The organism is Bacillus sp. FSL M7-1345 (genome assembly GCF_038006985.1).
GTDB lineage: Bacteria > Bacillota > Bacilli > Bacillales > Bacillaceae_G > Bacillus_A > Bacillus_A cereus_U.
Map to the genome: position 1 here is coordinate 3,188,745 of NZ_JBBOWG010000001.1, position 57,671 is coordinate 3,246,415.

The window sequence follows — 57,671 nt, forward strand, 5'->3', positions numbered from 1 at the left end:
CAATAACCTTCATTGTACTCACATCTATTTTTACAGCTCCAATATCAACTATTTCTGACGGATCTTCTGATTTATACGGCCTAAAATTCCTTTCAATATCAAACACAATGAAGTGTGTAGCGTTTTTCAATTTGTATACCTCTTTCTAATTCCTATTAATATGAAAAGCCTAATTAACAGCTTCACTTTATTTTCAGTATCTATTTATACATGCAGTTTATACATTTAATACGTTTAAATATAAATCGAAAATTCAGTCTTATTATCACATGTAAATAGGAGGACCTTCAATAAAAACGCAAAAAAAAGAAGGGCAAGCCCTTCTTTTTTCATAATTACTTCTTGTTTACGTTTGTAGCTTGAGGTCCACGGTTACCTTGTTCTACTTCGAAAGTAACTTCTTGACCTTCTTCTAAAGATTTGAAGCCGTCGCCTTGGATAGCTGAGAAATGTACGAATACGTCTTCTCCGCCTTCAACCTCGATGAAACCGAAACCTTTTTCTGCGTTAAACCATTTTACTTTACCGTTTTGCATTTAAAAAATCCTCCTACAATGTACCTATATGTACATATTCATTTTCAACCACTTTACAATAATACATCATATATTAAAAAACTGCAACCCCCGAGGAGATTTAACATTGCTATCCTCCTCGGAAGTTACAGCTCATTTAAATCTCTATATTATTAAAAGTAAAATGGTTTAAAGTAACTATATCATATCAATATAATAAAAGTAAAGTTTTTTTAAGCTATACAGCTTTTTTCTTCCATTGCATCTCTTTTAATTCACCTGATCCAGCTACAACATAGCCTTCTTTTTCATTAACAATGCGCCAACCATGGCCTTTAACCGAATCACATACTGTAACAATTCCTTCTTCAAGAAGCACACGGCAAACGGTACTAATTCCCGCCTTATTTTGCGTTGACGTTGTATATAACACATGTTGATCCACACTTAAATCTAAATAACTACTCGCTTTTTGTTCACTTTGACATGTATGCCAACCTATTTTATCACTTTCGATACTCTCATCTATTCTGCAAAAAGAAATATTCCCGCTAATTCCCTTGCACGATCCACTTGCCGATACTAAATAGGAATTATGTATAGTCAACGCAGAAATCATCTGATTCATCGCTATTTTAATCCTTTTTAATTTACGTGTCTCTAAATCAAAAAGCCAAACACCACCATATTTAGTATGTATTTTCGTACCGATAAATAAGTAATGTTTATATAAAAATAATGATCGAATAGATGGTGCCTCGCTACCGTAATTAAGAAATGGCTGAATAGTCTCCCATGTGGAACCAAAATTATTAGAATGATACAGTGTTTTATCTCCATGAGCAATTACTGTTCCATTCTCATTACTACATACATTCCAACTCGTTGCTTTCGTTGGAAAGCGCTGGATCGTCCACGTTTCTCCACCATTCATACTACGAATAAAAACTCCTTCGTCTCCTACTCCGTAAACTACGTTACCTTCACTATGTAAATCTCGAATTCGTTTTTGGAAACCAGTTAAAACCTGTTTCCATTCTCCATCTTTTTCAATGAATAAACCATTATATGTAGTAGCTAACAAAAGCTTCCCATCTCTTAACTTTGTAATAGCAGTTGCACTTAACATTGTTTCCACGTTGACACTCCCATTCCTAGAACTTCTCGGCAAAAGCAATTGCAAAATCACTGCATTTTTCAACATCATCTTTATCTTCTGGAGCTAATTCAATTTTCAATCCTTCTTGTACAAGTTCTGCCCCGCATTTTACAAGACGTTCTTCAAATATCGTTACCGCTTCACAAAACAGTTCATACGCTGTATCACCTGATCCAAAAACAGCCACTTTTTTACCCGTTAAATCTATATTTTCTAACTCATCATGGAAATCTTCCGCTTCAAATGGTAATTCACCATCACCCCACGTATAAGATCCTAAAATGATTCCATCATAAGCTAATAATTCTTCAGCATCCATACCTTCCATCTCTTGCAATACTACTTCATGATCAAAGGCATCTAAACTTACTTTAATTAAATCAGCAATACTCTCTGTATTCCCTGACATACTTGCATACGCTATTAAAATTTTCGCCACTTTGACATCCCCCTTTTACAATAAATGATTCTCATTCTCATTATATTAATAATGAGAATCAATTTCAATTATATTTTTGTTATTTTATTTTATTCCATAAAAAAAGAACAGATGACTATACAATCATCTGTTCCTTTTTATTACTTTTTAAAAATACCAAATGGTTTTCCAACTGGTAATACAACTTTTTCGAAGTGTGTATTTAACACAGCTGCTGCTGAACCATAGAAAGATAATAATGAAATACATAGTTCAGAATACGCTGCTAAATTATGCATTGCGTGCGGCATAACACCTAAAGTACTTAATGAAAGACCGATAAATAAGAAATCAATAAGGACGAAAATCATAAATAATACTTTATGTGTTTCCATTGCACCAATTGTCATAAAGATCGTGAAAATCAAGTATCCGATAAAGGCTACACCAAGCTGTTTTGAATCTGCAGTTTGGGCTAATTTTTCGCCAAATACTCCAAGTTGAATTAACCAAGTCATTCCAACACCTAACCAAAATAGGCCGTACGCACCAAATGCTGTTGTACCGAACGTATTGTTATGCTTTGCATCGTGAATGCATGCAAAGATTTGTGCAAATCCTCCTAAAAAGATTGCCCATGGTAATACAAGTGAAACGCCATCTGTTAAGCCTAACTTTTGAGATGATGCTACAAGTGTTACCATCGCTAATCCAAATAGACCAATTCCAGATGGATCTGCTGTTGTCATTTTCACATGATGTGTAGTAGTTTGATTGCTCATATAAACCTCCTGATTATAAACATACTCGAATACAATACTTAAATCAGAAGGCTATGTCAATGGTTTTTTTTGTATGTTGTCAGACCTTATTTCCTATAATAATCGAATACACTTTGGGCCACATCATACGGTTTTATATTTACATTTGGCAACTCATTTATCGGCATCCATAAAGGAATATAACTCCCTCTATCTTTCAACTCGAACTCCTCGCCTTTACCACTTCCGAAAACTCCACCTATAATATGGGCATTATAATAATACTCCGTACCTTTATACTTCACCTTTGCAATCAGATGCTCCACTTGTATATGTACCCCTAATTCTTCATAAATCTCTCGCTTCGTTGCTTCTTCAGGTGTTTCTCCTTCTTCAATTCCCCCGCCTGGAAAAACAAAATACATCTCACCTTCTCGAACACGTTTTATAAGAGCGATTTTACCGTCCTGTACAATAATAGCTGCACCGCGATTTCTTCTCACTTTATTACCTCAACACCAATCGCAACTGTTCCCCATTCTTTTTCTTGTTCTTTCGTATAGATTTTGTATGTACTTTCTAACATTTCCTCTAAGCTAACATTTTCACGGTCAAATAATTTTTTATCAATTTGTTCGTACATTTCCTTAAAACTCTCGTATCGCTTTACCTCTATTACCTTTACAATAATTGTTTCTGCCGTCATAAGGTTGGTAAATACAATTTCATCACCATGTTTTATTTGTTGACGCTTTTTATCATACAATCTAACTTCAAATACTTTTTTACCCGAATAAATAGATTGAAAAGGCTCATTATATAGTCCCATTTTATGTCTCATATTTCCCACTCCTTTTCATTAGTCTAACATATAGGGAATATTCATTTTCCCTCTCCTCAGAAATACTAAACGTAACAATCTTACCGGTTGTTAGAAGTGAAGAATTAATAATAATGATGCTATACTGTATACGTTGTCCAATAAAATCCCACACATATGAGAGGAGTTTTCTACACTATGCGCTACGTTATCGTAACAGGAAGTTCACAAGGTTTAGGTGAGGCAATCGCCGTGCAATTGTTAGAAGAAAATACAACCGTTATCTCTATTTCTAGGAGAGAAAATAAAAAGCTTACAAAAATCGCCGAGCAAAACAACAGCAATTGTATTTTCCATTCCATAGATCTTCAAGATGTACATAATTTAGAAACGCATTTTAACGAAGTCTTTTCATCTATTCAAAAAGACAATGTCTCATCGATTCATTTAATTAATAATGCAGGCACAGTTGCACCAATAAAACCCATCGAAAAATCAGAAAGTGAACAATTCATTACGAACGTTCAAATTAATTTAATTGCACCGATGATCCTTACTTCCACTTTCATGAAACAGACGAAAGACTGGAAAGTAGATAAACGCATTATAAATATTTCATCTGGTGCAGGAAAAAATCCTTATTTCGGATGGGGAGCTTATTGTACAACGAAAGCCGGTATAAATATGTTTACACAGTGCGTAGCTACTGAAGAAGTGGAGAAAGACTATCCTGTAAAAACTGTCGCTTTTGCACCGGGTGTTGTTGATACAAATATGCAAGCACAAATTCGTGAAACAAATAAGGAAGACTTTATTAACTTAGACCGCTTCACCGCATTAAAAGAAAAAGGAAAGCTACTGTCACCTGAATATGTTGCGAAAGCTATTCGTAACTTACTAGAGACTGAAGACTTTCCGCAAGGCGAGGTTATTCGAATTGATGAATAACGAAAAGGCACGCTAAATTAGCGCGCCTTTTTGTTCTATTTCTCTAAAAATATAAGTACCGACTCCATAATCTTCTCATAACCAATTTCTTGATAAATTTTATTAGACGTTGGATTTGCTAGATCGGTATATAATGTCGTTGTTTTGTAGCCTTCATCTAGCATACGTTGACTAAGTTCGGCTACACAAATAGATGCATATCCTTTTTTTCGTTCCTCTTTCGGCGTATAAACGAAATTGACTGTTATATTATTTGTAGTCGGTCTCGTTTTTGCAGCTACAGAGACTAGTTTTCCGCCCACCTCCAGACCAAATAGACGGTTAGTAGTTATTAGTGTATATGCAGTTTGTTTTGCTTCTTCTTTCGTAGTAGGAAGCTTCACATCTTCACAAAATTGATGTATCCACTGTTCTATTAATGGCAGCTCATCACTATTTACTGCACGAAAAATTCCATCTCCGCTCCACTTCTTCTTTACTCGTTTTAATTCATATACACCTTGTTCCATTCCAAGTGTAGTTTTTTTCCGTTCTAATATCGCAATCTCTTCAGCTAACTTCTGTATGACTTTCTTATTACCAATGAAACCAGGAATATCCGGATATACTTTCGTTAACTCCTTTGCAAGTTCCGCTATATCCTCTTCCGAAATTTCAGAAGTTGCAACAATCATTTGTATCTTCTCTTCTGTTTGAAGAAATACAACCGCAATTTCCTCTCCTTGTTTCGCTACCCCCATAAATATCGGTTCTTGAACAACTTGCAATACACCTAATATTAAATTATTTCCCTGCTCGTTCTCTCCTAAAAATGATGTAACATCTTCTTTAAAACGGAGAACATCTTCATATACATGCAATTGAATCATCGACAATCTCTTCCCTCGATTTATATTTTAATTAAGTATTGGCGATTAATTCATTAAATCCTTCTTTTACGATTCAATAACATTTGAAACTAATGTGTTCAAATCATTTTCAGCATGCAACACTCTCTTCTTTTCCTTTTCAAATAGCTCTTCTTCTTTTCGAAACGATTCTTTACGTTTATTAATCATACGCTCCATCTCTTTTTTACTCGGTCCACCATATACATTTCTTTTTTGAATAAAAGCTTCTGGTGATATAATTTCTTTCCACTCTTCTTCTAATAAATTTACTTTCAAATTTTCTTGTAAGTATACATTTATGTCTTTGAAATTTAATTCATGTAACTCCTTTTTCTGTTCCAATGACATATTCGCAATCGCACTTGCTGCATGATGTGCATGCCGAAATGGTATTTCATAGTTTTTTGTTAAAACATCTGCGAAATCTGTAATCGTAATCGCGTGTTTATATGAGCGACTTTTTAACGTTTCCTCTTCTACTTTCATCGTTCGAATAACTGCGTTCATAATACAAAAAACACGAATCGCCTTTTCGATTCCTTTATATAAATACGGCTGCAAGTCATCCTCCGTATCGACAATATCGCCAAATGGTGTATTATGAATCATTTGAAATACAGTAAATGCTTCCCCTAAAGCACTACTCGTAATAGCACGGGCATGTTCAATTGAAACAGGATTTCGTTTTTGCGGCATAATACTACTTATTTGCACATATGGCTTTGCTACAGTAATCCCATCATATTCTTTCGTCGCTAATAGTAAAAAATCATGAATCCATCTACTCGTGTTCGTCATAATAACCATTAGTAACGAGCTAACTTCTAATAAATAATCCGCTCCAGCAACAGCATCATATGAGTTCTCAATTACATTTGTAAACCCAAGTAACTGCGCAACTCGTTCTCTCTTAATAGGAAAACTTGTTGTAGAAAGGGCAGCTGCCCCCATTGGAGAATGATTTACAAGATGATACGCTTTTTTCATTCTTTCTAAATCTCGTTGCATCGTATCGTAAATTGCTAAAACATAATGACCAAATGTTGTCGGCTGCGCCGGTTGTGTATGTGTATACGCGGGCATAATTGTTTCCATATGTTCACCGGCAAGCTCCAGCATACTTTCTTGCAGCAATAAATGATGTTCCATTAACCGTAATACAAATTGCCGTAAACTCATGCGATACATCGTTACACCCATATCATTTCTACTTCTACCGATATGCATATTACTTACAAATTCACACTTTGCTTCTTGAGAAAGCAAATGTTCAACTAAGAAAAAAAGATCTTCATGTTGCTCTGTATATAGCAACTTCTCCTTTGGAATCCCCTCTACTTTTTTAAGTGCGGTTAATATAACTTTCGCTTCTTCTCTTTTCATCAACTTTTCTTCAGTTAACATAGTAATATGTGCCCTATGCACTTGAAACATTTCTTTTAATAAATAATTACGCTGAAAATTAAATACGTGCTGTAATACACAATCTACATATGTTTTCCCAGGGAAATCAGCGCCTTCCTTCTTAATAAACTCTTCTTTACTCTGTTTCATCACCTTTTCCCCTTTCGCCTAAGTGTTACTACCCATCATACCCAGGGATGGTGAAAAAGTGCTTGTACATAAAAATAAACTCGGCGCTCATAGCACCGAGTTTACTTAATAAAAGTCGCATCATACTTATCACTTTGCAACACTTGGAAGTGTAGATTTGCTAAATGTTTACGTATTTCAGCACTGTCATCTTCATTTAAATTATTTGCCAAGAAAACAATTTCTGTACAGTTTCCGCGTTTATCCATTGCATAAACTGCTTTTGTTACCGTCCATGGTGTATAACCATTCTTTTGCCCGGCATGCCTGAATGTTTTACGATATTTCTTTGCACTCATATCTGTTTCGACGATATTCGCCCACACTTTTTCTTCCGCTTCTGTAAGGCCACCTTGATGATTTGCCTTTTGAAGCAGTACCATATAATCGTTAGCGGAAGCAGCCGGCAATCTATCCGACCAAATTTTGTCGTAACGCTCCTCTAAATATAGAGGAATTTCCTTCTGTAATAATGGTCCCTTCTTTTTTAAGCGTTCATGAATAATCATAGCATATTCACGATATTGCTCTTGAGACATTTCTTTTAACTTTTTCTCTATTTTATATTTTGGAACATGTAATTCTTTATGCAAATATCCCGGAATGTATAAAGATGAAACGATCGGAAATAGCGGTTGATGTGCAGGAAGCGCTAAACTTTGTAAATTCCGATTAATATTGTCTAATCCTAATACCTCCATTAAATATTCAGTATTTGCATTAGAACTAAACTTAACCATTCCTTTTGCAACTTCTTCTAAAGAAACCGCTCCTTCAGTTATCTTTTCTTTTTTTTGTAAATAATTTTGCCATCTATCTTGTGCACCACCATCTGTACTCGGCACATAATAACGATTCACATCATTAATTGAAACGAGACTAGACGGATCGATTTTCCCCTCTGTAACTTGTTTCGTATATTCAAGCGCCACAATTAACTTCATCGTACTAGCAACTGGCAATACAACATCTGGATTTACAGAATACACAACTTTATCATTTCTCTTTACTAGAAGAGCGCTATTTTTTTCATTTTTATGCTCTTCAATAAAGGATGCGATGTACTGCGCATCATCATTATTTGAACTCCACACTTTTTTCACTAAAAAGTTACCCGATATCAGCAAAACAAAAATACCCACAATCACTGCGCATACTATAGTTTTTTTCAAGTAAAATTCCTCTCCTATTGTGTAACTCTTCTCTATTTATCTCTTAAAAACAAAATAATCATCTCCATTATTTTAACTTGCATGTTCCTATTATGTCTACGTCATAATTTTCACAAAATCCTCAAGAAACTTTTTATAATGTAATGACCAACCAATTCTCACCCAATTTTTCAATGCTTTCGCTTCAGGCTGCGGGCGAAAATCAGCGATACTTTCCCCTTTCGCAACTCCAATCGTATCAACATCAACACGGCGATACACGTAATCTAAAAGAGATGGATTTGCCGCTACCATCATCGTAACTACATCGTGCACTGGACTCCCTGTTATTTTTGGATTCAGGTTTTTATAAGCTTTATAATAATAATTGAAAATCGGTTCTATTAATTTCTTGAAATTCGTTTTAGAATGTTTCGTAATGTATTTCACCATTTCCGGTGTAATAATCGCTTCTGAAGTAACGTTAAGCGGTATTAATGTCACATTTTTTGCATTTTGCATAACTAATTGTGATGCAATTGGGTCTCCATGAAAATTTGCCTCCGCGACTGGCGTAACATTTCCGGGCATTAAAAAAGCACCGCCCATTATATAATATTCTTTCACGTACTTCATCATCGGTTTTTCTAAAATAAATGCCGTCGCCAATGTTGTTGACCTGCCAGCATCAACAATGATTAATTCTCCTTTATACTTTTCAAGAATATCGAAAAATGCACAAAATGATTTTATATTTGGAGAAAAGGCTTTCGGAGGCTTAATTGGTCCTAAGCCATCTGCACCGTGAATCTCCGGATAATACGTCACAAAATCTCCGGATAAAGGAATTTTCGCACCATTAATAACAGGTATATCTTCTCGCCCTGCCATTTGCAATAAATACGCCGCATTACTTGTCGCCTTTTCTTGTGTTACATTTCCATATCCCGTTACGACACCAACAATATCAATATCAGGATGTAACAATCCATACATAATTGCTAAAGAGTCATCAATTCCTGGGTCTCCTAAAAATAATATTTTTTTCATAGACCTCAACTCCATCCCATCAATTGTTATTACTTTATGAATGTATGGCGGAATACAGACTGAAAAAGAAAATTTTGTATAAACAAAAAACGTAGGAACTTCGCATTAGAAGTCCCTACGTTTTTCTATATTTTTATGCTACTTTTTTCATCGTAACCATACTACCAATTATATACGCAATAAATGCAAAGCAAATCGGGAAAACAACTGTATGTATACCGAATGGATTAGGGTAGCAAAGGTGAATAAACATATAGGAACCCACTCCAACTAAAATAGATGCGAGAGCTCCAGTTGCATTTCCCTTTTTCCAATATAACCCTAGTACAATCGGCCAAATGAACGCTGCTTCTAAACCACCGAAAGAAAATAAATTTAACCAAATTAAAAAATCTGGTGGTTTAATAGCCGCTGCATATACGAGTAATCCTATGATACCAGTAATCCATAGACTACCTTTCTTTATCGTACTGTCTGCTGCATCTTTATTTATGTAATTCACATATATGTCCTTAATAATAGACGAACTTACAAGTAAAAGTAATGAGTTTACTGTAGACATTATCGCTGCCATTGGTGCAGCTAAGAAAACTCCAGCTAACCAAGGTGGCAACACTTCCATCGCGAGTAGTGGCATTACTTTATCTGGTACCGTTATGCCTGGAAGGACTACTCTTGCAAACACACCTGTTAAATGCATACCAATCATAATTGTACCGACGACAACCGTTCCAATGATTAATGCTTGGTGCATAGCTTTTGAATTTTTATAAGACATAGCACGCACACTAATTTGCGGTAATCCAACGACACCAATTCCAATTAAAATCCAAAATGATGTGACATATGATTTCGTTAAACTACCATCCGCTCCGAACGGTGTTATTAAATTCGGATTAATTTGAATAAGTTCCTGCATAATCTTTTCAACTCCGCCACCAGCAATGACAGTAGCAATTAAAATGATTGTTGTTCCGACTAACATAATGATTCCTAATAACGTATCTGATAAAGCGACTGCACGAAATCCACCAATTAACACATACACAAGTACAGAAAATGTAAATAAAAATAGTGCCGTTGTGTAGGAAAGTCCTGTTAGCGACTCAATTAATCGTCCGCCGCCAACCCACTGGGCTACTGTTGCTGAGAACAAAAAGATTATAATACATAACGCAGAAAGAACAACTACCGCTTTATTATTGTATCTGCCCTTTAAATAATCAATAAGCGTAATTGCTTCCATCTTCCTAGCGATAATAGCAAACTTTTTACCGATAACCGTTAAAACGATATATCCTGTTACAACTTGAATCGCTGATAACAGCACCCATCCCAGACCCATATTGTAAGCAATACCAGGCCCGCCGATAAAGCTACTTGCACTACCGTACGTAGCAATCATCGTCATAGCTAATAATAAGCCACCAAGTTCACGCCCACCAAGAAAATATTCTTGTAAAAATTTATTATTAGCAGTTGCTTGTACACGTCTTGATGCATATACACCAATTAAAAACACAACGATAAAAGAAATTATCATTGGGATTATTACATACCAATTCATCTATCATTCCTCACTTTTTTCTTCCTCATCGAGTGGAATATCTTGAAATAAAAAACGAACAACTAAAATAAGCAAAATAACCATTACGATAAATCCAACGATACAGCTATAAAAAAACCATGCTGGAAAACCTAATACATATGTATATTCACTCGGATCCTTACTTCCAAGCCCATAAGCAAATCCATACCATATTATAAAATTAATAATAGCTAATCCAATACCAATTAACGCTTCTCTATGGGCAACTCGAAAGCGCGGATCATCATGATAATTCTTCATTTTCTCCCTCCTCTCACGATGTATAATTGTACCACTGTTTTTCTAGTTTTTCCTAATAGAAAACAAAAACGCGCAGGATTTTTTGTAATTATATAGAATACAATGTTTCATTACATATTTTTTACAATTGTAATGAAAATGAAATTTGAATTTTCAGCATTTATTATTTATGATTTTAAGTAGAGGCTTTTCATCTAGTTCCCACATCCTTGATTTCGGAATAAACGCCGTCTCGTACTGCGTTTAAATTATATTTTCAAGGGGGTTATACAATGAGTCAACTAGCTGTAAATCTTCATGAAAAGGTAGAGAAATTTCTTCAAGGCACAAAGAAATTATATGTAAACGGATCATTTGTCGAAAGCGCTTCCGGGAAAACGTTTAAAACTCCTAACCCAGCAACTGGTGAAACACTCGCTATCGTTGCTGAAGCTGGTCGCGAAGACATTCATAAAGCTGTCGTAGCTGCTCGAATGGCTTTCGATGAAGGTCCTTGGTCACGCATGAGTACTGCTGAACGAAGCCGTCTTATGTACAAGCTCGCTGATTTAATGGAAGAGCATAAAGAAGAGCTGGCACAGCTTGAAACTTTAGATAACGGAAAACCAATCCGCGAAACTTTAGCAGCAGACGTTCCTCTTGCAATTGAACATATGCGCTATTATGCTGGCTGGGCTACAAAAATCGTTGGACAAACAATCCCTGTTTCTGGTGAATATTTTAACTATACACGCCATGAAGCTGTTGGTGTTGTCGGTCAAATTATCCCATGGAACTTCCCACTTCTTATGGCAATGTGGAAAATGGGCGCAGCCCTTGCAACAGGATGTACAATCGTTTTAAAACCTGCAGAACAAACTCCATTATCCGCTCTATACTTAGCTGAATTAATTGAAGAAGCTGGATTCCCGAAAGGCGTTGTTAACATCGTTCCTGGATTCGGTGAAACAGCTGGACAAGCTCTCGTTAATCATCCACTCGTAGATAAAATTGCATTTACAGGCTCTACTCCAGTCGGCAAACAAATTATGAGACAAGCATCTGAATCGTTAAAACGCGTTACATTAGAGCTTGGTGGTAAGTCGCCAAACATTATTTTACCAGACGCTGACTTATCTCGAGCGATTCCAGCTGCGCTTTCTGGTGTTATGTTTAACCAAGGACAAGTGTGCTGCGCTGGGTCACGCTTATTTATTCCGAAGAAAATGTACGACAATGTCATGGCTGATCTCGTTCTATATTCAAAAAAATTAAATCAAGGCGCTGGTCTAAATCCAGAGACTACAATCGGACCTCTCGTTTCTGAAGAACAGCAAAAACGTGTAATGGGCTATATTGAAAAAGGAATTGCAGAAGGTGCTGAAGTACTTTGCGGAGGAAACAAACCATTCGATCAAGGTTACTTCGTTTCTCCTACAGTATTCGCTGATGTAAATGATGAGATGACAATCGCTAAAGAAGAAATTTTCGGTCCAGTTATTTCTGCATTACCGTTTAACGATATTGATGAAGTAATTGATCGTGCGAATAAATCACAATTCGGCTTAGCGGCTGGTGTATGGACAGAAAACGTAAAAACTGCACATTATATTGCAAGCAAAGTACGTGCAGGTACAGTATGGGTAAACTGTTATAACGTCTTTGATGCAGCATCTCCATTTGGAGGATTTAAACAATCTGGCCTTGGCCGCGAAATGGGATCTTACGCGCTGAACAACTATACAGAAGTGAAGAGCGTTTGGATTAACTTAAATTAACGAGAAAGAACCTGACCTACTCGGTCAGGTTCTTTTCATTATGTATTCATTTACACTTGCAACCCACCGCTCACATTTAATACCTCTCCTGTAATGTAAGACGCATACTCTGATGCTAAAAAGGCAGCTGCGTTTGCAATATCTTCCGGTGTTCCGATTCTTCCAACTGGAATCGCTCCAACCATTTTCTCTTTTACTTTATCCGGTATTGTTTTTGTCATATCAGTATCCATAAATCCTGGACAAATCGCATTACACGTAATACCAAAACTTCCAACCTCTTTCGCTGCTGTTTTTGTTAAGCCTACAACCCCTGCTTTTGTAGCCGCATAATTTGCTTGTCCAATATTTCCTTCCCTACTAATAGAAGAAATATTAATAATCCGTCCATACTGTTGTTGTCTCATATAAAGAAGTGCTGGCTGCATACAATAAAAAACGCCAGTTAAGTTCACTTGTAATACTTGTTCCCAAGCAGACTTCTCCATCTTATGTAACATTGCATCTTTTGTAATCCCAGCGTTATTCACTAAAATATGTAATGTACCAAATTTTTGCACCGCATATTCAATTAACGACTTCGCTTCATTTTGATTACTCACATCACATCGATATAAGCTCACATTATACCCTTCATCTGATAATTCACGTGTCGTTTCTTGTAGCTTCTCTTCATTTACATCACTAATTAATACTTTAGCCCCTAGTTTTGCAAAAACTCGTGCGATTTCTTTTCCAATCCCCTGCGCAGCACCCGTTACAACAGCTGTTTTCCCATTCAACAAGTCCATCCCTATCCCCCATTTCTATTAGTTATATTGTATATTTCGGCTCTCTGCTTTCCAAATCCTCTTTGTATAAAAAAGTCTATTTGTGTCAAACTAACTTTGCAACGTCGCATAAAGTGAAACTTTAATCAGCCCTCACCAATCGGGCATTTACGGGCAGTTAATCTCCCACCTAGCTTTTTTGTTCCATCTGAATTTTGAGGTGGGAGTTTTACTACCCGTTTATGCGGGATAAAACACAAGGAGATTGTGTCGAATGAAAAAAAAGAATGTAAATCGAAACAAAGCTGCCGATGGCATTGATGTTGAGTTCGCTCGCGAACTCGCTGACCACAATGACTTAGAAGCAAACGCACGTGCAAATGCCGCTGATGCACGTCAAAAACGCCAATCAACAGAAAAATAAGGCACTACAACGTTCCTTATTCTTTTCAACAGGGACCTACTACCCATCAAAATAAACCGAGAGTATCTCTCGGTTTATTTTCTATATTTCTTTACGTAGTGCGCTAAAGCAAGTAACGGATATATATGCCCATAACTATGGTAGCGAATATAAAAGCCACCCGGTAACCCTGTACCAGTAGGATATTTTTCATTCATAGTAGACTGCGCGAGCAAATATGAAATTCCTTTTCGAATAATCGGTGTTTCTTGATCGTAGTAAGAAATAAGTGCATCAAGTGCCCACGCTGTTTGTGACGGCGTGCTAAAGGGTAAAGAAATAATTTTTTTCTCTACACTACTTTGACAGGATTCTCCCCACCCTCCGTCTTCATGCTGCAAATGCTCGAGCCATGAAGCTGCTTTTTTCAACGATGGATGAGTAGAAGGCACTTCTACTGCACGTAAGCCTGTCATCGTTGCCCATGTCCCGTATATATAACATATCCCCCATTTTCCATACCATGATCCATTCTGTTCCTGTACATCCATTAACCATTTGATAGCTTTCTTTTTTTGCTCTTCAGGCAATTCATTCGGTGCATACGTTCCGAATAATTCTAACACCCTACCTGTAATATCTGGTGTGGACGGATCGGTTATCATATCACTCGCATTTTCAATCGGCAAATTCGATAGTAACTTGCTCGTTACCCCTCGTTCAAAAGCTCCCCAGCCTCCATCATTGTTTTGCAATCCTTTTACCCATTCCACGCCTCTTCCCCAAGCCTTATCTACTCTATCATTCCCTCTACTTCGCGCTAACGCTCTAAGGACAGCTGTAGTATCGTCTATATCAGGGATCGTCGTATTAACATCTGAAAATCCCCAACCGCCAGCTACAAGTGATGATGCATGTACGCTCCAATCTACCTTTTTAGTTTGTTGTTTTTGCAATAAATACTCTGTCGCCCTTTGAATCATCTTATTTTCATTTGTAACTTTAGCTTCTTGCAATGAATAGCTAAGTAAAGCGGTATCCCATACGGTAGAAGGAGAATTTTGCAAATGACTTCCTCTGTCCATCTTCCATATATAAGATTTTAATCCTGTCACAGCTTTCTCAATAATTGGAGACTGAATAGAGTGCCCTAATGCAAGCAAAGCATAAATCATATAAAACGTAGCACTCGCATAACTATACAAAGTTCCATTTTCATCTATACGCTCCTTCATAAAGCGCTCTACTTCTTCGTATCCTTTATGATGTAACGATAATGGATAAGATATTACCTTTTTCACATCACCTAAAAACGATTGAAACAGCGGAGACCGCTCCTCTCGAAACCATTGCCCACCCCCGCCTACAATATGATTTAAATTTGGCAATAACTTTTTCTCTACACGGAATCTCTTATTCATACAAATCATCATCGGAATTAAATGTATACGCGCTGAGCTGCTTAGCCCAAATATACTGAGGGGGGAGTCATCTTGTAAAAATAAGATTGGCGTTGGAAAGTGAAAAAGCGCAGGAAATTCATATTCTCCATGAATCGCTAATAAAAATTTCGTCATAAAATGAGCACGAGAAACTCCCCCGTGTTCCTTAATAAACATTTCAGCTCGCCTCATATTCATATCTTCTTTCGAATATTTTTCCGAAGCAAGTAAAGCAGCATATGCTTGAATCGTGGCGGATAAATTCCCTCCCCTTTCATCTTCATATAATTTCCAAGTCCCTTCATTTGTTTGAAGAGATGCTAACCTTTTCACAAACGGTTCTATTTCGTCATTTCGCCCTAATAATTTGAGTAAAAAAATCATATGACAATCCGTTAGTAAAGCTCCTTCAAAACAAAATGACCACGTTCCGTCTTGCCTTTGCATCGTTTGAAGTGCAGTCGTTCTCCGCTCTATCTCCTCACGCACTTTGTCATATAGTAGCACACCGCTCACCCACCCTTTCTAAGTCCGTATACGATATTCGAAAACTTAGCTAAATATGTATGAAAACAAAGAAAAGCAGAACGTGTATTACACACATTCTGCTTACAAACAATACCCAACCCCGACAACAATTCCTAATAGTGCACCAACAACAACTTGATAGGGTGTATGTCCAACGAGCTCATTTAACTTTTTATATTCTGTTTGTCTACCATGAAAAAAATCATTCAATATTTTCGCTTGCTTACTAACCGCAAGCCTTACTCCTGAAGCATCGTACATAACAATAATGGCAAAAATAGCGGCAACCGCAAATATTGGACTCTCCACACCTTCCACCACTCCGACACCTGTAGCAAGTGCAGTAACAGTCGACGCATGCGAACTTGGCATTCCACCTGAAGCAAAGAACTTAGCAAAATCAAACTCGCCTGTTTTTATTAATTTAAAAACGACTTTCGTTAACTGTGCTAAAAACCAAGAAATTACAGCTGCTATAAGTGGGTCATTATGTAAAATTGTTTCCATGTTTTTCAGCTCCTCACTGACTATAATGGAATTTCTATATAATATAAGTATAAAGAAAAATGCGTAGAAAATACTACGCATTATGATACTTTTGCTGATTTATTTTTAATAAATTTTGGTTGTTTCTGTAGTAGAAACTTTGTTTTCGCCATTGAAAAGACAAATAAAGCAATCCATATACAGAAAAACGCAATCATATGAGTAGATGTGAAATGTTCACCAAAAACGAACACACCTAAAATTAAACTAATAGTCGGCGCGATGTATTGTAAAAATCCTATCATATAGAGCGGAATAAGTTGTGCTCCTTTAGCAAAATAAAAGAGTGGTAACGCTGTAACAATACCCGCCCCTATTAAAAGAAACGTTGATATTGCCGAAATAGAACCGAACGAACCAAAGCCATGAACTCCTGTCATAAACAAATATATAAGTGCAAATGGCGTCACTAACATCGTTTCCATCGTAAGCCCAATTGTTGCGTCGTAATTTAATAATTTTTTCGTTAATCCATATAATCCAAATGAAAAAGCAAGTGAAAGAGAAACCCATGGAATTGATCCGAAACGTATCGTTAAAATAACAACGCCTAATCCAGCTAAACCAACCGCAACATATTGCCAAAAATTAAGCTTCTCTTTTAAAACAACTGTACCAAGTAAAATACTTATAAGTGGATTAATATAATACCCAAGACTTGCTTCGATTACATGGTTATGATTTACGGCCCATATGTATACAAACCAGTTTCCACTAATAAGTACCGAAGCAATTGTTAATGACATTAATAATTTAGGTCGTTTAAAAAGGGTCACTAACTCCCCACCAAACTGACGAAACCTCTTCGTTACTCCTAAAACTAACAACATAAAAACAAATGCCCAAACGATGCGGTGTGCTAATATTTCATCCGCCGGTACTTCCTCCACCCATTTCCAATAAATCGGAAGAACTCCCCACATCGTATACGCACCCGCCGCATATATAATCCCCTGCTTTTGCTCTGCTGTTTGACTCCCCATCTTCCCTGTTCTCCTCTTCTCTTTTTTTCTTCATTATAAGGTCTCACATACTTACTTTACCAATATTCAATCTGCATTTCTTTCGACATTCCTCTTGCAAATCCGTTATATGTATAAAAACACTCCTACTGTTATAATAACGAACGCCGGAATACCGAAGACAAATTTACTTTTATGTGTCTTATGATGAAACATATACATACCAATCCAAGCTCCAACCGCTCCTCCAGCTGCAGCTGATAAAAACAACGTACTTTCTGGCGTTCTCCACTGCTTTTTCTTTGCTTTTCGCTTATCAAGCCCCATCATACTAAATGCTATAACGTTGATAATAATAAAATAAATCCATTTCATCTCTTTCTCTCCCTTAAAAAATTCGCTTTATGTTAACACGAAAACAAGGTGCGCACAAATAAAAATGGCTATAGGAAAAAAATAAAACTTTTTAACCTACAGCCATCATTGTAATACCTTATACTCTATTTCTAATCTTACTATGTTTTTTCGCGTATATAAAATAGATAAAAATACCTACAATAACCCAAATTGCAAAACTGATTAAAGTGGTTTTAGAAAGATTTAATGCTAAATATAAACAACTTACTATCGCAAGTATAGGTAAGAATGGAACTAACGGAGCACGGAACGGTCTTTTCAAATTAGGATGTGTCTTCCTTAATACAATTACAGCTATAGATACAAATATGAAAGCTGTTATCGTTCCCACATTCACTAAATTTGCCAACAAATTCAAGTCCAATAAACCTGCTAATACAGCCGCAAGAATACCCGTAATCCATGTATTAAAAAATGGTGTTTGATAACGTTTATGAACACTCGAAAATCTTTTTGGTAACAATCCATCTCGGCTCATCGAGTATGATACTCGAACAAATGCGAACATAGCAACTAACAGAACTGTTGTTAAACCAGCTATCGCTCCAACTGATAATAGACCAGCAATTCTATCCTCTCCTACAATACGCAGTGCATATGCTACTGGATCAGCTACATTCAGATCCGTAAATGGAACCATTCCAGTTAACACGAATGAAACACCAACATAAAGAATTGTACAAATGCATAAAGAGACAAGTAATCCAATTGGAACGTTACGTTGTGGGCGTTTCACTTCCTCTGCTGCTGTTGCAACTGCATCGAAACCTAAAAAGGCAAAAAATACAGTAGCAGCTCCTCCAATAACACCATGGTATCCAAAAGGAAGAAACGGCTGCCAATTCTCTGGCTTTACATAGTTTGCTCCTACAATAATAAATACTAAAATAACAGCCAGTTTGATAATAACCATTATATTATTTATACGTGCACTTTCTTTCACACCACGACTTAGTAAAAATGTAACAACTAAAATAATAATAACCGCTGGCAAGTCGATAATCCCGCCATTCCCCATCCCTGGTGCAGAAGCAACGATTGCCGGAATATGAATATTAAACCCTAGTAGCAATGACTGAAAATAGGCTGACCATCCCGCCGCCACCGCAGAAGTAGCTAATAAGTACTCTAACATAACACACCAGCCAACTATAAAAGCAAAAATCTCACCTAATGTCATATACGTATACGAATACACACTTCCTGAGACCGGGACTGTAGATGCAAATTCAGCATAACAAAAAGCTACACAAGCACATACAATTGCAGCTAACATGAAAGATAATACAATTGCTGGACCAGCATGTTTCGCTGCTACAATACCTGTTAATACGAAAATGCCTGTACCAATAATTGCTCCAATTCCTAAAAGCGTTAAATCAATTGCTCCTAAAGTTTGCTGTAACACGTTTTTCTTTTCTTCATTCATTGCTTTCTTTATAAATAAACTCATTCGTAGAAACCTCTTTTTCAAAATTATCCCTTACTCATTACAATCTTTATTACTGTTGCTATTACACATTAATAATATTCATACTTTACTTTCACTCCCTATATAAACTCCACAAATTACATGCCCAAAAATCAGAAAAATCAATCTTCTAAAAATACGCTTGTTAACAAGCGTATTTTTAGAAGATTGATTGAATTTATCACACGATTAATTATATTGTCAACAATATAATTAATTCACCCACATCGAATAATTATAAATAAAATAGTATTCCAAAATATACGATACCACTTGAAAACACTGTTAATTCCCATTTCAATACATTTTATATTATTTTGGAATTCATTTTTATACATCAGACTCAATGAAATCCCCATATACAAACAAGATAAAACCAGTCGATTCGTTATATAGAAATAATTATTCATCTTATCTTGTTAGACCGATTAACTTCCCTACAAATTGCAAACAGTATTTTCACCTAAGACAATAAAAAAAGCGCAGATGTTCATCTGCGCTTTATTCTTCCGCTTCAATTTCTGTACTATTATTATCGATATGTTCCTTTTGAGCTTCTTCTTGCAGCTCTGCTGAAATCATCGCATGATAAATTTCTGGATATAATCCAAATATTTGATATACACTTCCTAAAAACGGCATCGGAATCCCTCATTTCTAAAGTTGTATTGCCATTCTTAAGGATTCCCTTTTCACTCATTATACATTCGTTTTTGGCACTTCTTCTTCATCGGGAACATGTAATACATTTTGCCATTTTTTATAAGGCGCACTATTTGGATCCACATACCCTTTCGCATACGAACGATCCCACAATTGTTTCATAAACATCTCTTTCTCTTTCTTTGCAACCATATCTGCACCTGTTCCGTAATAGTTTTGGAAATACAACTCAATTTCATCAAGGAATAGCCTTAACAAATCGTCAGATGTTTCTTCTAACGTCGGGTCATATTTTGCCTCACGATCATACATTAAAATCATATCTAAAATATTATGGACATGCTCTTTACGAAGCCATCTAATATCTTGAGCACCTAATACAAATGCATGTGTATATAAATGTCCACCTTGTATCATTGCCTTTTCTTGCTCTTCTTCAAACCTGGACAAGATATTTTCATAAATAAACGGATTATGAAGCAATGCTCTGTGCAACTTATAACTTTCGCTTGAAATATTTTTCCCCATCGACTGGATTAAAAAGCTACGGCCGACACCGTTATATTGATACACGAATTGCCCATCAACAGCAACTAAGCTAATCCAGCGATACATATACGCGTATAGAAGAGCACGATTACATTTATCGTAATCTAACTTCGTTTGCGTTGCATTCAAGTCTGGCATAAAGGCTGGTAAGTGCCAATATTTATCTAAATGCGGCGTCAAACTAGATTTTTTACTATTTAATTTGTTCACGCGGCGATAATACGATTGAAAATAATCACCTTTATCGTTCATAAAACCATTCGCAATATGTCCAGATGAAAGCTTAGGAAAATCTTGTAGCGATAATCCGTAATGAGCACGATAACAAATCACTTCAAATGGTGAAAACGCCTCGTTTACCGTATCTTTTTCTTTAAACATTTCTTGCAATAACTCTTCTTGCAATTCTTGTTTTAAAGAAGGATGTACGCCCCAATATTGTAACTCTCTATGATGAGAAACTTTCGGAACGAACGGACTTGCTAAATGGAAAAGATCTTCAATTTTTTCACGAACGTATTCATCACGATCACGTTTCTTGAAATCTGCTTCTTTTCGCAATGCTTCAACGATATTAAGCTCTAGTTTGTCACGATAGCGCACTTGAAGTTCGTCATAACAATAACTCAATATATGTTCACGATAGAAGTCTTCCACCTTTTTCGACTGAATTTCTTCGGCTTTCGCATCACGACAATATTCCCCGTACAAGCTCATATAAATTTCAGCCGATATATCTTTCGGTAATACACCTAAATTTAAATGTTGCTGCATATCTTGCCAAATCTTTTCTTGCAATTTCTCTTCAGCTAATACGTATACATTCGTCGGGTTCGTTTTCCCCTCAAATTCCTTGCTTCGCTTTTGGATTTCAAACAATAAATTTTCACGTGTTTCGTGTAAATTATCAAAGAATCTTTCCCAATATTGGATCATTTTATCAACTGCTTGGTATAGCGATTGATACACGAGTTCTAATAACATTTCTTTACGATACTCACTTAATTTGTGGACATATTGCGTTACGATATCTTCAAATTCTTTTTTGAACAAACGTTGCTGATTATAAAACATTTTCCCGACCCAGCCTTGTTGCTGAGCAATTTCAACGCGGCGAACAGCCGTTACCGTTCCATCAATATTACTCACATTAAATTTCTTATCGTAGTTTTGAATTAAATTACGCTTTTGTTCATTATTTTCATGCAGTCGATTCATCTTCTCTACTAACTGCTTACGAATTTCATACAGCATAAAACGTGCTGCGACAGGATGAACCGGATCCGTTTTCTTTAAAAACCATGTATTTAATTGATAAGACTGTCCTTCTGAGCCACTCGGTATAAAGCGGTCTGATTCGACCATGTCATATAAAAGTGTAGTCACATGCTCATGTACACGGCTCGGAATCGCATAAGCATATAAACGAACCGCATGATCAACTCTCGCTACTTCACCTTTCATTTGTTCCATCATTTTCAGTTTCGCAGCCGATATTTTACACTCATGCTGCAGGCGGTTTAATTCTTCATCTTTTTGCACTGTACGGTGTACGTAGCTTTCGACAGCATCTAAAAACAATTTTGATTTTGCAACACCGACCTTACCGCCCTCTGCCCCTTCGCGCGTCTCATTGAACATTTGTCTATAAAAAATATGGGCCTGTTCTGGACGAGTAGCAAGATGCTCTAAATCTTCTAAATAACTTTTCCCGCGCTCTGGCTTTTCACGCTGCATACCGCGCTTTACATCTTGATCATATCTTTGCTTCTTCTCTTGAAACAGTTGATCTAAATGAAGCCAAGATTCATCTAAACCTTGCACCGCCCATTTTAAAGCACAGTATTTCAAAACGTGCTCATACGGATAAATGAGCTTCGCCGTTCCTGCTCCGCAATATCTCCCTTTCCCACTCGATTCTGCCAATTGCTGAATTTGATTATCTTCTTGCGCAAAATGATTTGCAGACATTGGACTGAATAACTGTAAATAAATCGTATTTGCCATTTGCTCCATATAATCCGATAAATTGTGCAAATGGTGCCCATGTAAATTTTCATAATCATATAAGAAACAATAATTGTACGGTAAATGATGCTGCTTTATCGTATGATTTGTTCTTCCATCTTCATCCACTTGATCAGGACGATATTCTAATTCAATCGTTACGCCGCCTCGTTTTGATAATTCACCAGTCGACCCGAGCGTAATAGCGTGCAACTCTTTTAACGATGCGTAACCATTCGCTTGCACAGTTTCAAACTCTTTCGCACTAACCGTTCTCGTCTTAACTAAAACATCTGGCATTAAAAACGCACCGCGAATTAAAATGTTGTGATGCTGCAATTTTTTCCGGAGCATTTCACGCAAATATAATGCGATTTGTAAAAACATCCCTGAGCCTGTTCCGCCAGCTAGTGATGTTACAATAATGACACGTACACCATATTCCGTCTGATCACTTGTAACTGGAAAAATCTTCTCGATTTCTTGCCAAAACGATGTGAGTTTATCTTCTTTCATCGCTGCACGCAACGCTAAACGAGAAATGACACGTAACTGTCCCGCTCCTTCCGTTAACGGTTTATCAAGTATAGTCGGGTCCATTGGGAACCACTCTGGAATCGTTGGATCTCCCGCAATATACTCTCTCGGTGTTTTACTCGAGCTCGTTTGCGTCTTAAACTTCCGAATATGATCAAATTTACTCAATGTATTCACATCTGTATCAAATACATGCATCGCTACCTTTTTACGACGCTCCTCAGGTAATCTTTCATATATTTGATGTGTGACAGTACTACCGATTCCACCTAAGCCAATTAAAATTGTTGGAACTTGTAATGTCATGTGAACCACCTTCCTATTCTTGCTTGTTTGAAAAGAAGAATAAAGAGAGCCGGGCCTCCTCCGCCCCTCTTACACCCTATCTACTATTCACATTCGTACCGGTAAATCTCCTTACCATATCCTCTATCAATTACTAAAAGTTCATTTGGATACAACGTCTTATGCTCCATTCCTACCTCTTCCTCTGTTATAAACATCCCATCAATAATCATCCCAACCACTTGCGATTCTTTTGCTACAAATATAGATTTCGATCCTTTTTTCGCTATTAATGTTACAGATTGCACAGTCTTTCTTTCTGCTCGGAATGGAATGCCAAAATAGTGCTTCCACCATTTATTTTTAAGTAACTCTGGTTCAGATTGATAAAGCCAATCTTTCGCTACTTCTTGATCCCATTCGTAATATAGTAATGCTTTCCTATGAAATCTCGGACGAACAATCCATCCTAAAATAATAATTCCTACTATTAAAAGTAATAAAGTGATAGGAATTACAAATTTAAAAACGAGCGCATACTTCTCAAAAAAAGGCGCATTTTCAATGTGCAGTACGATTTTTTCCTTTACTTCTTGTAATGTTGAATCATTGATCGTGATGGTAGCCTCTACGGTGCCGGTATCTGTAAAATTGAATGTGTCGGAGTAATAAGGTCGAGGATAAACATAAACTTGACTACCATGCTGTTTTAATTCATAGTTGATCGATTGATTCGATGTGACACCAGTAGATTTTAATAGTTTCTTTACAGCCTCTTCTGTCATCGGTTTACCATTTAACTGTGGCTGTAAAATAAATGGTTTACTATTTTCTAAATTTGTTACCTTTTCTTCATAATCTTTCGTAACAGCTTGAAGTGTTAATTTTGGTTTTTCAGCTGGTTCAATCTTGAATTCTTTCGTCTGTCTATAAAATCCCTTTATATTCATATGGACTTTCCCGCGTACTAACTCTTTACCAACCTTTGTCTCGTAATAAAACACATGTCTTTTATCATCCCACTTCATCGGATACTGCTTTCCGTCTATTTCTACTTCTGCTTCGAAATAAGAAATTTGAATTGGTAATTCAGTAGGTTTCGCTTCAATAACAGCTGTCACACCTTCATACATTTTCTCAACATTTTTTCTATCTTTATCATCTTTGTCATACGTAGAAACAGTATAGTTAAGCGCTGGTTCAACAAGTACTTGTAATCCCTCTTTCTCAATGTCCTGATCCACTTCTATCGTATATGTTCCTGGCTTAATCACTTCCTGATTCGCTGTACTTACATGCACTATATTTCCGAATAATTTAGCTTCTCCTGGTGCATGTATAGAAAAAGAAGACTGCAATTGTAACGGTTTGGAAAGTTGCATAACTTTATAATTAGACAAAGAAGGTGATTGTCGTACAAGCGTCATACGCTTTAATGGAAACGGTGTTGTAATCTCTACTTTTTTCCCTACTATTTTCGTTTTAACAATCGATTCAACAGAAGAAAATGGATCACGATTAGCAACTAATGCTGCCACTTGATTCACACTTTGTACAATACCATCCTCACCGCTAGACGGCATGACAACTCCATTCATTTCTTTTTTCCAAATCTCTTTAAACGTATTTAACTGCTCTTTTTCTTGCTGCCCTAAATCCTCTTCCATCGTGATTAAGACTGGGTGCAAAGAGATCTTTTTAGAATCCATCTCTTTCTTAAACTGTGCTAACTTCTGTGTAATTTGTTCTTTTCCGCCAACCTTATCTTTCTCCAAATCATTAAATGCCCCGTCAGTTAATACAATAAGCCAAAATTCACGTTTCCCATCTATATCTGCTTCCTTCTTTATAGATTGCATCGCCGTTTCTACTGCGCTAAATGGAGTATTTAAATATGTTTTCCACGCGCCGATCCCATCAATTTCCGTTTGCCTTTGATCCTTTGTTAACGAAATGTTTAACGGATTATCTGGCTTACTCATTGGAACGTAAGAAAATTTATCTTTCTCATCTAATAGCGCAACTAAACTTTGCAAGGCGTAATTGGCATACTTCCAACGATCGTTATTTCTCATGCTGCCCGAATCATCATATACAAGTGAAACGACCCTTTCCTTCGCCTCCTCTCCTTTTGCAAAAGCTGAAAAAGGTAAACATATAAATAGAAATAACATGAACGTGGCACAAATTCGAATTTTCATGATGAGGCTTCGCCACCTTTGTAGACAAATTCCTATGTTTAAATTTATGAGAGGAAACAAGATATATGACTTGTATTTTAGGACAACAGTTCACAACAATTACATTATGTAAACAAAAATGAACTACTCCCATATTTTATTTCGAGTTTTTTCCTTATTATATATCTGAAATAACGCATAGCTTTCATACTTTTCCCGCTATAAATTCCACCATTAAAGTTTGATTTTCTTTTCAATACAAAAAATAAAGAGCGCGCTATAATTAGCGCACTCTTTACTTCTTCACATATACTTCAACAATCGGATTTTCCTTTTGATCTGCATGTAAACGTATATTCTCTTCACTTGTATTGTAAATACTAGCTAACAGCATAACCGTTAGTAAGTTAGGTATCTTCGCATCGCTTCCGTATTTTCTTTCAAGCGCCTCCTTATATTCAAAATCCAAATCTCCTTGCACATATGTATACACTTCAAAACCATCTTTTAAATTACATACGACCGTATCAATAATATCCGCCCCTACTTGTTTCTTCATTTCCCCTCGCAATGCTTCAATAAATTCTTCCCAAGGGACTTCATACGTCTGAAATTGGTCTGTAGATTTCATTTCTCTTCCTCCTCGTTATGTATCCTGTTCGTATATTTCCCCTTTCGTATAACAATTATGAGAGATAGGTCATTCGTACAAGCCGCACTTGTCCTGCTTACATATCGTATTACGGTAATACGGAAGGAGGAAAGAACATGCATAGAAAAAGATGTTATGATACATGCCAACGTTATTTCGGTAAAGTTGTTCGAATTGAAGATCGTGATGGTCGCGTTCACTTAGGCAAAATAATCGATGTAACAAACGATTCTGTTTGGATTGAACCAATGCAGCAGCGCTCATCCTTTGATACAGGGTTCGGATACTATAACGCATATTCAAACGGCGGATGTGATATTTGCGGTGGTATTAGCAGATGTGATAACTGTGGATTTGGATGCGGTGGTGGATTCAGTGGTGGATTTAGTGGCTGTGGGTGCGGTGGTCGTGGGTGCAATAGTTGCGGCGGTGGCTGGGGCCTTGAACTCGGATTTGGCTTTATTTTTGGAATTACTTTGGCTGCATTATTTTTCATCTAACATAGTAAAGAGTTGACTATCTTTAGCCAACTCTTTTTCTCTATTTTTCACATATAAAAATGCGATGTCCTAAAATATGTTGATACATAAGCAGTACTTGTTCGTGTTGCACCCACGCTTCATACAATTCTTCTGGAATAAACGGTGATACATTCCACTCTGGCTCTTCCATATGTCCTGCAACTGTTTCTGCAATAGTTCCGCCACCCGCAATTGTAATTCTTTTAAAATTTGCTGCTTTAAATAAATGAATCCACTCATTCTCAGTTAATACTTCTTTCATACCGTATAACTGTCCAATCTTTTCCTCCTCTTTCTTCTCAATATGTTTTTCGGTAATCATTTCAATGACAACAAGCTTTCCATCCTTCTGTAATACACGATAACATTCCGAAATAACCTTTTCTTTATTTGTAAAAGCGAGTATAGATTCTCCAAGTACAAGCTCAAATGAATCATTTAAACACGGTAATCCTTCTACATTGCCTTGAATCAATTGTATATTCAAACCATCAAACAACCATCTATCTTTCGCTTTTTGAATCATAATTTCATTCTTTTCAACCGCTGTCACTTTATAACCCAATTCTTTTGTCATATACGCCGCTGTTTTCCCCGTGCCGCAACCTATCTCAAGGACACTAGCTCCACTTTTAAGTGGCAATTGAGATAATAATTGTTTTGTTAACGTAAAACCACCAGGATGAGCACTCCCTATTCCGTAGTAAGCTAGAAAATCGATGTAAGTATTTCGTTCCATGGAATTCTCCCTTTTTTATTTTATATATTCCAAGAAGGAAGAAAAGTGCATAAAAAAAAGGGCGCATCGCGCGCCCTCTCTCTTACTTATCTTCACCAATATATGCCCATTTGTAGCTGTAATCTCCACCAACTGGGTGGTGAATAATACCTTTTACTTTCGCTCTTTGAACAAGAGCATCACCACGTTGATATAATGGTGCAATTGCTGCGTCTTCAAGTAACATTTTCTCAGCTTTCAGTAAGCTATCCCAGCGATCTTTCGTTTTCGTTAATAGTTCGCCTTTACCTTTTTCTACAATTTCATCATATTTCGGATTTGAATATCCAGTTTGGTTATGAGGTCCATTTGTAACGAACATATCAATGAATGTCATTGGATCTAAGTAGTCAGGTCCCCAACCAGCGTAAGATAAATCATAATCTAGATCTGATTCTAATTTTAATTTTTGTTTAAACGGTTGGTTTTTCAAATTCACTGTTAAGCCCGGTAAGTTCTTCTCAAGCTCTCCTTTTAAGAACTCCCCTACTTTTTTCGCGTTATCGCTATCGTAGTTTAATAGCTCAATCGTTACTTGCTCTTTTCCAAGCTCTTTTTTCGCTTTTTCCCAATGCTCTTTTGCCTTTTTCACATCCGTTTTTAAAATATCTCCATTTTCTTTACGGAAGTCTTTTCCATCTGGGCTTTTCGCAAATTCTTTTGGCACTAAGTAATCTGCAGGTGTAGATCCGTCATTTAAAATAACATTCGTTAAGCCTTTTTTATCATACGCCATCGCAATCGCTAAACGTAAATCTTTACTCTTTAACACTGTATCGTGGCCACCACGTTTTTGGTTTAAACGTAAGAAGTACGTTGACGGTGTTTTTTGTGTATAGAAGTCTGGATTTGATTTATATTTATCAACCATTTCAGACGTAAGTCCAGCACGATCGATTTGTCCGCTTTCATATAAGTTTACACGTGTACCGCTGTCTTTTACTACGTTAAAGTTGATTTCATCTAACTTAACTGTTTTATTATCCCAATATTGTGCATTTTTCTTTAATTTCCAACCTTCTTCATGTTTCCAGTCTGTTAATGTAAATGGTCCGTTGTATAACGTTGTATCTGCTTCTAAACCGTATTTTTCTCCTTTTTCTTTTACGAATTTTTCATTTAACGGATAGAATGTTCCAAATGAAGTTAATTCTACAAAGTAAGGAACTGGATTTTCTAATTCTACCTCTAATGTGTAGTCATCTACAGCTTTTACACCTAACGTATCAAGTGGTGCTTTTCCATCATTAATTGCTTTTGCGTTCTTTAAATCAAACATAATGTATGCATATTCCGCTGCTGTATTTTTATCCACCGCACGTTTCCAAGCAAACACGAAATCTTTCGCTGTTACAGGGTCTCCATTTGACCATTTTGCATTTTTATTTAATGTAAATGTATACTTTTTACCATCATCACTCTTTTTATATGATTCAGCAACCCCTGGTGTTGCTTTATTATCTTTATCAAGTCGATATAAACCTTCCATTACGTTGTTTAAAGCAAGAAACGATACTTGGTCTGTCGCTTTTGCTGAATCCATAGATGGAATCTCTTGGCTCTCTGTTAAATTAAGTACTTGCTTTGCTGCTAATTTCCCGCCTTCTTTTTCACTACTTTTCGGCGTTGTGTTCGTCTTTTCTTTTTCCCCTGATCCCGAGCAAGCTGTTAATGCCATACTCATTACTAGAACTGGTGCTACAACCGCTGTTAATTTTGTCATCTTTTTTCTCTTCATTTTTTTGTACCCTCCCCAATTATATGTACGATATTAACATTTAGAGATTCTCTATTAACTTTCGTTATCAGAAAATTCTTATTAATTAATATTCTACTATCTTTTTGAGTTTTGTAAAGTATTTTTGTAAATTTTCTAAATATTTATTCTTTTATTATAGTAACTTGTGGTTTTAACTACTATATGAATTATCCCCCGTCTACTATATGTAAACATATCCCCTCCTATTCTCCTCTATTGCTAAGTTCTATATTTTTCTTATAAAAATGAAATCTCTAACTATCATTCATCTATCCAATTATTGAATTCCTTCTACCATCCTACAGTAGAATATTAAAAGCAACCTCAACATTTCTCAAAAATTCCATGATCCTTATTCTCCTATCCATACAAAAAAAGCATTTCAAAAGCATATTAGCCACTTTTGAAATGCTTTCATGTTATTTCTTTCCGCCATCCTCAGTTACATACGCCCACTTAAAGCTATATTCTGGACTGATGTTGTGTTTCACAATTCCTTTTACATTCGGTTTCATTACATATGATCTTCCTGTTTGATATAAAGGAACTAATCCTGCATCTTCTTCAAGGAATAATTTTTCTGCTTTTCCTAACGTTTCCCAGCGCTTCTTCGGATCAGATAATAATTCATTACCTGCTTTTTGCACCATTTCATCGTATTTTGGATTCGAATAACTCATTTGGTTATACGGGCTCTTCGAGTCAAACATATCAATAAATGTCATTGGATCCGCATAATCTGGGCTCCAGCCTGCATAAGAGATTTCATAATCTTGCGCTGACTCTAATTTTAATTTTTGTTTGAACGGCTGAATTTTCGTATTAATCGTTACACCTTTTAAATTTTTCTCAATTTGATCTTTAACATAATCAGCAATCTTTTTCGCAGTTCCATCATCATAGCTTAGTAATTCAATTGTAACTTGATCTTTTCCAAGTTCCTTTTTCGCTTCTTCCCATGCAGCTGCTGCTTTTTTCGTATCTTGTTTCAGACCATTTTTAAACGTATCTTGGTAATCTTTACCGTCAGGTCCTGTCGCAAGCCCTTTTGGAACCAATTGATCTGTTGCTTTTGATCCATTATTTAAAATAACGTTTGCTAAGCCCTTTTTATCAACTGATAACGCAATTGCTTCACGCAGTTTTTTGCTCTTTAATGGTGTATCTTGTCCGTTACGCTTTTGATTTAAACGTAAGAAGAATGTACTTGATTCTGCATACTCACCGTACTCATCTTTATTCGATTTATATTTATCTACAAACTCTCCTGATAGTAGTGTGAAATCAATTGATCCTGTATCATATAAATTTACTTTCGTAGCAACTTCTTTTACTACACTATAATTAATTTCTTCTAATTTCACAGTCTTATTATCCCAATACTTATCATTTTTCTTCAGCTGCCAACCTTGTTCATGTTTCCACGATGCCATTACAAATGGCCCGTTATACAATGTTGTATCTGCTTCTAAACCGAATTTCTCTCCTTTTTCTTTTACGAACTTTTCATTTAAAGGATAGTATGACGGGAATGCTAATAAATTTAAGAAGTACGGTACCGGTTTTTCTAATTCTACTTCTAGTGTATAATCATCTACAGCTTTTGCTCCTAATTCTGTTGCAGGTTTTTCACCTTTATTAATTGCCTCTGCATTTTTAATATAGTAGGCAATAAATGCATATTCTGCCGCTGTGTTTTTATCAAGTAAGCGCTGCCATCCGTATACGAAATCTTTCGCTGTTACAGGATCTCCATTTGACCATTTCGCATCTTTACGCAGTTTAAACGTATATTTTTTACCATCTTCGCTTTTCGTACTTGATTCTGCCGCAGCCGGAATAGGCTTATTATCTTTATCAAGACGATATAAACCTTCCATTGTGTTCCCTAAAATTTGTGCCCCTAACGTATCAGTAGATTTAGAAGTATCCATCGTCGGAATTTCTTGGTTTTCCGTACGATTTAATACTTGCTTCGCTGCATATTTAATATCAGATTTTTTTTCTTCCCCACTATTAGATGTAGTAGTCGTTTTCTTCTCCCCACCTGACCCAGAGCACGCTGTCAATGCAACGCTCATCGCTAAAACTGGTACTACAACTGCTGTTAACTTTTTCATCTTTTTTCTCTTCATTTTTGTATCCTCCCCAATTATATGTACAATACCAACCCTTGAGAGACCCCTTGCTAACGATTAGTTTTCTGAAAATTATAACTAATATTATTCTACTCTTTTTTTCGCATTTGTAAATAGTTTTATTTTAAATATTCTGATTTTAATCTTCGTAATTTAGTATGATTTATCCCCCATCTACTATATGTCCGTACTATACGCCTTATTCTTCTCTATTTAATTACACTAAAAAAAGCATTCCAAAAGTAGATTAGCCACTTTTGGAATGCTTTTTTAAATTCTATTATTTCCCGTCTTTCTCGGTTACATAGGCCCATTTAAAGCTATACTCTGGACTAATATTATGGTGAACAATGCCTTTTATATTTGGTTGTAAAACGTAAGCATCTCCACGTTGGTATATAGGTACAAGCGCTACATCCTCTTCAAGTAATAATTTCTCTGCTTTTCCTAGTTCTTCCCAACGTTTTTTCGCATCATTCGTTAATTCACCGCCCGCTTTTTTGATCATTTCATCATATTTCGGATCAGAGAAGCTCATTTGGTTATGAGAATGCTTAGAATCAAACATATCTAAGAATGTCATTGGATCTGCATAGTCAGGTCCCCAGCCAGCGAACGAAATATCATAATCTTGCTCAGTTTCTAATTTTAGTTTTTGCTTGAATGGCTGAAGTTTAATATTTACTGTTACACCTTTTAAATTTTTCTCAATTTGATCTTTTATATATTCTCCAACTTTTTTCGCATTACCAGTATCATAGTTTAAAAATTCAATCGTAACTTGATCTTTGCCAAGCTCTTTTTTCGCTTCTTCCCATGCTGCAGCTGCCTTTTTAGAGTCTTGTTTCAGACCATTTTTAAATGTATCTTGGAAATCTTTACCGTCCGGTCCAGTTGCTAAACCTTTTGGTACTAAGAAATCAGCAGGTTGTGAGCCATCATTTAAAATAACAGTTGCTAAATTCTTTTTATCAATTGATAACGCAATTGCTTCACGTAATTTTTTGCTCTTTAACGGTGTATCTTGTCCACCACGTTTTTGATTCAGACGGATGAAATACGTACTCACTTGTGAATATGTTCCAAACTCATCTTTCTTATTTCTATATTTATCGACAAACTCACCATTTAATAAAGCAAAGTCAACTTGACCGCTATCATATAAATTCACACGAGTTGCTTGCTCTTTTACAACGCTATAATTAATTTCATCTAATTTTACAGTCTTTTTATCCCAATATTGATCATTTTTCTTCAACTTCCAACCTTGCTCATGTTTCCAGTCAGTAAGAACGAACGGTCCATTATAAACTACTGTATCAGATTCTAAACCGTATTTATCCCCTTTTTCTTTTACGAATTTTTCATTTAGTGGATAATACGATGGAAATGCTACTAAGTTTAAGAAGTACGGTACCGCTTGCTCTAATTCAACTTCAAGCGTATAATCATCTACCGCTTTCGCTCCTAATTCAGTTACAGGTTTTTCTCCTTTATTAACCGCTTCTGCATTTTTTAGTGGGAATGCGATAAACGCATACTCAGCAGTTGTTTTCGGATCTAATAGACGTTGCCATGCATATACGAAATCTTTCGCAGTTACTGGGTCACCATTTGACCATTTTGCATCTTTACGTAGTTTAAATGTATATTTTTTACCATCTTCACTTTTCGTACTAGATTCAGCGGCAGCTGGAGTTGGCTTATTATCTTTATCTAGGCGATATAAACCTTCCATTGTATTTCCTAAAATTTGCGAACCAAGTGTATCCGTATTTTTCGAAGTATCCATCGTTGGAATTTCATTTGTTTCTGTGCGATTTAACACTTGTTTTGCCGCTAATTTTCCCTCTGACTTGCTATCTCCACTTGAGTTTGTACTTGTCTTCTTATCTCCGCCTGATGTAGAACATGCTGTTAATGCCATGCTCATTGCTAAAACCGGTACTACAACTGCTGTTAGTTTTTTCATTTTTTTCTTTTTCATTTTCTGTACCCTCCCTAATTCTAAACGATATCTATTTAAGAATTTTCTGATAATTCTGTTTTTCTTTATATATTTATCAGACGATTCTTACTACCTCTTATTCTACTAATTTTTAAAAATTTGTAAAGTGTTATTATTGAAAATTTTTAAAAAATTATTTTTTTACAGTAATATTCATAAAAATTCTGTATAGTTTTTTAACATCATTTTTCATCGTTACATATACACTATTTTAATAGCGTTAATTATGTTTTCTAATAAATAGACTGTGGATTGTCGTTAATAAATAATGTATATTTTAAAAATCTCTTTCCTACAAAAACGAAAAAAGCCCACTTTCTAATTTACAACGGTAAATCCCTCTTCCTAAACACTACAATTGCTACTATGAAGATACAAAGCGCTCCAGCAGTTAAGCCTATACTTAGCGGCCATATATTATATGTTCCTTCAGCAATTTCTTTCGGACGAAACAATGTAAACAAGGATATATTTCTCATCCATTCTAACTTATCACTTAATTTCCCTACCATATCTAATACGAAAAATAGGATTGTTAAACTTGCTGAATAGCTAAGTGCCTTCCTTTCATCATTACATATACAGGAAAAGAAAAATGAATAGGCACTAACTACTAAAAATATAAGCCCTCCGACTATGTTTATTTTCAAAAATAATTCTTTATTTAAATTATTATCTTTTAAAAACCATTCTGCGCCTAATAAGCCCGCTACGTAAGTAACAATTACAATAATTAGTAATCCCAATATGAGAACGGTAGCTTGTGTAATTGCAATTTTCACCCTTGATACAGGTGTTGCTAATAAATATGCCATCGCCCCTTTATCTACATGACGAGCAATTAAATGTGTTGCAACCGTGACGCAAAAAATTGTTAAAATGATAATAAACAATAGGCTATAATATTCACCAGCTAAAAAATCCATTACATTTTGAATTGGGCTTTCCATTCCAACGATTTTTTTTACACTATCAGGCATGGCACTTATTAATTCATTTAAACCTTTCGCTGAAACCATCGATGGGAATATCCAAATTAATAACCATAAATAAAGAGCTGCACCAGTAGCATAGCTCAATATACTTTTTTGAGTTTCTTTCAAACTAGCTAAAAATAGTTGTTTATTCATGCTTTATCCCTTCTTTCTTCTCGTAATAATGCATAAATAAATGTTCTAAATCCGTCGCTCTCGTTTGAAGTGCCGTTACATTATAGTTTGAAAGTATTTGTAAAACTGTTTGGTAGTTTCCTTGCACAATAATTGACGCCTCTCTACCTTTCACCCCTTCAAATTGCAAATCACATTGTTTAAGAGACTCGATTTCTTCTTGAGATGATACTGTTACATCTATTACTTGTCTTCGCATTCCTTGTAAATCATGAATATCTTCTACGGTTACAAGACGTCCATCTTTAATAATAGCTACTCTGTCACAAGTTCTCTCAATTTCAGTGAAAATATGTGATGACATAAGGATTGTTTTCCCTCTTTGCTTTTCCTCCAATATTAAATCTATAAATACTTGTTGCATAAGTGGATCGAGTCCTGATGTTGGTTCATCTAAAATTAATACTTCTGGATCATGCATAAATGCAGCAACAATCCCTACTTTTTGTTTCATTCCTTTAGACATTTTTCGAATTGGTGTTTTCACATCGAATTGCAAACGTTCTATTAATTCATCTCGTCTTTTTATATCTTTTAACCCACGCATTCCTTGCATCAAATTTAAAAACTCTAATCCATTCATTCCTTCAATAAAAGAAATTTCTCCTGGTAAATAGCCAACTTCTCTTTGAATTTTCGCAGCATCTTCCCAACAATCTAATCCAAAAATCGTTGCTTTACCAGCTGTCGGTTTTATAAATCCCATTAAATTACGGATCGTTGTTGATTTTCCAGCTCCATTTGGTCCTAAGTAGCCAAAAACTTCCCCTTCTTTCACTTCAAATGTAATATCAAACAAGCCTTTCCCATTTGAAAACTGTTTTGTGACATTTTGAACTGAAATCATAAGCCCACCTCATTTTTTGAAATATTTAATGTATGATATTTCAAAATTATTGTACTCCTCATCTTTCATATTCGCAACAACTTTTTGAAATATTTATATGTCCATATTTCAAAAATATTGTTTTCAATTATTTTTTCTTGTATATTTTAAATGAGGTGATTACTTTGAACGGCTTTGAAAAAGTGAAAGAAAAGAAAAAACGTGCCATTAAAGATGCGGCCTTTATATTATTTTCAGAACGCGGATTTAATGAAGTAAAAATAGAACATATTGCAAAAAAAGCAAACGTTTCTCAAGTTACAATTTATAATCATTTCGGAAGTAAAGATGCGTTATTTAGGGAACTTATACAAGAATTTATAATATCTGAATTTCAATATTATAAAGATCTTGCAGAAGAAAAATTACCTTTTCATGATATGATGCAAAAAATGATTGTAAGAAAAATGAATACTGGGGGGTTATTTCAGCCTGATATGTTACTACAAATGATGCAAAGAGACGAAACGCTCCGAGAATTTATTTATAGTTATCAAAACGAAAAAATCTTGCCTTGGTATTTAGAAATATTAGAACAAGCACAGCGCAAAAATGAAATTAATCCACACCTTTCAAAAGAAATGATGTTACTTTACATTCAAATGTTCACTAAATTAGGTGATGATTTCGGGGCACAGCTTCTTGAAGGGGATCGAGAAAAACATATACAAGATATAGTTACGATGTTCTTTTACGGACTTTCTGTTCCGCAAAAATAAAAAAAGACACTGAATCGTGTCTTTTTTATTTTACCGAAATGACTCTACCAGTTTCACTACTTTCAATTGCCAATTGAATAAGTCTAATAACTTCCAAGCCTTCTTCTGCTGTTACAGGTGGTTTCTCACCATTTACAATACTATCTCTTACACCTTTATAATACATGTCATAACAGCCGACTTCTGTTGGAATACGTACTAACTCTTCTTCTGTTTCTAAAATAGCAAAATTCTCTTCAGGGTCTGCTCCATAACCATTATCCCCTGGCTTCATTCCAGTCTTTAATTGTTCTTCCTGTGAATCCATACCATACTTCACGATAGAACCTTTATCTCCATGCAGTGTAAAATGTGGTCCAGCTTGTTTCACAAAACTACTACTATGTAAAATGACACGCTTTACTCCGTAGTGAAGTACAACATGAAAATAATCATCAATTTCTGCACCTGGTCGTTGTTTTATTACATCTGCATTTATCGCATCTGGTTTCCCGAATAATGATAATGCTTGATCCATTAAATGCGATCCTAAATCATATAAAATTCCTGAACCTGGTAAATTCTTTTCTCTCCAGCGATCACGTACATGTGGGCGGAAACGATCGAAATGCGCTTCATATGCGTATACATTCCCTATTCTATTTTCTTGTAATAATTTCTTTATCGTTAAGAAATCATTATCAAGACGACGGTTGTGATACACACTTAAAACGACATTATGTTGCTTCGCTAATGAAATAAGTTCTTCTCCCTCTTCAATTGAAACAACGAATGGTTTTTCCACAACAACATGCTTACCGTGTACAATCGCTTCTTTTACATATGGAAAATGAGTTGTATTCGGTGAAGTAATGACGACTAAGTCAATATCAGCTCGGTTTACTAATTCATCAATTGTACCAACAACTTCAGCATTTGGTAATGTTTGTTTCACTACTTCTTCTTTTGATGATAAAATAGCACGAATATCATACTCTTCTATCGTTTGTAATAACGGGATGTGAAATGTTGTACTAGAAAATCCAAATCCTACAATCCCTACACCTATTTTTTTCATGCTGCCCCTCCATTTGTGATAACGATTTCATTTCATTATTATAACAAGATTATTTTTATATACATAATGATTTGCTTAGAAAAAAGCATCTTGCTATCATTCATAGCAAGATGCTCCCTTTATTCCGTTCTTTTCTTCGTCCACGTTTCAATTACTTCACCAGTATCATTAACATCTAGTACTAAACTACCGTTACTATACCGGTCTTTATTTCGAAACGCTTTCGGATCAATTTCTTCTACAATGTGTTTCTCTGTCTTCATGTAAACTAATTCGTCATCTCGAACAATTTCAATACCGACAATGCGGTACGGATTACGTTTTAACTCTTTAAAAATTACAAGGCCTCGCTTCGCCCTCGTTGATTTCTCAATTTCCGATGCCTTTATACGTTTCACAGCACCGCGCTGCGTAACGAGAATAAGTTGATCTTTTTCACCATTTAACGGTTTACCAGAAGCAACGTAGTCATCCTCTTTTAAGTTAATTGCTTTCACACCAGCTGCTCTTACACCAACTGGACTTACTTCTTCTTCATTGAATACAAGTGCATATGCACCATGTGTTGCAAGAACAATATCACTTGTCCCATCTGTCGCAAATATATCAACAACTTCATCATCTTTTTTCAAGTTTACAGCAACGAACGCCCGTGAATAACGCTGCACTTTATATTGGTTTAATTCTGTTTTCTTAATCATACCGTTTCGTGTAACAAATACGATAAATCGTTTTTCTTCTTCAAAATTCGGTACGACTGTTGCCCAAATTAACGATTCATCTCGCTCGAGTGAAACAAGATTCGCAACGTGCTGACCCAAATCTTTCCAACGAATTTCTGGCATTTCATACACAGGAAGATAAATATAATTTCCTTTGTTCGTAAATAAAAGAACGGTTTCTGTCGTGTTTGTATCGAAACGCTCAAGTAAGATGTCACCCTCTTTCATACCGAAGTATTTCCCGTTCGATGCATTATGCGAACGCCAACCTGTTCGTTTCACATAGCCTTCTTTCGTTACAGTAACGATGACATCTTCTTGCGGAATCATAACTTCCACATCAATTTTAATTTCTTCAATTTCCTCTTCAATTATCGCACGGCGATTATCACTATATGTTTTCTTTACTCTCTTCAAATCTGTTTTAATAACTTGAAAAAGTCTTTTTTCACTTTGTAGAATCGTCTGTAACTCTATAATTTTCTTACTAAGTTCCGCTGCTTCTTGCTCTAGTGCTGTAATATCTGTATTCGTTAAACGATATAATTGCAGTGAAACAATTGCTTCTGACTGCGCCTCTGTAAATCCAAATTTCGCACTTAAATTATCTTTCGCATTACGCTTATCTTTAGACCCACGGATCGTTTCAATCACTTCATCTAAAATTGATAATGCTTTCTTTAAACCTTCTACAATATGTTGACGATTTTCTGCTTTTCGTAATTCATATTGTGAACGTCTCGTAACAACTTCTTTCTGATGCCCAATATATGCATCCAAAATCTTAGGTAATGTCATAAGTGTCGGACGACGATTATTTATCGCTACCATATTAAAGTTGTATGGAATTTGTAAATCTGTATTTTTATATAAATAATTTAAAATACCTTCAGCATTCGCTTCTTTTTTTAATTCTACAACGATACGAAGACCTGTACGATCTGTCTCATCACGTACTTCAGCAATTCCATCTAGCTTTTTATCTATACGTAATTCATCCATTTTCTTAACAAGATTCGCTTTATTTACTTCATACGGAATTTCTGTAATAACGATTTGTTGCTTCCCGCCACGAATCGTTTCAACCTCTGCTTTTCCGCGAATAATAATTTTACCTTTACCTGTTTCATACGCTTTTTTAATGCCATCTATCCCTTGTATAATACCACCTGTAGGGAAATCTGGTCCTTTAATAACTGTTAACAAGTCCTCCACAGAACTATTCGGTTGATCGATACGCATCATTGTAGCATCAATTACTTCTCCAAGATGATGCGGTGGAATTTCTGTTGCATAACCAGCGGAAATCCCTGTAGATCCGTTCACTAATAAGTTCGGGAACATTGCCGGTAATACAACAGGTTCTTCACTCGTATCATCAAAGTTTGACACGAATTCTACTGTTTCTTTATCAAGATCACGTAATAACTCAGATGCGATTGGTGATAAACGTGCTTCCGTATAACGCATTGCCGCTGCTGGATCCCCATCAACACTACCGTTATTTCCGTGCATTTCAACTAAAACATTACGTACTTTCCAAGTTTGACTTAAACGGACCATCGCCTCATATACAGAGGAATCACCATGTGGATGATAATTACCGATAACATTACCTACTGTTTTAGCTGATTTACGAAACGCTTTATCATGTACGTTTCCTTCTACATACATAGAATATAAAATACGTCTTTGTACCGGTTTTAAACCGTCACGCGCATCTGGAAGCGCGCGGTCTTGAATAATATATTTACTATAACGTGCAAAGCGGTCACCTAACACGTCTTCAAGCGGGAGGTCATGAAACTTCTCTGCCTGCATGTTATTCCACCTCCGTCTCCATAATCATTTCATTTTCTAAAATATTTCCTTCTTCTTGCATACCAAATTGTACATTACGCTCAATCCATTTACGGCGAGGTTCTACTTTATCCCCCATCAATGTCGTAACTCGGCGCTCAGCTCTTGATGCATCGTCAATTTTCACACGAATTAACGTACGTGTTTCAGGGTTCATCGTTGTTTCCCATAATTGATCGGCATTCATTTCGCCAAGTCCTTTATAGCGCTGCAACATATAGCCTTTACCGACCTTTTTCGTTACACCACCTAATTCTTCATCAGACCATGCATATTCAATTACTTCACTTTTCCCTTTTCCTTTACTTACTTTATATAAAGGTGGAAGTGCGATAAATACTTTACCAGCTTCAATAAGTGGTTTCATATAACGGTAGAAGAACGTCAGTAGTAACACTTGAATATGTGCTCCATCCGTATCTGCATCGGTCATAATAACAACTTTATCGTAGTTAATATCTTCAACAGCGAACTCATTCCCTACGCCGCCGCCAATTGCGTAAATAATCGTATTGATCTCTTCATTCTTAAAAATATCAGCAAGCTTTGCTTTTTCCGTGTTAATTACTTTACCACGTAATGGTAGCACTGCTTGGAAACGGCGATCTCGCCCTTGCTTTGCTGAACCACCAGCCGAGTCACCCTCTACTAAATACAATTCGTTTTTCTGAGGATTACGTGATTGCGCAGGTGTTAACTTCCCGCTTAAAGTACCTTCTGATTTTTTCTTCTTCTTACCAGTACGTGCTTCTTCTCTCGCTTTACGAGCAGCCTCACGTGCTTGCGCTGCTTTAATCGCCTTTCTCACAAGAAGTGTAGCTACATCTGGGTTTTCTTCTAAAAAGTAAGCTAAATGCTCAGATACAATTGCATCAATTGAAGAACGAGCTTCACTTGTACCTAGTTTCCCTTTCGTTTGCCCTTCAAACTGGAGTACGTCTTCTGGTACACGTACAGAAACAATCGAAGCTAATCCTTCACGAATATCTGTACCCTCTAAATTTTTGTCTTTTTCTTTTAATAAAGAAACTTTACGAGCATACTCATTGAACACACGTGTCATTGCTGTTTTAAATCCAGCTTCGTGTGTACCACCGTCTTTTGTACGTACATTATTTACAAACGAAAGAATGTTTTCTGAGTAACCATCATTAAACTGAAACGCTAACTCTGCTTCAATTCCATTTTGCTCACCCGAGAAATATACAACTGGATGAATCGAATCTTTCTCTTCGTTTAAGTATGAAACGAAAGCCTCAATTCCTGTTTCATAATGAAACACATCTTCTAAATCATTACGTTCATCTTTTATCGAGATTTTCATTCCTTTTAATAAGAATGCAGATTCACGTAATCTCTCACATAATGTTTCATAATTATAATTTGTTGTGCTGAAAATAGTTGTATCTGGTTTGAAGTGCATCGTTGTACCAGACTCTTTCGTTTTCCCGATTTTCTCTAACGTCGTTGCAGGAGTACCACCATTTTCAAAGCGTTGTTCATAAATGCTACCATCACGCTTAATCGTTACTACTAGCCATTCTGACAAGGCGTTTACAACTGATGCCCCAACACCGTGTAAACCACCACTCGTTTTATAGCCTCCTTGGCCAAACTTACCACCAGCATGAAGTACAGTTAAAATAACTTCAGGTGTCGGTTTTCCAAGCTTATGCATTCCCGTAGGCATTCCTCGCCCTTTATCAATTACGCTAATACTATTATCTTTATGTATTACGACAGAAATTTCGTCGCCAAATCCCGCTAATGCTTCATCAACGGAGTTATCTACTATTTCATATACTAAATGATGCAATCCACGGCTATCCGTACTCCCGATATACATACCCGGGCGTTTTCGAACGGCTTCAAGTCCTTCTAACACTTGAATTGCATCTTCATTATATTGGAACTGATGCTTAACCAAACTCCTTGCCCCTTTCCTAATCAAATAAGAACATATGTTTCTATTATAGAATAACGCCTCGACTATAGTTTTGGCAAGTTATCTTATCTCTTTTATATACTATTTTCAATAGAAAAATCCTTGTTTTTTTCACAAGGATTCCTCTAGGCTACTATTTCAGAAAAATAATCGTTTGTCAACGAGAAATGGATATGTATTCCAACATTATACATTCCAGACCTTTATCATGATCCAAATGATCAATATCCAAAACGGGATAACAAGTAACAATCCCCAAAAACAGCCTTTAAAAAATCTCATGATGAACACCTCGTTCATCCGCCCTACTTATGTAAAAAGCGAGGGCTGAATCAATCTTTCTATCTTTAAAGTCTATACTATTTTGTCATTACATGCTCTACTTTAATACAACGATCCATTATTACTGTATAGCCTTTTTCTTGTAAAAGTTTATATGTATCTTCATCTTGTACTCCTAGTTGTGCCCAGAAAACATCTGCATCAATCTCTACAAACTCTTTCGCAACATCCTTTAAAAATTCTGAGCGACGAAATACATTTACGATATCCACATGTTCTTTAATATCCGTCAGTGAAGAAACCGCCTTTTCTCCGAGTACTTCATCTACTGTTGGATTTACTGGAATAATGCGATACCCAGCATCTTGCATTGCTTTTGAAACCATATATGATGTGCGTTCTGGCTTATCTGATAATCCAACAACTGCAATCGTTTTACTTTTCTTCAATACTTCACCAATTTCCGTACGAGTTGGGTTTTCAATTGTCATAATTAATCCCTCCTATACCTTTATTATATCCGATAAAGAAAGTCTCTTTCAACATGAAAGAGACTTTCTTTTATTCCGATTGATGTACGCTAATAAGCAGAAGGAAGAGAAATCTCCACTGATTAAAGTTTATATTTATTGATTCTTTGTAGCTGAATTATCTGCTAATGTAGCTGTTTTCGTCATTTTTTGACCGTTGCGATAGAATGTAACTTCCACTTTCTCGCCTACTTTTTTCTTTTCATATAAGTATTTACGGAACTGAAGTGAATTTTCTACTTTTTGATCATCTAATGCTACTACAAGATCATATTGCTCTAAGCCAGCTTTTTCTGCCGGTGACACAGGATAAATTTTAGCTAATACAACACCATTTGTTACTTCTTTTGGTACTTTTAATTGATTTACTGCATAAGCTTGCACATCTTCTAATGAAACAACACCTACACCAAGAGCTGGTCGTTTCACTACTCCGTCTTTTTCAAGCGATTCAATAACTGGTTTTGCAACATTAACTGGAATTGCAAAACCAATCCCCTCAACTTCTTGCTGTGCAATTTTACTTGAGTTAATTCCAATTAATTCACCGTTTTGGTTAAATAATGCACCGCCACTATTACCAGGGTTAATCGCTGCATCTGTTTGAATAACTTGTGCTTGCCAGTCTGGACGTTTGTCTCCATCAATATCTACTGGAATTTCACGTTCTTTACTACTGATAATACCTTCCGTTACACTGCCGTCAAATCCAAGTGGGTTACCAATTGCAATTGCTTTTTCACCAGCACGAAGTTTACTGGAATCACCTAACGTTGCAACTTTATTAACAGTAGATCCATCAATCTCTACAACTGCTAAGTCTAACCAAGGGTCCTTACCAACTAATTTTGCATCAACTTGCTTTCCGTCGCTCAGTTTAACAGCAAGTTTATTTGCACCGTCTACTACGTGGTTATTTGTTACAATATATGCTTTATTTCCTGATTTTTTATAAATAACACCTGATCCTGTACCAGCTGTTTGCTCTTGTTCTGCCGGTTGCATCGCAAACGGATCAATAGTCTTCTGCATATTAATTACACCAACTACAACATCCTTTGCGCCTTCAATCATGCCTGGCAAATCAGTTTCGCCCTTCACTTTATTAACAACAGGAGCTACAGTACCTTCTACTTGTTGATTAGAATTGAATGACGAAACTGCTGCATTATTTTGCATCCACGGCATGTAAGGTGCTGCAAAACTAATCGAAACCGCCCCGACTACAGCTCCAACTAAACCTGTGAAAAAATATCCTTTTTTACTACCTGATTTTTTCATTTCTCTCGTTTCACTATGCTCTTCATTTAAATTCGGTCCGTCGTAATATCCCATGTTTTATTTCCCCTCTCTGGTGAATTCGTACTTTCAGTATAGTCACAGTTTGTGTCCTTCTTGTGAACTCATCGTGAAATCCAATTAAAAAAATACTCCTATCTATCATTGTAGACAAGAAAAGTATTTTTTGTACATTTCACCTACAAAGGAGAGTGTAAATTTGCTATATCCCAAAGCCGGGATGCATAGTAACTTAAAGGTTATTCTTCAAATTTGTAACCTACTCGAATAACAGTGCCGATATGCTTCGCCTTATCTCCTAGCTTATTTCGCAGTTTTTTAATATGTGTATCAACCGTTCGGTCATCACCGTAGTAATCATATCCCCATAACTGATCTAATAAATGTTGGCGTGACAACACAATTCCTTTGTTCTCCATTAAATAAACGAGAAGCTCAAACTCCTTATGTGTCAATATAATTTCTTCTCCATCTACTAAAACTGTTCTAGATAGTCGATTCACTTCTATTCCAGCTAATGACATAGTATTTTCTTCTGATACTCCTATCGCTCCATCCGCACGTTTCAATAACGTCTTTGCACGAGCTACTAACACTTTCGGACTAAAAGGTTTTGTTACATACTCATCTGCACCTAGTTCAAAGCCTAGTAATGTATCATCCTCATCAGAACGTGCTGTCAGCATAATAATTGGTACCGCTGACTCTTTTCTAATTCGTCTACAAACAGACCAACCATCTATTTCTGGTAACATAATATCTAACATAATTAAATCAATTGTATGTTCAGCAAATAATTCTAGCGCTTTTTTTCCATCTTCCGCTTCGATTACTTCAAAGCCTTCATTACGAAAATAATCACTAACAATTTCACGTAATCTTCTTTCATCTTCAACAAGTAATACTGTTTTATTCATATAACCTATCCCGCCTTTTTACTCATTCAATCGAATAATACGTTGATTGGAGCTTCCGCGAAATGGAAGTGTTAAATCTTTTTTATCAAGTTCAAATCTTCCATCGACCAAAACATCCCCATAATGTAACAATTCTATCATATCATTATTTTGAGCACTCTGTATCTCTTCTAACGTGTAACCTGTATAAATCCATAGATTTTTTTTCAGATCCTTCACTACTTTTGCTACTTTTTTCACTTCAGCAGCTTGAAAAAATGGATCTCCACCTGAAAATGTTACATCGGTTAATGAATTTTTTTCAATCTCTTTCACAATTTCTTCTACCGTCATTTCAGTTCCATTGCAAACATTCCATGATTTCGGATTATGGCAACCGATACAACGATGCGGACAGCCCGCAAAAAACACGACTGTCCGCAACCCTTCTCCATCTACTACACTATCATGAATGATATTCATAACTTTCATTTATGCTTCACCCGATCCATCTCTTCACTACGTTTCGCGCTATTCCACTTTGACATATCTCCTACAAGATATCCTGTTATGCGGCGAATTCTTTCTATTTCATTCTCATCTTCATTTCCGCAGCTCGGACATTCATTCCCGATAATGCCATGATAACTACAACACTTACAACGATCGACAGGATGGTTAATTGAGCCGTATCCTACTCCGTACTGCGCCATCGCTTGTACAATTTGCTTTAACGCCTTTTGATTATGCACAGCTGCACCATCTAGTTCAATGTACGTAATATGTCCGCCATTACAAAGAGCGTGAAACGGTCCTTCTAATCGAATTTTATCTATAGCTTGAATATTGTAATACACCGGTACATGGAACGAATTTGTATAATAATTATGATTTGTCACACCGCTAATTACACCAAATTCTTCTCTATCTTTCTTCACAAACTTTCCTGATAACCCTTCTGCTGGCGTTGCAATTACAGAGAAATTGAGTTGATGTTCTTCCGTCACCTTATCCATTCTCTTCCTCATAAAGGAAATAATTTCATATCCAAGCTTCCATGATTCTTCGTTTTCTCCATGGTGCTTTCCAGTTAACGCTACTAAACATTCTGCAAGACCGATAAAACCAAGACTTAACGTCCCTTGTTTTAAAATCGGTGCCACAGCATCTTCAGGTTGCAACGTTTCTCCACCACGCCATACACCTTGTGAATATAAGAACTGAAAATCTCTCGCTCTCTTTGTACATTGATAAGCAAATCTCTCTAACAATTGCTTAACACCTAAATCTAAGTAATAACTTAGCGCTTCAAAAAACGCTTCTTTCGAACCACTAATTAGCGCTAATTTCACTAAATTAATAGAAGTAAACGATAAATTCCCTCTCCCAATTGCTGTTTCTTCCCCATGTATATTAGACATAACACGAGTACGACACCCCATATAACATACTTCACTTTCAGGTCGACCATCATAATGCACAGCATTAAACGGAGCATCTAAAAACGAAAAGTTAGGGAATAATCGCTCAACTGTCGTTTCTAACGCTAATTCAAATAAATCATAGTTCGGATCACACTCTTCAAAGTTCACGCCTTTTTTCATTTTGAAAATTTGAATAGGAAAAATCGGTGTTTCCCCTTTACCAAGTCCAGCTTGCGTCGCTTTTAAAAGTTGCTTAATTAAAAGCCGTCCCTCTTTCGATGTGTCTGTTCCGTAGTTAATAGAAATAAACGGTACTTGTCCCCCGCCCCTACTATGCATACTATTTGAATTATGAACGAAAGCCTCACACGCCTGATACGTATCATTTTCTGTTTCTTTCCATGCAAATTCCTCTATTTGTTCTTTCGTAAGCGGATATGACTGTAGTCGTTTTTTATGTCTCTCTACTGTTTTTCTCACATATGGAGCTAAATCAATATCAAAGAGTGCAAACGATTGACCACCGTGCTGCATATTTTGATTCGCCTGAAAAATAATTGAAGAAAGCGCCAATGCACTTTTAATGTCTTGCGGTTGTCTCATATGTCCATGTCCAGTATGAAAACCGTTAGCAAGCATTTGCGCTAACGGAATTTGCGAACAAGTCGTCGTTCCTGTTGCATAAAAATCTAAATCATGTGGATATAATATATTTTGATCTATCGCTTTTTTCACTTGATCTGATAATAATTTTTCTACTGCATAATACTTTGCACTCTCAGATGCGAACGTTCCCATTACTCCCATTGGAGATCGGCCATCTACATTTGCATTTTCCTGCATTAAATCTTGTTCATTACCGTGAATAATTGTCTCAAATACTTTCATTAATTCTTCTCCACGTACATTTTGTTTCAACATTCATAACCCTCCACCAACATGTTGTTGTCTTTTGATTAAAATCATACAACATATAGTTCTTCTGTTCCTGTGAAAAATGTAACATTCCTGTGAAAGTTTTTTTAAAAATTAATGACTTTTTCATTTGTAAAAAAGAAATGTGCTCTTTACAAATGTATGGTACAATATATGGGAAAAACTCTTTTTACCCTTTATCAACACATTTGTATAAAGGAGACTGAACTCATGATTATTACATATCTTTTATTTATCGTTGCCTACTTGCTCGGTTCGATTCCATTTGCATTAGTCGTTGGAAAAATCGGTTATGGAATCGACATTCGTGAGCATGGAAGCGGTAATCTAGGCGGAACTAATACATTCCGTACATTAGGGAAAAAAGCAGGTTTTATCGTAACAATTGCTGACATTTTAAAAGGTACATTAGCAACAAGTCTACCGATTATTTTCGGGTCAGATATTCACCCACTATGGTTTGGATTAGCCGCTGTTCTTGGACATGTCTATCCGATCTTCGCAAAATTCCGCGGGGGGAAAGCAGTTGCAACTTCTGCTGGGGTATTATTATGCTATTCACCAGTTGTTTTTGCAATATTAGCTGTTGTCTTTTTCAGCCTTTTATTTACAACAAGATACGTATCACTTTCTTCTATGGTAACAGCTGTCATTGCTGTTATTGCATCCATTGTTAGCGGGGATAAAATCTTCATTATTGCGATGTGTTTATTAGCAGGTATGGTTATTTATAAACACCGTGCAAATATCGGACGAATTATAAATAAAACTGAACCAAAAGCAAACTTTTCAAAAAAGCAAAAATAAGATCGTAACCCACATAACGCAAAAAGAAAACGTGAAGCATATTAATAGCGTCTTTTTGCGTTATTTTTTATACTAAAGAAAAAGCAACATAATTTGGAGGAACTATACATGAATCTTTCCGTAACAAAAGAAGCAGCACAATGGTATAAAAACGAATTACACTTACAATCAGGTGAAACAATACGCTTTTTCGTACAATACGGTGGTTGCAGTACTGTGCAAAAAGGACTTTCTTTAGGTATTCGTAAAGATGATCCTGCGCATCCTGCTGTTCAAATGCAAGAAGAAGGTATTAACTTCTTTATTGAAGGCGATGATGAGTGGTTCTTCGATGGACATAATTTATTAGTGACACTTAACGACGGTGATGATTTCCCTCAATTTAATTATGAAAAATAAAAAAACGTGGCTTCTGCCACGCTTTTTTTTATTTTTTTTTAATTTCCTCATATTTCGCATACCACTCAGGATATAATTTTTTAAATGATACAGGGCGGAACCCTTCTTTTTTCGCACAAATATTCGTTGTACTTGCAGTAATACAAAGCTCGCCATCACCGTTATAAATTTCATAACCATATACAACACGAAGCGGGCTCAAAGTATCAATCCACGTTTTCACAATTGCTTTTTCACCGTAACGCATCGCTTTACGATATGAAATTTGCAAGTCTAATACAGGAGAGATAATTCCCTCTTTCTCCATTTCAACATACGAAAATCCTAATTCTTGTATAAGTTTCGTGCGCCCAAGTTCCAGCCACACTAAATAGTTTGAATGGTAAACAACACCCATCTGGTCTGTTTCCGCATAGCGGATTTCAACTTCATGTTCTGCTACAAACATTTCTATTCGCCTTCTTTCACTTCTGCTACCTTGCATACATTTAATCATAATACAGTGGAATCAAAAATAAAATAAAAACAGTGAATCTTTTACCGAAAGGGGCAAACACATGATTCAAATTGTAACTGTTCGTAGCGGTGATAGTGTTTATAGTTTAGCATCAAAATATGGATCTACACCTGAAGAAATTGTAAAAGACAATGGACTAAATCCAGCCGAAACACTCGTTGTTGGTCAGGCACTTATCGTTAATACAAAAGGCAATAACTATTATGTACAGCCTGGTGACAGCCTTTATCGAATTTCTCAAACATATAGCGTTCCTCTCGCCAGTTTAGCTAAAGTTAATAACCTTTCATTAAAATCTATTCTTCATGTCGGACAACAATTATATATACCGAAAGGAACAAAACGAGCAGTAGAATCCATCGCTTATTTACAACCTTCAACAATACCGATCAAAGAAAGTTTAGTAAATGCTACACGTGCTATTAATCCATTTTTAACATATTTAGCCTACTTCAGCTTTGAAGCAAAACGAGACGGCACTTTAAAAGAACCAACAGAAACAGCTAAAATCGCTAATATTGCAACGCAAGGGAAAACCATCCCTATGCTCGTTATTACAAATATTGAAAATGGAAATTTCAGTACCGAACTGGCATCTGTTTTTTTACGCGACGCAACGATTCAAAACAAATTTATTACAAACATTTTGCAAACAGCTGAAAAATACGGTATGCGAGACATTCATTTTGATTTCGAGAATGTAGCACCTGAAGATCGCGAAGCATATAATCGTTTTTTACGAAATGTAAAAACGCGCTTACCTAGCGGGTACACATTAAGTACAACGCTTGTACCGAAAACAAGTTCCAATCAAAAAGGGAAATTTTTTGAAGCTCATGATTATAAAGCACAAGGACAAATTGTTGATTTCGTCGTCATTATGACATACGACTGGGGTTGGCAAGGCGGACCACCGATGGCGATTTCTCCTATTGGTCCTGTGAAAGAGGTACTTCAATATGCAAAATCTCAAATGCCACCACAAAAAATTATGATGGGTCAAAATTTATACGGTTTCGATTGGAAACTGCCGTTCAAACAAGGAAATCCACCAGCAAAAGCAATTAGCTCTGTTGCAGCTGTTGCACTAGCTCGTAAATACAATGTTCCTATCCGCTATGATTTCACGGCTCAAGCTCCTCATTTCAATTACTTTGACGAAAACGGCGTACAACATGAAGTTTGGTTTGAAGATTCACGGTCCGTTCAAAGTAAATTTAATTTAATGAAAGAACAAGGAATAGGCGGCATCAGCTATTGGAAGATTGGTCTACCATTCCCACAAAATTGGCGTTTACTCGTCGAAAACTTTACAATCACGAAAAAAGGCTGACGAAAGTCAGCCCTTTTTTCATATTCCTGTTAAAAATATATCTTTAATTCCCTCACAAAAAAGAAGAATGATAACATTCTCCTTTTTTAACCGTTATCAACAATCGGTTGCTTACCAGTTTGGTCTTGCATTTGCTTTCCTTTATTCCCACCAGCTTTTTTCGATTGTGTTCCAATTTGATTTGGTGCAAAGTCTTTTGAATTCTTTTTCGGATTACCCATTACTATCGCCTCCTTAACACTAGTATCGTACTAGTGTTAAGAATTATTCAGCCTGCTTAAAAAGTTTCATTGCATAACGTTTTTCAATACGTTCTTCAATTCGATCGATTGCATCACGATCGCTTAATAATTGTTGTTTATTTTCATTTACAAGTTCTTCAAACGATCTACGGCGACTTCTTCTCATGCTGCTCACCCTTTCTTCTACGTTTTCTTATTACATAGTATGAGCAAATGAAAAACTCTTTAATCAGATTTGTAAGAAAATTTTATGTTTTAACAAAAAAACCATACGCAAATATTACGCATGGGATTTTTTCACATCATTATATTTAAATATTTTTTAATTTCTTCATCAGCATCTTCTTCATTCACTCTATATTCATGCAGTGCTCGCAATACAGAATCGTATTCTTCTAAAATGTAGCTCTCTAGCTTGAAAATGTCCTCTACACTGTCAATCATAATTCTCGTGTTGCCAATCTCACTTTTCAATGCTGCCTCACACGTTAAGCTCGTACAAATACCAATTACATCGTCTTCCATTTTTTCTGTTAACACATATTTCTTTCGCCCGTTTACCTTCATCCTAATAATTGGGTAAAAAGCTTTTATATCTAAATAGCTCCCGACATTCATACAGCGAATCCATTCGATATCACGTTTATTTCGCATAAGAATTTCTTTTACTGCTTCGTATGCTACCGTTTCATCAAGCACTTCTTTCTGCACTTTTCTTTTTCCTTCTTCCTCAATAGATGCACATCTTTGATAAACTGCCGCACACGTAATACAATCATCAAATGCATTATGAGAACTTAAACGAATTCCAAGCATTCGCTTTAACGTTTCAAGTTTATGATTAGGCGCGTGCTTCATATATTTCTTTGCTAAAAACACAGTGTCAATCACTTTATTTTTAGGCTCCGGTAGCCCAAGCATATTTACATTACTTTTCAAAAAACGCATATCAAAAGATGCATTATGAGCGACAATTACATTTGTATGTAAAAATGCTAAAAATAAAGGTAATACTTCTTCAATCGTCGGTGCATCTGAAACACGATAATTTGTAATACCTGTTAAACTCGTTATTCGGTCCGGAATTGAACGCTCCGGATTCACATAGGAAACAAACTGATCTACTAGTTCATGATTACGATATTTCACTGCTGCGACTTGAATAATTTTATCATTATAAGGGTTAAATCCTGTTGTTTCAAAATCAATTACAACATAATCTAACGGTAAGGATACATTCCCCACTCCAAACACCCCTTTATCTCTAAACGTTTATATTTCTTTTATCATAACATGCTGCTATCACTACGTGAAAAAGAAAAGGCAGAAATGATAACTTTCCACCTCTACCTTTTCAACATTATTTTAATTTAGCAATCCTTTTTTCCATCTCTTTTTGTGTCATTGGTCCAATAAACTTATCTTGAATGACCCCTTTTGTGTCTATAAAATAAGAGGTTGGGATCGTAATTACTTTATATGCTGTTGTCACGTCAATGTTCTTGTCCAATAAAATAGGAAAAGTAATTCCTTTTTCCTTCGCAAAGTTGCTTACCTTTTCTTCTCCCCCCCCTTTTTCTGAAGGAGTATAGTTTATAGCTAAAATTTCTACATTTTCCTTATGCTCTTTATAAAAGGCCTCCATATCGGGCATTTCTTGCTGACAAGGTCCACACCACGTTGCCCAAAAGTTTAAAATCACTTTCTTTCCTTTTAAATCTGATAACTTTACATTTTTTCCATCTAACTTAGTTAATTCAAAATCAGGTGCACTCTTCCCTACTTCAATACCATTCCTTGCAATCATCTCTTTCATAACAGCTTCACTTTTTTCTTGCTTCCCTTGTACCACTTGATCTTTTTTACCAAACTGATCATAAGCTGCATATCCCGCTAAACAAAGTAACACTACAATAATCGTAAGCTTCCGCCACATTTTATATCACCCTAACGTGTTTATCTTCTTATAACATAATCATCAAAATACTATATACCTTATTTTAGCTTATACGGACAAGCTTGGAAATATTCACATTCAAAATAGTCAGAATATTTTTAACTAAGATTAAATATTTTCCTTTTTATCATATAATTAGAAAAACATATAAAAACTGCGAGGTGATATGTATTTTACAATTACTTATCAACCCTTTTTCTTTTGTTTTCTTCACTTTACCATTACTATGTATTTGTTTTAGCGGCTTGCTATACAAATTCAAATGGGCTGCTATTATTATTTCTTTTACTGTTCCACTTATATTTTTCATTATCGTCTCTGAATTTGATATACACCTAGCTTCACAAAACTTAGACGCTTGGATTATTTATAGTGCTGTTTATTCTGTACTTTCCTACATAACAGCAGCGCTAATACGAAGAAAACTGCACATGTAGAACTTTCAAAAAGGGGGATTTTTATGAATTTATTTGAAAAAATACTATTATATATTCTTTGTTTTATATTTTCCCCAATCGGGATTATCACTTGGATCATCTCGCTCTTCAGTAAAGATCCCGAAAAAAAGCAAGTTGGACGTATTTGTCTCTATATCGCTTTAATCTCATTTATCCTTTTAGCAGGTCTCGGTATTGTTAGTTTCTTCACGATGACTATCACCACCACTACTATACAATAGTTATAGAAAGGATGATTATTTTGGGAGAACACCCTATTAGTAAAGAACTTCGCTATATACGAATATGTTTAGTTGTTTTAGTAATCGTTCTTTTATTTTTCAACGGTGAAAGAGTCACTGAAATTTCTACAAATCACGATTCCATAGAAAATGTTTCCACCAGTAATATGACTCAGATTGCTGAAAATACGTTTGCTATTCAAGAATATAATCCATCACTAAGTAGCGAACGTACAGTCAAGATTTTCAAGTATAATCCGGATACAAATCAACTTACTCTAGTCAAAGAGTTTAGTACTAACGATCCTGAGTCTTATACGTATCAACTTAATAATAGTGAATAAAGATAAGAGCGCTATGTAGCTCTTATCTTTTTATTAGCGTCTCTTTAAACAATGACTTACAATTTAATAATTCTCTAGGATTCCCACATTCCACAATAATTCCATTCTTCATGACAACAACCCGATCCGCTATCATCGCCCTCTCAGCATCATGTGTCGTCACAATTCTCGTTACATTCCCCTCTAGCCCTTTGAGCATATTCCAAACCACTTCTTGATTGCTCGGATCTAATCCTGCAGTCGGTTCATCTAGAATAATGAGATTCGGATTTGATACAATCGCTCGCAATAACGCAAGACGCTTTCTCTCTCCTCCCGAAAACTCTTCACCGCTTTTATGTAGTACAGTCTGAATACCTTCAGATAAACTCCTAATAATCGACTTCGCATTTACAAGTTCAATATTTTTTTCTAACTGTTTTTCTAATCCCCCTTCCCCAAAATACATATTCTCTTTTACTGTCGTTCGAAAAAAACGAGGCTCCTGCCATATAGTAGTCATACGAGCTTTATTACCGTAATAAGCAATACTACCATTAGACGGTTTATATAAACCCGTGATTAATTTTAACAGCGTCGTTTTTCCTGCACCACTTTCCCCCACAATGATAACGAGTTCGCCAGGATTAATTTGCAAATGAATATTTTTAATTCTACATCTCTCTTCACCGTTCTCTTGAAATGAAACGTTTGTTAATTTCATTCCCATCGCTCTTTCTACATTTCTGTATTCAGCCGGTATATCTAAAAAGCCAAAAACTCGACTGGCCGAAGCGATAGCAACTTGTGTCATCATCAATAAATCACTTGCATAACGAACAGGGTAAAATAACATCTCAATTGTAGCTAATACCGCCACAAGCGAACCGACTTCCATTTCCCCCTTCATTATTTTTTGTGCACCTATAATAAGAACGACTACATATGCGCCTGTTTCTATTACCGTCCCAACTATCCCAATACACTGTTGCAACATCGTCTTCTTTACTTCTGTTTTATAAGATTTTACTGTCACTCCTTTAAATAAGCCAATTGCCCAGCTCTCTTTTTGTAAACTACGCAAATCTTGTATACCTTTTACAAATTGTGACACCATCTCTACAACAATTGATTGATTCTCTTGAGAAATACTCGCAATATTTCTTACCTTTCCCCCCATAAACATTGGAACCATTGCATTTAAAAATAAAAACGGGGTTATCCACCATATGAACTGTACATCGATATGTTGTAGAGCTATGAACGCACCAATAAATTGTGCAATAGCGTGGATGTATTCTATTAATAAAGATCCATATAACCTTACCCAATTTGGAATATCAGAAACGACTAATGTTTCTAACTCCCCTTGTTTTACCTTCTCACTTTCTTCAAACGGTAATAAGAAAAAATGACGTAATACATCTATACGCTTCTCTCGTAATATTCGCTGACTTACTTTTGAGCTTACATAATCAAATAACAGATTGTTCACCCACATCAAAAAGCGGCTCCCCGCAACCAAAGCAATATATACATACGCACCTTTTAACTCCCGCTGAATAAGATTATCTACAATTAGCCCCATAAATAGCGGACGGGATAAATTTAAAATGGCAGCTACTATCCCGCTACAAATCGCACTAATTAGCAATAGCTTTTCTTGTAGTAGCGGCAACATTATTCTTCTATACTCATTCATTGTCATTCCTCCAATTTTGCATAATAAAAAGAAAAGGATGAAACCAATTGGGTTTCATCCTTTTCCTCTGTACATAAAGTAAGGAAGCTAACAAATGTTAGCTTCCTTATCATTCATTTCAATTATTTAGTTTGACACTTTAGACTCTTCGATTTTCGAACGAAGAACCATTTGCAAGATACCACCGTGACGGTAGTAGTCAATTTCAACTTCACTATCGAAACGAGCTACTACTTCAAATTGCTTCTCTTTTCCTTCTGAATCGATTGCAACTACTTTTACAAGATCGCGTGGTCTAACTGTTTTGTCAATTTGAATTTCAAATGACTCGTCACCAACAAGACCTAATGTTTCAGCGCTTTCGCCATCTTTAAATTGTAATGGTAATACGCCCATTAACACTAAGTTACTGCGGTGAATACGCTCGAAGCTTTCTGCGATTACTGCTTTAATACCTAATAAGTTTGTACCTTTCGCAGCCCAGTCACGAGAACTTCCCATACCGTAGTCTTTACCAGCAACAACTAGAAGGCCTGTGCCATCTTCTTTATACTTCATAGCAGCATCATAGATAGATGTTACTTCACCAGTTGGCCAATATGTTGTATATCCGCCTTCTGTTCCTGGTGCGATTTGGTTTTTAATACGGATATTTGCGAATGTACCACGCATCATAACTTCATGGTTACCACGACGAGAACCGTAAGAGTTAAAGTCAACTGGCTGTACGCCGTTTTCTAGTAAATAACGTCCAGCTGGTGTATGTTTACCAATTGAACCTGCTGGTGAAATATGGTCTGTCGTTACAGAATCACCAAATTTACCAACGATGCGTAAACCTGATAATGTTTCAACTTCACCTGGCTCTTTAGATAATCCTTCGAAGAACGGTGGGTTTTGAATGTATGTTGAATCATTATCCCAAGTATATAAAGCTTCATTTGAAGTTTGGATTTCATTCCAGCGCTCATTGCTGTTAAATACTTGTGCATATTCTTTTTTGAACAATTCAGATGTAACAACACTTTGAACTACATCTTCAATTTCTTTAGCTGATGGCCAAATATCATTAAAGTAAACAGCATTACCATTTACATCTTTACCGATTTCATCATTTTTCAGGTCAATATCAACAGTACCTGCAAGTGCATATGCCACAACAAGTGGTGGTGATGCTAAGTAGTTTGCTTTTACAAGTGGATGAATACGACCTTCAAAGTTACGGTTACCAGATAAAACAGATGTTACTAATAAATCGTTTGCTGCGATTGCTTCTTCTAATTCCTCTGCTAATGGACCAGAGTTACCGATACAAGTCGTACAGCCGTAACCAACTGTTTGGAAACCTAATTGATCTAAATACGTTGTTAAACCAGACTTATCTAAGTACTCTGTAACAACTTTAGATCCTGGTGCTAATGATGTTTTTACGTAACCAGGTACTTTAAGTCCTTTTTCAATTGCTTTCTTCGCAACTAAACCTGCTCCAATTAATACGTATGGATTTGACGTATTTGTACAGCTTGTAATCGCAGCGATTGCAATTCCGCCTGTTTTCATCGTTACTTCTTGATCTTTTATTGTAACTTTCACTTCTTTATCAAACTCTTGCTCATTGAATCCAAGTCCTTGTGTTCCAACTGGTGCTACAACAGCCTTATGGAACTCCTCTTTCATATTTGAAAGCGGGATTAAATCTTGCGGACGTTTCGGTCCAGAAAGATTAGATTCAATTGTATTTAAATCAATTTCAACAAGATCAGTGTAGATTGGATCTTTACTGTCTGCTGTATAGAACAAGCCATTTGCTTTACAATATTCTTCAACAACGCGAATTTGCTCTTCATCTCTACCTGTTAAACGTAAGTATTCTAATGAAATGTCGTCGATTGGGAAGAATCCACAAGTTGCACCGTATTCTGGTGCCATATTTGAAATTGTTGCACGGTCAGCTAAAGGCATGCTCTTTAGTCCACTACCGAAGAACTCAACAAATTTACCAACTACACCTTTTTGACGTAACACTTGTGTTACTTTTAATGCAATATCAGTTGCTGTTGTACCACTTGGAAGTGTACCAGTTAATTTTACACCGATTACTTCAGGCACTGGGAAATATGAAGGCTGTCCAAGCATTCCTGCTTCTGCTTCAATACCACCAACGCCCCATCCAAGAACACCGATACCATTAATCATTGTTGTATGTGAGTCTGTTCCAACTAATGAATCTGGGTATGCAACTAAGTCACCTTCAGCATTTTTCACCGCATGAACAACCGGTGCTAAATATTCAAGGTTTACTTGGTGTACAATACCTGTTGCTGGTGGAACTGCACGGTAGTTATCAAATGATTTCTGTGCCCAGCTTAAAAATTTATAACGTTCTTCATTACGTTTAAACTCTAAGTCCATGTTGAATGCAAGCGAGTCTGCTGTACCCGCTCTATCAACCTGTACAGA

The 57,671-nt window shown here is 36.0% G+C and carries 54 protein-coding genes (2 of these 54 cut by a window edge); 10 read left to right on the forward strand and 44 right to left on the reverse strand.

Going from position 1 to position 57,671, the window contains the following annotated elements:
* From MHB76_RS16630 to MHB76_RS16660, 7 genes are all read right to left on the reverse strand, one after another.
* On the reverse strand, window positions 1-130 hold the start of the coding sequence (locus MHB76_RS16630) for an exonuclease (RefSeq protein WP_078174149.1). 725 nt of this gene lie to the left of the window's left edge; only the first 130 of its 855 coding nucleotides appear in the window; its start codon is at window positions 128-130; its stop codon lies off the left edge, out of view.
* Window positions 131-335: 205 nt separating this feature from the next.
* On the reverse strand, window positions 336-536 hold the full coding sequence (gene cspB, locus MHB76_RS16635) for a cold shock-like protein CspB (protein WP_001179147.1): 201 nt from the start codon (window positions 534-536) through the stop codon (window positions 336-338).
* A gap of 217 nt (window positions 537-753) precedes the next feature.
* Window positions 754-1,653, reverse strand: a complete 900-nt coding sequence (locus MHB76_RS16640; protein WP_078174150.1) for a WD40/YVTN/BNR-like repeat-containing protein — start codon at window positions 1,651-1,653, stop codon at window positions 754-756.
* Window positions 1,654-1,669: 16 nt separating this feature from the next.
* On the reverse strand, window positions 1,670-2,113 hold the full coding sequence (locus tag MHB76_RS16645; protein ID WP_002160966.1) for a flavodoxin: 444 nt from the start codon (window positions 2,111-2,113) through the stop codon (window positions 1,670-1,672).
* Window positions 2,114-2,253: 140 nt separating this feature from the next.
* Complete coding sequence (locus MHB76_RS16650) at window positions 2,254-2,874, reverse strand: acetate uptake transporter (protein WP_002111076.1); 621 nt, start codon at window positions 2,872-2,874, stop codon at window positions 2,254-2,256.
* An 86-nt stretch (window positions 2,875-2,960) separates the two neighbouring features.
* Entirely contained in the window at window positions 2,961-3,356 is a 396-nt protein-coding gene (locus MHB76_RS16655; protein WP_002160965.1) for an NUDIX hydrolase, read from the reverse strand.
* Window positions 3,353-3,694 (reverse strand): ASCH domain-containing protein, encoded by a 342-nt coding sequence (locus MHB76_RS16660; RefSeq protein WP_002160964.1) that lies wholly within the window; start codon window positions 3,692-3,694, stop codon window positions 3,353-3,355. The genes MHB76_RS16655 and MHB76_RS16660 overlap by 4 nt, the downstream gene beginning before the upstream one ends.
* A gap of 177 nt (window positions 3,695-3,871) precedes the next feature.
* Between MHB76_RS16660 and MHB76_RS16665 the strand changes: the two genes are divergently transcribed.
* Window positions 3,872-4,621 (forward strand): (S)-benzoin forming benzil reductase, encoded by a 750-nt coding sequence (locus tag MHB76_RS16665; RefSeq protein WP_078174151.1) that lies wholly within the window; start codon window positions 3,872-3,874, stop codon window positions 4,619-4,621.
* 35 nt (window positions 4,622-4,656) lie between these two features.
* Here the strand turns inward: MHB76_RS16665 and MHB76_RS16670 are convergent, their stop codons facing one another.
* The 6 genes from MHB76_RS16670 to MHB76_RS16695 form a co-directional block, all read right to left on the reverse strand.
* Window positions 4,657-5,490, reverse strand: a complete 834-nt coding sequence (locus MHB76_RS16670) for a GNAT family N-acetyltransferase (RefSeq protein ID WP_033710880.1) — start codon at window positions 5,488-5,490, stop codon at window positions 4,657-4,659.
* A 66-nt stretch (window positions 5,491-5,556) separates the two neighbouring features.
* Window positions 5,557-7,065 carry an argininosuccinate lyase gene (argH, locus tag MHB76_RS16675; protein ID WP_002160961.1) on the reverse strand — a complete coding sequence of 503 codons (1,509 nt, stop codon included), beginning with the start codon at window positions 7,063-7,065 and terminating at the stop codon, window positions 5,557-5,559.
* 101 nt (window positions 7,066-7,166) lie between these two features.
* Window positions 7,167-8,276: a serine hydrolase gene (locus tag MHB76_RS16680; protein WP_002160960.1), complete on the reverse strand. Its 1,110-nt coding sequence runs from the start codon at window positions 8,274-8,276 to the stop codon at window positions 7,167-7,169.
* A gap of 96 nt (window positions 8,277-8,372) precedes the next feature.
* Window positions 8,373-9,305 (reverse strand): nucleoside hydrolase, encoded by a 933-nt coding sequence (locus tag MHB76_RS16685; protein ID WP_002160959.1) that lies wholly within the window; start codon window positions 9,303-9,305, stop codon window positions 8,373-8,375.
* A gap of 133 nt (window positions 9,306-9,438) precedes the next feature.
* Window positions 9,439-10,872, reverse strand: coding sequence for a sodium/pantothenate symporter (panF, locus tag MHB76_RS16690; RefSeq protein WP_002160958.1), 1,434 nt, complete (start codon window positions 10,870-10,872; stop codon window positions 9,439-9,441).
* A gap of 3 nt (window positions 10,873-10,875) precedes the next feature.
* On the reverse strand, window positions 10,876-11,154 hold the full coding sequence (locus MHB76_RS16695; protein ID WP_002160957.1) for a YhdT family protein: 279 nt from the start codon (window positions 11,152-11,154) through the stop codon (window positions 10,876-10,878).
* 272 nt (window positions 11,155-11,426) lie between these two features.
* Here MHB76_RS16695 and dhaS point away from each other — a divergent pair, with 272 nt between their 5' ends.
* Window positions 11,427-12,911: an aldehyde dehydrogenase DhaS gene (dhaS, locus tag MHB76_RS16700; protein ID WP_002160956.1), complete on the forward strand. Its 1,485-nt coding sequence runs from the start codon at window positions 11,427-11,429 to the stop codon at window positions 12,909-12,911.
* Window positions 12,912-12,961: 50 nt separating this feature from the next.
* Here the strand turns inward: dhaS and fabG are convergent, their stop codons facing one another.
* A complete protein-coding gene (fabG, locus tag MHB76_RS16705) occupies window positions 12,962-13,702 on the reverse strand; it encodes a 3-oxoacyl-ACP reductase FabG (RefSeq protein ID WP_078174153.1) in 741 nt (246 codons plus the stop codon).
* Between the two features lie 253 nt (window positions 13,703-13,955).
* Between fabG and MHB76_RS16710 the strand changes: the two genes are divergently transcribed.
* The gene (locus MHB76_RS16710; RefSeq protein WP_002066466.1) at window positions 13,956-14,105 is read left to right on the forward strand and encodes a YfhD family protein; all 150 of its coding nucleotides are present in this window, start codon (window positions 13,956-13,958) and stop codon (window positions 14,103-14,105) included.
* A gap of 74 nt (window positions 14,106-14,179) precedes the next feature.
* Here the strand turns inward: MHB76_RS16710 and MHB76_RS16715 are convergent, their stop codons facing one another.
* The 9 genes from MHB76_RS16715 to MHB76_RS16755 form a co-directional block, all read right to left on the reverse strand.
* Window positions 14,180-16,033: a terpene cyclase/mutase family protein gene (locus tag MHB76_RS16715; protein WP_002160955.1), complete on the reverse strand. Its 1,854-nt coding sequence runs from the start codon at window positions 16,031-16,033 to the stop codon at window positions 14,180-14,182.
* A 102-nt stretch (window positions 16,034-16,135) separates the two neighbouring features.
* Window positions 16,136-16,561 (reverse strand): divergent PAP2 family protein, encoded by a 426-nt coding sequence (locus tag MHB76_RS16720; RefSeq protein WP_002111092.1) that lies wholly within the window; start codon window positions 16,559-16,561, stop codon window positions 16,136-16,138.
* Window positions 16,562-16,641: 80 nt separating this feature from the next.
* Entirely contained in the window at window positions 16,642-17,583 is a 942-nt protein-coding gene (rarD, locus tag MHB76_RS16725; RefSeq protein WP_078174155.1) for an EamA family transporter RarD, read from the reverse strand.
* A gap of 105 nt (window positions 17,584-17,688) precedes the next feature.
* On the reverse strand, window positions 17,689-17,937 hold the full coding sequence (locus MHB76_RS16730) for a DUF1294 domain-containing protein (protein ID WP_078174156.1): 249 nt from the start codon (window positions 17,935-17,937) through the stop codon (window positions 17,689-17,691).
* Between the two features lie 118 nt (window positions 17,938-18,055).
* Window positions 18,056-19,432 (reverse strand): APC family permease, encoded by a 1,377-nt coding sequence (locus tag MHB76_RS16735; RefSeq protein WP_016105811.1) that lies wholly within the window; start codon window positions 19,430-19,432, stop codon window positions 18,056-18,058.
* 519 nt (window positions 19,433-19,951) lie between these two features.
* Entirely contained in the window at window positions 19,952-20,092 is a 141-nt protein-coding gene (locus tag MHB76_RS16740) for a phosphonate ABC transporter permease (RefSeq protein WP_002111095.1), read from the reverse strand.
* Between the two features lie 57 nt (window positions 20,093-20,149).
* The gene (locus MHB76_RS16745; protein WP_078174157.1) at window positions 20,150-23,512 is read right to left on the reverse strand and encodes a tubulin-like doman-containing protein; all 3,363 of its coding nucleotides are present in this window, start codon (window positions 23,510-23,512) and stop codon (window positions 20,150-20,152) included.
* 83 nt (window positions 23,513-23,595) lie between these two features.
* Window positions 23,596-25,692 (reverse strand): vWA domain-containing protein, encoded by a 2,097-nt coding sequence (locus MHB76_RS16750; RefSeq protein ID WP_078174158.1) that lies wholly within the window; start codon window positions 25,690-25,692, stop codon window positions 23,596-23,598.
* Between the two features lie 274 nt (window positions 25,693-25,966).
* Entirely contained in the window at window positions 25,967-26,302 is a 336-nt protein-coding gene (locus MHB76_RS16755; RefSeq protein WP_078174159.1) for a hypothetical protein, read from the reverse strand.
* Window positions 26,303-26,439: 137 nt separating this feature from the next.
* Here MHB76_RS16755 and MHB76_RS16760 point away from each other — a divergent pair, with 137 nt between their 5' ends.
* Window positions 26,440-26,823 (forward strand): hypothetical protein, encoded by a 384-nt coding sequence (locus tag MHB76_RS16760; protein ID WP_078174160.1) that lies wholly within the window; start codon window positions 26,440-26,442, stop codon window positions 26,821-26,823.
* A 40-nt stretch (window positions 26,824-26,863) separates the two neighbouring features.
* Here MHB76_RS16760 and MHB76_RS16765 read toward each other — a convergent pair whose 3' ends face one another.
* From MHB76_RS16765 to MHB76_RS16790, 6 genes are all read right to left on the reverse strand, one after another.
* Window positions 26,864-27,583: a class I SAM-dependent methyltransferase gene (locus tag MHB76_RS16765; protein ID WP_078174161.1), complete on the reverse strand. Its 720-nt coding sequence runs from the start codon at window positions 27,581-27,583 to the stop codon at window positions 26,864-26,866.
* A gap of 82 nt (window positions 27,584-27,665) precedes the next feature.
* Window positions 27,666-29,360, reverse strand: coding sequence for a peptide ABC transporter substrate-binding protein (locus MHB76_RS16770; protein ID WP_016105816.1), 1,695 nt, complete (start codon window positions 29,358-29,360; stop codon window positions 27,666-27,668).
* 440 nt (window positions 29,361-29,800) lie between these two features.
* Entirely contained in the window at window positions 29,801-31,516 is a 1,716-nt protein-coding gene (locus tag MHB76_RS16775; RefSeq protein WP_078174162.1) for a peptide ABC transporter substrate-binding protein, read from the reverse strand.
* A gap of 283 nt (window positions 31,517-31,799) precedes the next feature.
* The gene (locus tag MHB76_RS16780) at window positions 31,800-33,506 is read right to left on the reverse strand and encodes a peptide ABC transporter substrate-binding protein (RefSeq protein WP_002160944.1); all 1,707 of its coding nucleotides are present in this window, start codon (window positions 33,504-33,506) and stop codon (window positions 31,800-31,802) included.
* Between the two features lie 344 nt (window positions 33,507-33,850).
* Window positions 33,851-34,657, reverse strand: a complete 807-nt coding sequence (locus MHB76_RS16785) for an ABC transporter permease subunit (RefSeq protein WP_078174163.1) — start codon at window positions 34,655-34,657, stop codon at window positions 33,851-33,853.
* Window positions 34,650-35,543: an ABC transporter ATP-binding protein gene (locus tag MHB76_RS16790; protein ID WP_078174164.1), complete on the reverse strand. Its 894-nt coding sequence runs from the start codon at window positions 35,541-35,543 to the stop codon at window positions 34,650-34,652. The genes MHB76_RS16785 and MHB76_RS16790 overlap by 8 nt, the downstream gene beginning before the upstream one ends.
* A gap of 164 nt (window positions 35,544-35,707) precedes the next feature.
* Here MHB76_RS16790 and MHB76_RS16795 point away from each other — a divergent pair, with 164 nt between their 5' ends.
* Entirely contained in the window at window positions 35,708-36,301 is a 594-nt protein-coding gene (locus tag MHB76_RS16795) for a TetR/AcrR family transcriptional regulator (protein WP_016105820.1), read from the forward strand.
* Window positions 36,302-36,326: 25 nt separating this feature from the next.
* On the opposite strand, the gene MHB76_RS16800 is transcribed toward MHB76_RS16795, so the two are convergent.
* The 8 genes from MHB76_RS16800 to MHB76_RS16835 form a co-directional block, all read right to left on the reverse strand.
* A complete protein-coding gene (locus tag MHB76_RS16800) occupies window positions 36,327-37,358 on the reverse strand; it encodes an oxidoreductase (protein WP_002160936.1) in 1,032 nt (343 codons plus the stop codon).
* 119 nt (window positions 37,359-37,477) lie between these two features.
* Window positions 37,478-39,901, reverse strand: coding sequence for a DNA topoisomerase IV subunit A (gene parC, locus MHB76_RS16805; protein ID WP_002160935.1), 2,424 nt, complete (start codon window positions 39,899-39,901; stop codon window positions 37,478-37,480).
* Between the two features lies 1 nt (window position 39,902).
* Window positions 39,903-41,867 carry a DNA topoisomerase IV subunit B gene (parE, locus tag MHB76_RS16810; RefSeq protein WP_002160934.1) on the reverse strand — a complete coding sequence of 655 codons (1,965 nt, stop codon included), beginning with the start codon at window positions 41,865-41,867 and terminating at the stop codon, window positions 39,903-39,905.
* Window positions 41,868-42,244: 377 nt separating this feature from the next.
* Window positions 42,245-42,658 (reverse strand): CoA-binding protein, encoded by a 414-nt coding sequence (locus tag MHB76_RS16815; protein WP_002137699.1) that lies wholly within the window; start codon window positions 42,656-42,658, stop codon window positions 42,245-42,247.
* A gap of 135 nt (window positions 42,659-42,793) precedes the next feature.
* Window positions 42,794-44,032, reverse strand: a complete 1,239-nt coding sequence (locus tag MHB76_RS16820; protein ID WP_016105821.1) for a S1C family serine protease — start codon at window positions 44,030-44,032, stop codon at window positions 42,794-42,796.
* A 203-nt stretch (window positions 44,033-44,235) separates the two neighbouring features.
* Complete coding sequence (locus tag MHB76_RS16825) at window positions 44,236-44,913, reverse strand: response regulator transcription factor (protein WP_002111124.1); 678 nt, start codon at window positions 44,911-44,913, stop codon at window positions 44,236-44,238.
* 18 nt (window positions 44,914-44,931) lie between these two features.
* The gene (nrdG, locus tag MHB76_RS16830; RefSeq protein WP_002160931.1) at window positions 44,932-45,384 is read right to left on the reverse strand and encodes an anaerobic ribonucleoside-triphosphate reductase activating protein; all 453 of its coding nucleotides are present in this window, start codon (window positions 45,382-45,384) and stop codon (window positions 44,932-44,934) included.
* On the reverse strand, window positions 45,381-47,237 hold the full coding sequence (locus tag MHB76_RS16835; protein ID WP_002160930.1) for an anaerobic ribonucleoside triphosphate reductase: 1,857 nt from the start codon (window positions 47,235-47,237) through the stop codon (window positions 45,381-45,383). Before MHB76_RS16835 ends, nrdG begins: the two co-directional genes overlap by 4 nt.
* Window positions 47,238-47,462: 225 nt before the next feature.
* On the opposite strand from MHB76_RS16835, the gene plsY reads away from it, so the two are divergent.
* On the forward strand, window positions 47,463-48,059 hold the full coding sequence (gene plsY / locus MHB76_RS16840) for a glycerol-3-phosphate 1-O-acyltransferase PlsY (protein ID WP_002160929.1): 597 nt from the start codon (window positions 47,463-47,465) through the stop codon (window positions 48,057-48,059).
* A 108-nt stretch (window positions 48,060-48,167) separates the two neighbouring features.
* Window positions 48,168-48,458: a HesB/YadR/YfhF family protein gene (locus MHB76_RS16845; RefSeq protein ID WP_002146331.1), complete on the forward strand. Its 291-nt coding sequence runs from the start codon at window positions 48,168-48,170 to the stop codon at window positions 48,456-48,458.
* Window positions 48,459-48,486: 28 nt separating this feature from the next.
* Here MHB76_RS16845 and MHB76_RS16850 read toward each other — a convergent pair whose 3' ends face one another.
* Entirely contained in the window at window positions 48,487-48,906 is a 420-nt protein-coding gene (locus MHB76_RS16850; protein ID WP_002160928.1) for an acyl-CoA thioesterase, read from the reverse strand.
* 109 nt (window positions 48,907-49,015) lie between these two features.
* On the opposite strand from MHB76_RS16850, the gene MHB76_RS16855 reads away from it, so the two are divergent.
* On the forward strand, window positions 49,016-50,308 hold the full coding sequence (locus MHB76_RS16855; RefSeq protein ID WP_002111131.1) for a glycosyl hydrolase family 18 protein: 1,293 nt from the start codon (window positions 49,016-49,018) through the stop codon (window positions 50,306-50,308).
* Between the two features lie 86 nt (window positions 50,309-50,394).
* On the opposite strand, the gene sspN is transcribed toward MHB76_RS16855, so the two are convergent.
* The 4 genes from sspN to MHB76_RS16875 all read right to left on the reverse strand — a co-directional run bounded on the left by sspN (window position 50,395) and on the right by MHB76_RS16875 (window position 52,486).
* On the reverse strand, window positions 50,395-50,529 hold the full coding sequence (gene sspN, locus MHB76_RS16860) for an acid-soluble spore protein SspN (RefSeq protein WP_000527988.1): 135 nt from the start codon (window positions 50,527-50,529) through the stop codon (window positions 50,395-50,397).
* A gap of 43 nt (window positions 50,530-50,572) precedes the next feature.
* Window positions 50,573-50,716, reverse strand: coding sequence for an FbpB family small basic protein (locus MHB76_RS16865; RefSeq protein ID WP_002160927.1), 144 nt, complete (start codon window positions 50,714-50,716; stop codon window positions 50,573-50,575).
* A 131-nt stretch (window positions 50,717-50,847) separates the two neighbouring features.
* Entirely contained in the window at window positions 50,848-51,795 is a 948-nt protein-coding gene (locus MHB76_RS16870; protein ID WP_078174166.1) for a 3'-5' exonuclease, read from the reverse strand.
* A 115-nt stretch (window positions 51,796-51,910) separates the two neighbouring features.
* The gene (locus MHB76_RS16875) at window positions 51,911-52,486 is read right to left on the reverse strand and encodes a TlpA family protein disulfide reductase (RefSeq protein WP_002160925.1); all 576 of its coding nucleotides are present in this window, start codon (window positions 52,484-52,486) and stop codon (window positions 51,911-51,913) included.
* 481 nt (window positions 52,487-52,967) lie between these two features.
* Between MHB76_RS16875 and MHB76_RS16880 the strand changes: the two genes are divergently transcribed.
* Window positions 52,968-53,186 (forward strand): hypothetical protein, encoded by a 219-nt coding sequence (locus MHB76_RS16880; RefSeq protein ID WP_078174168.1) that lies wholly within the window; start codon window positions 52,968-52,970, stop codon window positions 53,184-53,186.
* A 20-nt stretch (window positions 53,187-53,206) separates the two neighbouring features.
* Window positions 53,207-53,530: a YmzC family protein gene (locus MHB76_RS16885; protein WP_078174169.1), complete on the forward strand. Its 324-nt coding sequence runs from the start codon at window positions 53,207-53,209 to the stop codon at window positions 53,528-53,530.
* A 22-nt stretch (window positions 53,531-53,552) separates the two neighbouring features.
* On the opposite strand, the gene MHB76_RS16890 is transcribed toward MHB76_RS16885, so the two are convergent.
* Window positions 53,553-55,211, reverse strand: a complete 1,659-nt coding sequence (locus MHB76_RS16890; RefSeq protein WP_340987199.1) for an ABC transporter ATP-binding protein — start codon at window positions 55,209-55,211, stop codon at window positions 53,553-53,555.
* A 126-nt stretch (window positions 55,212-55,337) separates the two neighbouring features.
* Window positions 55,338-57,671, reverse strand: partial view of an aconitate hydratase AcnA gene (gene acnA / locus MHB76_RS16895; protein ID WP_340987203.1) — the 3' portion only. 390 nt of this gene lie beyond the right edge of the window; only the last 2,334 of its 2,724 coding nucleotides appear in the window; its start codon lies off the right edge, out of view; the stop codon is at window positions 55,338-55,340.

Bases quoted from the DNA above. Each gene is read 5' to 3' on its own strand.
- cspB (WP_001179147.1), bottom strand. From the start codon at position 536: ATGCAAAACGGTAAAGTAAAATGGTTTAACGCAGAAAAAGGTTTCGGT.
- MHB76_RS16650 (WP_002111076.1), bottom strand. From the start codon at position 2,874: ATGAGCAATCAAACTACTACACATCATGTGAAAATGACAACAGCAGAT.
- MHB76_RS16660 (WP_002160964.1), bottom strand. From the start codon at position 3,694: ATGAGACATAAAATGGGACTATATAATGAGCCTTTTCAATCTATTTAT.
- MHB76_RS16665 (WP_078174151.1), top strand. From the start codon at position 3,872: ATGCGCTACGTTATCGTAACAGGAAGTTCACAAGGTTTAGGTGAGGCA.
- MHB76_RS16670 (WP_033710880.1), bottom strand. From the start codon at position 5,490: ATGATTCAATTGCATGTATATGAAGATGTTCTCCGTTTTAAAGAAGAT.
- argH (WP_002160961.1), bottom strand. From the start codon at position 7,065: ATGAAACAGAGTAAAGAAGAGTTTATTAAGAAGGAAGGCGCTGATTTC.
- MHB76_RS16685 (WP_002160959.1), bottom strand. From the start codon at position 9,305: ATGAAAAAAATATTATTTTTAGGAGACCCAGGAATTGATGACTCTTTA.
- panF (WP_002160958.1), bottom strand. From the start codon at position 10,872: ATGAATTGGTATGTAATAATCCCAATGATAATTTCTTTTATCGTTGTG.
- MHB76_RS16695 (WP_002160957.1), bottom strand. From the start codon at position 11,154: ATGAAGAATTATCATGATGATCCGCGCTTTCGAGTTGCCCATAGAGAA.
- dhaS (WP_002160956.1), top strand. From the start codon at position 11,427: ATGAGTCAACTAGCTGTAAATCTTCATGAAAAGGTAGAGAAATTTCTT.
- fabG (WP_078174153.1), bottom strand. From the start codon at position 13,702: ATGGACTTGTTGAATGGGAAAACAGCTGTTGTAACGGGTGCTGCGCAG.
- MHB76_RS16710 (WP_002066466.1), top strand. From the start codon at position 13,956: ATGAAAAAAAAGAATGTAAATCGAAACAAAGCTGCCGATGGCATTGAT.
- MHB76_RS16720 (WP_002111092.1), bottom strand. From the start codon at position 16,561: ATGGAAACAATTTTACATAATGACCCACTTATAGCAGCTGTAATTTCT.
- rarD (WP_078174155.1), bottom strand. From the start codon at position 17,583: ATGGGGAGTCAAACAGCAGAGCAAAAGCAGGGGATTATATATGCGGCG.
- MHB76_RS16730 (WP_078174156.1), bottom strand. From the start codon at position 17,937: ATGAAATGGATTTATTTTATTATTATCAACGTTATAGCATTTAGTATG.
- MHB76_RS16735 (WP_016105811.1), bottom strand. From the start codon at position 19,432: ATGAGTTTATTTATAAAGAAAGCAATGAATGAAGAAAAGAAAAACGTG.
- MHB76_RS16740 (WP_002111095.1), bottom strand. From the start codon at position 20,092: ATGCCGTTTTTAGGAAGTGTATATCAAATATTTGGATTATATCCAGAA.
- MHB76_RS16745 (WP_078174157.1), bottom strand. From the start codon at position 23,512: ATGACATTACAAGTTCCAACAATTTTAATTGGCTTAGGTGGAATCGGT.
- MHB76_RS16750 (WP_078174158.1), bottom strand. From the start codon at position 25,692: ATGAAAATTCGAATTTGTGCCACGTTCATGTTATTTCTATTTATATGT.
- MHB76_RS16755 (WP_078174159.1), bottom strand. From the start codon at position 26,302: ATGAAATCTACAGACCAATTTCAGACGTATGAAGTCCCTTGGGAAGAA.
- MHB76_RS16760 (WP_078174160.1), top strand. From the start codon at position 26,440: ATGCATAGAAAAAGATGTTATGATACATGCCAACGTTATTTCGGTAAA.
- MHB76_RS16765 (WP_078174161.1), bottom strand. From the start codon at position 27,583: ATGGAACGAAATACTTACATCGATTTTCTAGCTTACTACGGAATAGGG.
- MHB76_RS16770 (WP_016105816.1), bottom strand. From the start codon at position 29,360: ATGAAGAGAAAAAAGATGACAAAATTAACAGCGGTTGTAGCACCAGTT.
- MHB76_RS16775 (WP_078174162.1), bottom strand. From the start codon at position 31,516: ATGAAGAGAAAAAAGATGAAAAAGTTAACAGCAGTTGTAGTACCAGTT.
- MHB76_RS16780 (WP_002160944.1), bottom strand. From the start codon at position 33,506: ATGAAAAAGAAAAAAATGAAAAAACTAACAGCAGTTGTAGTACCGGTT.
- MHB76_RS16785 (WP_078174163.1), bottom strand. From the start codon at position 34,657: ATGAATAAACAACTATTTTTAGCTAGTTTGAAAGAAACTCAAAAAAGT.
- MHB76_RS16790 (WP_078174164.1), bottom strand. From the start codon at position 35,543: ATGATTTCAGTTCAAAATGTCACAAAACAGTTTTCAAATGGGAAAGGC.
- MHB76_RS16800 (WP_002160936.1), bottom strand. From the start codon at position 37,358: ATGAAAAAAATAGGTGTAGGGATTGTAGGATTTGGATTTTCTAGTACA.
- parC (WP_002160935.1), bottom strand. From the start codon at position 39,901: ATGCAGGCAGAGAAGTTTCATGACCTCCCGCTTGAAGACGTGTTAGGT.
- MHB76_RS16815 (WP_002137699.1), bottom strand. From the start codon at position 42,658: ATGACAATTGAAAACCCAACTCGTACGGAAATTGGTGAAGTATTGAAG.
- MHB76_RS16820 (WP_016105821.1), bottom strand. From the start codon at position 44,032: ATGGGATATTACGACGGACCGAATTTAAATGAAGAGCATAGTGAAACG.
- MHB76_RS16825 (WP_002111124.1), bottom strand. From the start codon at position 44,913: ATGAATAAAACAGTATTACTTGTTGAAGATGAAAGAAGATTACGTGAA.
- nrdG (WP_002160931.1), bottom strand. From the start codon at position 45,384: ATGAAAGTTATGAATATCATTCATGATAGTGTAGTAGATGGAGAAGGG.
- MHB76_RS16835 (WP_002160930.1), bottom strand. From the start codon at position 47,237: ATGTTGAAACAAAATGTACGTGGAGAAGAATTAATGAAAGTATTTGAG.
- plsY (WP_002160929.1), top strand. From the start codon at position 47,463: ATGATTATTACATATCTTTTATTTATCGTTGCCTACTTGCTCGGTTCG.
- MHB76_RS16845 (WP_002146331.1), top strand. From the start codon at position 48,168: ATGAATCTTTCCGTAACAAAAGAAGCAGCACAATGGTATAAAAACGAA.
- MHB76_RS16850 (WP_002160928.1), bottom strand. From the start codon at position 48,906: ATGTTTGTAGCAGAACATGAAGTTGAAATCCGCTATGCGGAAACAGAC.
- MHB76_RS16855 (WP_002111131.1), top strand. From the start codon at position 49,016: ATGATTCAAATTGTAACTGTTCGTAGCGGTGATAGTGTTTATAGTTTA.
- sspN (WP_000527988.1), bottom strand. From the start codon at position 50,529: ATGGGTAATCCGAAAAAGAATTCAAAAGACTTTGCACCAAATCAAATT.
- MHB76_RS16865 (WP_002160927.1), bottom strand. From the start codon at position 50,716: ATGAGAAGAAGTCGCCGTAGATCGTTTGAAGAACTTGTAAATGAAAAT.
- MHB76_RS16875 (WP_002160925.1), bottom strand. From the start codon at position 52,486: ATGTGGCGGAAGCTTACGATTATTGTAGTGTTACTTTGTTTAGCGGGA.
- MHB76_RS16880 (WP_078174168.1), top strand. From the start codon at position 52,968: ATGAATTTATTTGAAAAAATACTATTATATATTCTTTGTTTTATATTT.
- MHB76_RS16890 (WP_340987199.1), bottom strand. From the start codon at position 55,211: ATGAATGAGTATAGAAGAATAATGTTGCCGCTACTACAAGAAAAGCTA.